The organism is Mesorhizobium newzealandense (genome assembly GCF_042682145.1).
GTDB lineage: Bacteria > Pseudomonadota > Alphaproteobacteria > Rhizobiales > Rhizobiaceae > Mesorhizobium > Mesorhizobium newzealandense.
The window spans coordinates 1-55,795 of sequence record NZ_JBHUGZ010000016.1 but is presented as its reverse complement, the minus strand read 5'-3'; the positions used below and the strand labels follow the sequence as shown (position 1 = coordinate 55,795).

Here is a 55,795-nt window from a genome sequence, read left to right as displayed (position 1 = left end):
AAATGGCCCTATGACCGCTTCCGCACAGTATCCCCGCGCGGGTCTAGGCCTTGAAACGCGGCGGTATATAACGGATGTAAATATCAGCGAACCGCTCCGCTACGTTCTGCGGATCATCGTCGCTGGCCAACACGCGTGCAAGCGAGTCGAGCAAAAGCACCAAGTTGGCCTTTGTCAGTTGGGGGCGCGTCACTTGGAACGCGTTGAGGGCCTCTGGGCGCTTTCCCTCAAATACCAATTGGAGTATGAATCCGAGTGTAGTTAGGCGCAACACATCGTCAGCATTCATACCGTCATTAAAGCATGCCGCTCTACCAAATTCACGTAAGCAACCATAGGAGGTTCATATGGGTTGGTGGAATAGCACTGATAGCAGTGGCGATAGCGTGAGCTACAAGCAGACCGTCGACCACCATGATGGCTCGTACAAGAGCGAGAAGCTGACCTTCCACAAGGACGGTTCACACTCACACGAAGGGCTGAAAGTCAGCACTAGAGCGGTTTTCCCTTAATCGGAGTCGTTTGTTTGCAGTGAACGGCTTGTTCTGATTCCCTGATCGAAGTGATTTGCGGAAGGAGCAGCGGCATGGCACGAGCTTACAGCCTGGATTTGCGGACGCGTGTTATCGAGGCGATAGAGGCAGGCCTGTCGACCCGAGAAGCGGCACGGCGGTTTGCCATCGGGATATCGACGTCTGGTGCATGGTATCGGGCCTGGCGTTCGAGCGGCAATCTGGAACCTGGGCGGCAGGGCAAGCCGAAGGTATCGAAGCTGGACGCGCACGAGACTTTCATTCTCGCCTTGGTCGAGACCGATGAGCGGGACATCACGCTTGCCGAGATCGTCGATCGCCTTGCGGCAGAGCGCGGGGTCAAAGCCAGCCTGACGACGGTCCATGCGTTCTTCGCAAAGCGTGGCATCACGTACAAAAAAAGACAGCGCACGCGGCCGAACAGCAGCGACCGGATGTTTTGGCAGCGCGGGAAGAGTGGTTCGAAGGCCAACTCGATCTCGATCCGAGCCGCCTGATCTTCATCGACGAAAGTGGCCTCAATACCAAGATGGCCCGGCTACGAGGCCGCTCTGCGCGTGGACGTAAGCGTCCGGCGAGCGGATTTTGCTGATCGCGCAAATCGGGCGATGTTCTGGCATTAGAACCAGCATTAGTGCTGACATTAATACCAGATCGAAGAGGTTGCATGGCTCGCATGGAGATCATGTCCGGCACTGAGCGTAGGCGTCGGTGGTCGGACGAGGCGAAACTGAGGATATTGTCAGAAGCGGATCAACCTGGTGTTCGCATTGGTGATGTGGCTCGCCGGCATGACATTCATCCTGGCCAGATCCGTTTGTGGCGGCAGTCCTTCAGCTATGTTGGTCGACCAGCGATGTTCCTTCCGGTGGAAATCACCGAGGAGGTGAGCGCTACCCAGGCACCTGACACGCCACCGGCGTCAGCGGTCATCGAGATCTCGCTACGAAACGGTCGGTGTTTGAGGGTTCCGGCTGACGTGGAGCTAAGGATGCTCGGGTCGTTGATCGCTTGCGTGGAGGCGGCATGATCGGGCCTTCTGGGAATGTGCGGGTCTATCTGGCCTGCGGGGTGACCGACATGCGGCGTGGCATTGATGGACTGTCGGCGCTTGTCGAGGCGGCTATTAAGGAGGCGCCGGGCTCCGGCGCAATCTTCGGCTTCCGCGGAAAACGCGCTGATCGGATCAAACTTTTATGGTGGGATGGCCAAGGGTTTTGCCTGTTTTACAAAATTTTGGAACGCGGATACTTTCCCTGGCCGACGGCGAAAGATGGAGTTGTGCATCTGACGCAAGCTCAGTTGTCGATGCTTGTTGAGGGGATCGACTGGCGCCGACCTGCGTGGACTTCTGCTCCCGGACGAACGGGTTAAAAGCTATATTTTGCAAGGACATCCGGGGCATAATGCTGGCGCGTTAGGGGCAAATCGGCTACGTTTGCGGGTATGGAAACAACGCCGCTGGACAGTCAGGACGAGCTATCTGTTTTGCGCGCGCTCGTCGCTGAACAGGCGGCGAAACTTGAGAGCCAGGAAGCCGAAGTCATCAAGCGCGACTCCATTATCGGGCTTCTGCGCGCGCAACTGGAACTGCTCCGCCATCGGCAGCATGGCGCCTCTTCGGAAAAGATCGACCGGAAAATCGAACAATTCGAACTGATGCTGGAGGAGATCGAGGCCTCTCGTGCCGAGGCTGAGATGCGCTCCGGGAAAGCTCCTTTGCCGGAGTTGAACGACACCTCGGACAAGCCGAAGCGCAAACCGTTGCCCGATGGTCTTCCCACCGAAGAGCTGGTCTATGCCGCGCCCTGCAATTGTCCGACGTGCGGAGGCACATCGTTCCTGAAGGCCGCAGACAAGGTGGTCCAGGTGATGGAGCACGTGCCGGCGTCCATCAAGATTGTCCGTCATGTCGAAAAGCGCATGATCTGCAGGGAGTGCGACACGACGGTAGCGGGTGAGATGCCGACCCTGCCGATCGAACGCGGCAAGCCCGGACCGGGATTGCTCGCCCATATCATGGTCGCCAAATTCGACGATCATATCCCTCTCTACCGCCTATCCGAGATGTACGACCGGCTGGGGATTGACATCTCTCGCTCTGTCATGGCGGACTGGGTTGGCCGCGTGTCCGTTTTGCTTGCGCCGCTCGTCTTGGCTATCAGGGCGCACATCGCCGCGCTTGACCGAATACATACGGACGATACCCCGGTCGATGTTCTCGACCCTGGGCGAGGAAAGACAAAAACTGGCAGGGTTTGGGTCTATGTCTTCGATGGCAGCGGTTATCAAGATCCCACTCCCGGAGCAATCGCCTATTACTATAGCCCCGACCGAAAGGGCGTGCATCCGGCTGACCACCTCGCAAACTTCAGCGGCGTCATGCATGCTGATGGCTATGGAGGTTACAAGAAGCTCTACGGCAACCAGATCGTCGAGGCCGCGTGCATGGCGCATTCGCGCCGCAAGTTCCACGATGTGATCAAGCTGAAGCCATCTCCGATCGCCGACGAGGCGCTGTCGCGCATCGGTGCGCTCTACGATATCGAGGATCGCATCCGCGGCATGCCTGCCGACGAGCGACGCAAACTGCGCCAACAACATGCCAAGCCCATACTGGGAGAGCTGAAGGTCTGGATCGAGGCTACGCTTTCGACGCTGCCACAGAAGCAGAAGCTGGCTGAAGCGATGCGATATGCCCTCTCGCGGTGGGCAGCGTTGAGCGTTTACATCGACGATGGCCGTGTTGAGATCGACAACAATATAGCCGAGCGCGCCATGAGACCGCTTGGAATCGGAAGAAAAAACTGGCTATTTGCCGGGTCAGACAAGGGCGGTGAGCGCATCGCCAATATCCTGACCATCATTGAGACTGCCAAACTCCATGGCCACAATCCGGAGATCTATCTGAAAGACGTCCTGACCCGGATACAGGATCACCCCAAGGACCGCCTCCAGGAATTACTGCCGTGGCTTTGGACGCCGGCGAAAGACCGATGCGAGGCTGCGTGATGGCACGTTCAAGGTTCATCTATACGCTGAAAGAAGTCGCCAGCATGATCGGCGAGAACCTCGAACTCATCGAGGAGGTGACCGCCAACTCGGACAATATCGCCGAGGGCGAATTGGTTTATGTGCGCGATGGCACTGAAGATGGCACGAAGGGTCTAACCCAGAATGGTATCGACGACCTTCAAAGTCTCCTCGCTGTTGATGGCTTTTCAAAAGCGCGTCTAAACGACGACAAGCGTTTGGTGCTTGTGGACGGAACAAAAAGGCGGCCTTTGCAGGCCGCCGAGTGTGGAGGATGTGTGCTTTAGAGCGAGGACGGGGCTTTTTCGATATCGCTGTGATCGGTCGGTGTTCGTTGCTGCTCCTGGATAAGTTCCTGGAGTTGGACGCCGTAGTGAGACCAGATGCTATCGGCGAGATCGTTGAGGAGCTCGAAGACAGCGAGCGCCTGTTCGGGTGTCCATTCGGGATTGATGAGGAAGTGGATACCACGACTGAGGCCGGACGGTTGAGGATCTGGTTTCATGCTGCGGGCACCTTTTCGCCGGAGGAGCGGCTGGTGCGTTTTTCGCGCTGTGCCTTTGATCGCTCGGCCGCTTCCTTGAAGCGGTAGGAATCGCCTTCGATGGAGATCACCTCGGATCGGTGCATGAGGCGGTCGACGAGGCTGACGACGCAGGCGGCATTGGGAAAGACCTCCGACCAATCAGCGAAGGGTCTGTTGGTGGTGATGATGGTTGAGCGTTTTTCGTAGCGCCGGCTGATGAGTTCGAACAGCAGGTCCGCATGACGGTTCGAGTAGGACAGATACCCGACCTCGTCGATCGCAAGAACGTCGGCGGCGGCGTAGTGGTGAAGGCGTCGGCGCAAGGCTGCGTCGCTGTCGAGGGCGGCGAGTTCGCCGAGCATCTCGCTGGCGGTTCGGAAGACGACGGTGTGACCGCAGATGAGCGCCTGGTGAGCGACATTGCGAGCAAGTGTCGATTTCCCGACGCCGTTGGGGCCGATAAAGACGATGTTGGCGGCATCGTTCATGAAGGACAGGGTCATCAGATCCTCGACGGCGGCGCGGTCGATGCGGCGAGGCCAGTGCCAGTCATAATCGGACAGTTGCTTGAAGTGGCCGAGCCTGGCGGCACGCGTGCGTCGCCGCATCGAACGGTCGGAGCGCTCCTCTTCTTCCCATTGAAGGACGGCGGCCAGCCAGTCCGCGTCAGCGATTTCGTCCCAATGGGTGATCAGGCCATTGAGGCGCAACGCCTTGGCCCGGTTGAGCAGGATGTCGGGATTATTCATCATCTTTGCCTCCAAGGGTCAGTTGGTCGTAGCTGTCGAGGCGATGCGGCCGTACCGTCGTATCCTTGCGCCGCACGTGTTCGGGCAGGCTCGTTTCGACCGGCGGCGGAGCACCGCGGGCGACCCGGCGGCGTTCCAGTACGTCGCGAACCGACCTCGAATGGGAGGCGCCGGCATGCAAAGCTTCCTCGACGGCGGCCTGCAGTTCCTGCGCGCCGTACAGGTCAAGCAGTTTCAGCAACGCGTTTGTGATCGCACCGATATTGGAGCCACGCTCGGCGGCCCGGATCATCAGGGTCTGGCAGGCCGGCACGGCGCGGGTCAGGCTGTTGAGGCCGCGATGCTGGCGCGCCTCGCGCTTGATTGCGACGAGTGCCTTGAGGTGCTGAGGGTCCTCGATCTGCTGGTCGCGATCATAGCTGCGACGGTGACTGGCGATCATCTTTGCGCCGTCGAAGACGCGGACCAGGCCGAGATCGGCGCGCACGCTGAGCGTGCGCCGGACATGAGCATGCGGTACCGAGTAATCGTTGAGGTCGAAGCGCACATAGGGCGTTTTGCCAACCTTGGCGGCGACCTGCTCCTCGACGGGGTATGGGTTGGCGGGCAGCGGCAGAAGCAGTGGCTGCTCTTGCGCAAACGCCTGGCGGACCGTCATCGTCCGGTCCTCGGGGCATGGCCGGTCGGCTGCCTGGTTGCGGCACCACTGTTCGGCCTGGGCGTTCAGATCGTCGAGATCGGTGAACTTGCGGGCGATGAAGAATGCTTCCCTTATATGCCGTATGGCGCGCTCGACGCGGCCTTTTTCGTTGCCCCGGGCAACCGCGACAGGACGTGGCTCGAACCGATAGAAGCCGGCGAAGGCAAGCAGCGTCGGATGGAAGCGGATCGCATCGCCCTGGCGCTCGAGCACCGCACTCTTGAGATTGTCGTAGAGCAGGACCCTGGGCAGCCCGCACCATGTGTTGAACGCGCCGACGTGACCGCGCAGGAAGTTTTCCATGCGCGCGTCGAGGAAGAAGCGCAGGTAGATGTCGCGTGAGTAAGAAAGCACCATCACGAACGCCATGAGCGGCCGGCGGGCGTTGCCGATCTCGATGTGACCGAAGTGGGCCCAGTCGACCTGTCCCTGCTCGCCCGGCAATGTGCGCAGCCGCAGGAACGCCTCGGCCGGCTTGCGGGGACGGTGCAGGGCGACCAGGTGCCGAAAGTGCGTCGGCAAGCCCCGGTAGCCGCGCTCGCGCACCATCGCATAAAGGCGGCTGGCGGTCAGCGAGGGGAACTTTTCCAGCGTCTGCTCAATGAATGGAAGATACGGGTCAATGATTGAGGCCTCTCTGCAGCGGCTTGTGCCGGGGCAATCCCGCCTGGGCCAGAACGCGATGCACCGTCGTGTGATGGACATGCAATTGCCTGGCGATGGTGCCGCAGCGCCACTTCTCGGCGTGATACAGGCGCAGGATCTGCGCTTCCAGTTCGGGGCTGATGGTCATGATACGGGCTCTCCGTCTGCGTAGTCAGCTTCACGGGCATAACGAGGCCCCCGGCGACGCACGAAGCCGGTGCGAACGAACGGCGACAGTCGACAGTCGCAGCGCCGACAGCACGGCGTGGGCATGACCGATGTCGTCGCCCGCCCGGCGACGTCAGCAAAAGCAGCGACGACATCGTTCGAGGGACTGACCAGTAGTGAACCGGCAGGAGATGCAGGTGGAGAATGATGCGTCACTTTATTGTGCCGAGCCCGATATCGTCGGGCCCGGACCGCATGAGCCAGGCGTCCCCGGCGGCTGCGCTGATAACGTCGCCCCGCCTCGCGCACACTCTCGCGGCGGGCAGCACGGGCGCAGTCCTGGCCGCAGTAGCGCTGTCCCCGGTCGCAGCTGCGGCAGATCGTTACCTGCGAACGGCAGCGGCCGCACAGAAAGAAGCGGCCCGTGAGCATCCGCGACGATCCTTTCGGAGCGCCGCTGGGAGTTCGGGGAAAAGGTCGACGGAATGCGCTGACAATGCGATAATGCAGTCGCGCACCGTCAGTGGAGCGTGACACCGAGCCCGGACTTGCCAGTTGAGATCGGTGTTACGCCGGATTGTTTCTGGGCGCTGATTACCCGCAGATCTACCACAAGGCACGCGCATGGCGGGGTACGTCGAAAGCCGCCTCAGGGCGGCTGGAGACGTGCCCCGCGTCTATCCCTTCAACCTCCCATGATCAGCACCGCGCCGCAAAGGCGGCCGCCCGCTACAGCGCTAGTTGAAGAGCGCGCGGGCGGCCGCCTTTGCTCTTCCAGCGCTTCAGATCTTGTCGTCGTTTATCAGCGGGTTTCGACCGTCTTCGACACCTCGCCGACATACGGACGTGGGATGGTGGAATCCGCCAGTTCCTCGTCGATGAACAATGCGATCCTGAGATGATCGACCGTGTCATGGTCGATCAGGTGAAGCGCGTCCCATAGATTCGGCCAATCGAGCGCGCGAAAATGCGTTCGCCGGACGCTAACGCGTGGACAGCGTTGCCGGGCGGCTGTTCCTCATGGGCACTGGAAATCCACGACCTTCACGGCCGGCCTGCGCCTCGACGGGATCGTCGCGCCCTGGCTCCTGGACGGCGCCATGGATGGCGAAGCATTCCTGGTCTACTTGCGCCGCGTCCTCGTGCCGACGCTTCAACCCGACGATGTCGTCGTGATGGACAACCTGCCTGCTCATAAAGTGGTCGGTGTCCGCGAAATCATCGAGGCTGCGGGGGCTTCCCTTCGCTATCTTCCGCCCTACTCCCCGGACTTTAACCCCATTGAGATGGCCTTCGCCAAGCTGAAGGCTTTACTGCGAAAGGCAGCAGCCCGGTCCATCCCGGAATTATGGGACGCCGTGGCCGTCGCCATCGATCGTTTCCACCCCAAAGAATGCGAAAACCTGTTCGCCCACGCCGGCTACGATGCCTAACCGTGATTATCCAGAAACTGCTCTAGTGATGGCAGCGGAGGAAGCGGTGGCATCTTCTCCTTTTTCCGCAGCGGCAGTAAAGATAAGTAGCTCAATATCTTTTAACTACATTCGGATGAAACAGAAATCGACGAACCTCCGGCCGTCGATTTCACTGCTAACTGCCAGGCGTATGCACCCTATAGCGTAGGGCCTTAGCTCGACCTCGGCCTCATACGTTCACTGTCAATCGGGGCAGCCGTGGTTTATCCAATCTACAATTGTTAGTATGTCGGGGTCCGAAACCGCCGGGCCTCCGCCAGGCATTTGGCGTACGCCAGGCAGAGTGCCCCGGAGGGCCAATACAATGTTGGCGAACTCACCTTGATCCCCGATCTTGCCGGGCGCTGGTACGACCCCGGGCTGAATAAGCGGCATCCCTCTTGCGACACCTGCCTTCAATTGTGTGTTCGTAAAGTCTCCATAGAAATCCGGAAATGTCGTATCTTTGTGCTTTGCCTGTAAATCAACGGGGCCTATCTTTGCCTTCGAAGCGGCCGCAGCAGCGTTGAGTATTTTGTTAACATCTATAAATCTTACCATTGCATTTCCTCTTTCAATGTTGAATTGAAGCCAGATATTTCTCGGCCACAATAGTGAATATGTGGCTGATATTAATTCGCCTTGGGGGCAGCTGCTTTCCTGGAAACATTTGAGAGAGTTGGTCTTGCGCTTGGGTATCATGACAGGAGAAGCAATTTGGAGCGCCAATGCCTGGTTGTTGCGTGAACGACTCCATTGACATGTTAGAAAGACGGTTTTCACCTGCCAACCGAGAATCATCATCTGGAAACGCCTGCCCGGCGTCGAACTTGTCGCCGCGGGGCTTATCCATCCACACAGCGCCTACTAGTCGATAATTGCGTCGCCAATCTTTCTTGTGAGGATCATTGGAGGTGAATAGTTCTCCAATATGCTTGTTCAGCGTGTATACGGCCGGATCTTCCCACGGAGCCTCAGGCACTCGTTCATCCTCGGGCGGCTGGATCGATGACGCGCCAGGAAACATTCGGTAAACTGATGTGGCGGTGCCAAATTTCTGATTGACCCCGATAGTCTGTAAGAGAGCTTTATTTGCGAGCTCGACCGAGGTCCTTGCCTCGAACAACGCATAGGAGCGATCCGAACCTCCAATAACCTGGGATGGCGTCTTGGTGGGATCCGGGTTTGCTTCAGCCGCAGGTGCAATGTCCCGATTGCCAGCCGCATCGGAATGCTCAAACGTTGCCCAAATCAACTCCGGATGCCCGTCAATTGCGCCAACAACATGCAGTCCGAGCAGCGCGACATTGACGAGTCGCGGCGGCCGGGATTTGTCGATGACAAGATGGCTTCCCCCTCCCGCGGTATCGGCTTCGTTCTTTAGGTAGGGAACTTTTGCCTGGGTCACTATATAATTAGAATAATTGCTTTTGGGCCCATCAATGATCATCCAAGATGATTTGAACTCGACTGCCCCAGGCCGAAATTCCAATTCGGCCGGCACAGGCCTTAACGCCCTCACCTTCTCATCCTCGCTCGCTGGATCAGCGAGCAGGCGCTCCATTTCGTCTAATCCATTGGCCTTTACGAAGTCGGCAAATACCTGATTTACGTGAATCGTGTAGAATATCGGGTTGTGGTTCTGATCAACCAATATAGCTCCAGCGCCACCCTGCGAAGCTTGCATGACTCCATCCGTAAGTACTGGTACAGGATCACCTGCGTTCAACGTCGCATCGCTTCGTTTGACACGTTCGATGACATTTAGGATTGGTTCAATGTTACGCACCGACAGCGACATGACCTCAACGGTGTCTCTTTTCTTGCCACCGGATTTTGAGAATACCTTCGGGAATGCCTTTTCGATGGTTGGGTAAGAGAGAAAGGACGGGCGTTTGTCGTAGCCCTTTTGAGTGGCGAACAGGAATTCTTGCCACGCCCAATTGTAGAAGGCGCAATCATTTTCTGTCGCAGGGGCTGGCAGGCCATTTAACGGCGCGCTGGTAGATCCGTTCTTTGGGAGGAATTTGTCGGGGGCAGCGACCTGACAGTCCTCGGCCATTGCCGCACTGAATGGGCCACATACCAAAATAACAACAGCCGCAACACGCAGCGCCAAGGCCTTCATTGCGGTCCCTCCGTCAAACAAATGTTGGCTCCACCTGTAACATCCTCCGTTCCGGCCTTCCATAAGAATTTATATTGATCGACAAAGTACAAATCGCCCCCTCCCAAACCTTGGTTTTTCCAGAGTGATCGTTTTGATTGTCAGAGAGGACCAGTTGGCAGACGAAGCAGCTCATACATGGCGACGGGTCTAGCAGTGGGCAGCATAGGATACATACTCTGCGGAGAACGGCGACGCAGCATCAATACGCAATTAGGGCAAAGGACAGGCCGGGGCGGTCGAAAGCCAACGGTTTAGGACCGCAGCCAAGCGAAGACCGGCACGGCCCAGCTGTTCATCGACAATCGGAAGGGATTTCTCATAATAAGGGGTCTCTAGCGTGGCACCCGTAACAATTCCTGCGGCCGCGTCTTTCGCCAAGGCATGGGCCTCCAGCGTCCACGCAGTCGGGTCCAGCGTTACTGACGCCTCCGGATGCTTGAGAAGCCAGTCGCCCTCGAGGCGGTCCACATAGGCTCCCCAGGCGTAGGTCGTTTGCTTGATGATCGTGCTGTCCCAAACGGCGTGGAGGTTATCGTCTGCTATTTTCGGTGGAGACTTGATCAACCCCCCGAACTTCACCATTACCTTTATGTCATTGCCTCCGTTGCCTTCGGCAACCGTATGGAAGGGCTGGTGGAGGTCCCCGACAAAGTGAATTAGATAGCGCAGGCTGTCGCGCCGCTGCATGGGGTCAGTAGCGCAAGTTATTTCATGTTCGGCCCGGTCGATTTCCGCGATCCCGCAGTCACCCTTCGAGCTCGCTGCGCATTCAGATACCGGATCATAGACACTGTCCGCCAATGGAATATCCACGAAATGCCAATTGTAAGTCTCGGGATGTGGGCCAGAACGAACATCGTCGGCCCAACTCGCGACTGAGGCCATGGAGATTTCGCCGCCGAGAATGCGCTTGACCTCCGCTAGGGCCGTTGCCGAAAGACGGCGTTGCGCAATTTCCGCTACGATCGCATGTCCCTCTTGGCCCCAACCCCAAGCTTGGCTGCAGGTCGCACCCGCGAGCAAGGTCCCAATAATAATGGCTTTCATTGTCATTTCCCCAAATGATCAGACACGTCGTCGGCAGTCACCAGCGATTCAGGCACGGCCTTCACGGAACAATTTCGCTTCTAACTTGCGCCGTGTGATAAGCCCTGGAACGTAAGGAATTTCCCAGAGACGGGCCATGTTCTCGATCTCAGCGGGGATCTTATCAAACTCCTTGTTTCTCATGTGAGTGAAGATATTTCGCATCTCCTGGTAGCGTCCCTTCAGATCTTTTTCCGGTTTGACTTTGAAGGATGATCCGCGGTTGTAGTCGAGAGACACAAGAGCGCCCAAGGACTTTGCACTGAGGAATTGTGTGTTCAGAAGGACGTCTTCGACTTCACCGGTATATCTCGGCACTCCCTTCTCGGTGAATTGTCGATACGCCGTATCGTAGTCAACATCGAACGGCGCCATACTTGGAATGAGATCGCCGGCCTTGCCACCCTTCACGCCACATGCCGCCGAGAGATTATCAATGTCTTTGTCGGATATGTACCCTGCCCAGTCGGCCCTCAGTCGCTCCTTCGTGACATAACCGATGTCATAGCCAATACCGCAGGTTACCCCAGACCTATCTCCTGGCCACACCAATCCCGTATACTTTCTCCTATAGACATTTTTGCTGGTCACTTCGAAAAACACGATCATCTGGATCGCTTCGTCGGCTATTTTCCTTTTCGATATCGGACCATTGGAAATGCCGGCAACGGCCACGAGGCCATCCGCCATCGCATCTTTGGCCTCAATGCTCGCGCCGGCGCCCTCAAGGACAACATCAGCATCTTGAAGGGTGGCGATTGTCTGTGCGACGTCTTCATCGGCGGCTCTCGCAGGGCCGATTGCCCCCAGGCCTGCGGAAAGGGAGCCACCGATCACTAGTTCACGCCTATTCATTTCATGTCCTCCGTTCTCAAATCGAGGTGCGCCTTGCAGCCGTTGATTTCGCTGCCCGACGTTTCACAAATCCAGTCTCGGGTCTCCTTCGCGGTCACATTTTGACTGGCCATATTGGTAGCTGCGACGCAACTCGAGGCCATCGTGTCCTCGGATGTCTCGACATTGTAAGAGATGACGCCTTCGACCCGTCGCGGTCGGCCCTCTGGAATGAGGTCGGTAGGCTGACAGCCCCTGTTGGTCCCGACATAGACCGGTCCACCAGAATCGCCTTGGCAGAACGCGCCATTGTAGTCTGTTGGGACGAACGTCAGGTGCTCACCGTCTTGGATGAGCGGCGGCGGCATAGTCACGTAGAACTTGCCGATAGGGGCCGCGGTATTCGAGATACCGTACCCTGCGAGCGTGGCATAAGCATCAAACTCCGTGGACAGCGTCGCGCCGGGAAACTCTTTTGGATCGAATGGCTGGGGCAAGTGCACAAGCGCGATGTCGTGGGAACTTGACGATGGATCGACATCATAGAGGCGATGAACGATAGCCCGGTCGCCATATCGCACTTTGTCGACATCGTTCAAGGCCGAGTTCTGGGCAATAACCTTTATGGCATGTTCCTCTGAGGCGGGATCAAACACAAAATCTCCGCCGATCGGTCGATTAAGCGCGTTATTGGCCCCTTCGGCGGACTTTTTGCTGGTAATGCAATGTGCAGCAGTAAGTACCCAGTCCGCGCCGACTATCGTGCCTGTGCAAAGTTCCGCAGTCGGTCTGTCTGGCTGCAAAATTTCCAGCTTGACCACCTCCGGAAACTGACGTGCAGAAAATTTCTGCTGACCCCCCTGGTTGCTCGGCTTTAAATCCAACGGCTTGTTGCAGCCAAGATAGTCACTGTCATTCCCGCCTTTGGCTACTGCCTGCCTAAACCAGTCGGCGGGATCGTCGGCAGCGAGCGTTGTAAAAGTCTTTAGGGGAAGAGCAGGATCAGGGGTAACGTTGATTTTCGTATCGTCGGGAAGCGGATCTAAAGGATTAATGATGCACGTCGGGCATCCTTTTCGCTCGATTTTGAAACCGCCATCCGTGTCTTCATGGCCGATGGCCTCAAAATCGATTTGCGGATTCTCAAATCCATAGCCCGGCGCCTTAAAGAACTGAACCAATGGGACTTTATTCGGTTGGCCAAGCTTTGCGGCGTCGAGGGTTTTGCTAAAATCCAGTTGGAATTGTCCGTTCTGGGTCAGGTCACCGGCGAAGGTTTGACCGACCAGCGCGAATACCAACGTTGCCGCCAAAACTAGTTTCACTTGGCCAACACTCCAAGACCACATTGGCACCAGACAGCATAATTACCGAACGTACAAGCATCTAGTCGACGTATTTCAAATTTTCTTTGGTTACTTCTGTGAATTAACTTGGTTTAAAGACAAAAATGTACCCAGCACAGGGCGCGCGCCGTCGCTTTAAAGCAGGTTATCCAATCCAAGCGAAGAGTCAGCCGCCTAACGTGTACTCTGTCTCCACAGTAATCGAACCGACGTAGTTAGAATATTCAGACATTCCCTCATCATCTAGCACATCTTCGCGCGTGTAATTTTCATTCGAGACGTAAAAATGAACCTTGTTGCCGACACAGTCCATGGTGATGTTACCTGCCTCGTTTTGGGTGACGATTTTGTAGCCGGTATAGTAGTTCAGATGTCGCGAAGGGGCTTCGCCAATCACAATAACTTGGGGGTCTAGCTTCTCCAGCCAGGAGTTCGGGATTTTGCCGCTCTGACGGCCGTGATGTGGGGCGAAAACAACCGTAGTTTTGGGCAAGTCGACGCTGTCGAAGATCTCCTCCATGAACTCGGTATGAAGATCCCCGATCCACATGACACTGGCGCCGCCCTCGAGCTGGTAGCGAGCGACCAGCGACATGTTGTTGAAAGCCAAGCCATCGGCGGCGTCGGCGAGGGCGGCCTGAAAACTGGCATGCGCCACTTCCGGCCAGAGGATGCTGATGCCGGAGCTGCCCCGCTCTTCATCGCTCAAGTTCATCCATTTGCGGGAGCAGCCTTTGAAAACATTGTAGACCGCTTGTGAGTCTCGCAGTTGGCAATAATGCTCAAATGACTCAGACGGACTGTCCTTGGTCGCTTGGTTGGCGACGCAATAGAAATTGACGATGCTGATCTGCTCATCCAGGTAAGCGAGACCCATGATGTGGTCTTCATCGGGGTGGGTTGAGATGAAACGCGTGATACTCTTTCCAGCCGAGATCGCCTTGATCTCATCGATGATTTCTTCCTTCTGCTCCTCGCTCATGCAGCAGTCGATAATCGTGAAATTGTCGCTGTTGTGAAGGATGTAAAACATGTCGCCGTTGCCGACGGACAGGGATTTGACCAATGACATTTCTTAGCTCTTGTGATGTTCGACGCGTTTGGTGATAAAATAATTTTGCTTGCGATAGGAAACGAGAAAGAGTGCCGCCAGCACCAGAAGGCCGATATTTATTGCCGTCCCGGGGGAGAGGGACGAGGAAAAAGACCTTAGATTGAAAGCTGCAAAAACGACCAGCAGCAGCGCGAAAACCGTTCTGTACATATTGCTGGTCTCCAGCAGAACCAAAATCTTCTCATCCTTGGCGCTGGCATCGATAAAGGCGCCATAGTTACGGGGCGGAAGCAACCTAAAAAGCCTGAGAGCCGGATCGATCAGGATTGAGCCCACACGGCTCACGACCATCCCGAGGAAATAATAGACAACCAAGTCCGCGACGAACGACAGGCTCCCGATGTGGTAGATATCCAGCAACGACAACAGCGCGGCCAAGATGGCGCCTGGAACCAAATTATTGAATAGATTGTAGGATGAAATTTTCGCCAGGATATCGTTCATCTGAAGCCCCCTCTCTGCCGTACCGTATGAAGACTCGCGTCAGATTTCAACGATGATTTATAAAGCAATTCTTTCGGCTTGCGCTAAGCACCTTGTCACCGGCGACATGGTGCTGGCGCATCGTCGGCGTCAGCCGCCGCTCGAAGCCTCTAAAGGAGACCGGTAACTTCTCTGGGGTTAGGCGGCGCGCAGAAGGGGCGGTTTGGGCTTGAATAATGGAGGCACGTTCGGTTCTGGCTGTCGGAACGGTGCCCGCAGCCGATCGCGAAGTTCGCCATTGATCTCCGCCGTCCTGACCTGCATGAGCATGTGCGCACCGTGGAGAGACCAGCGCATCTGCTGCTTCTTGACCATGCGTTTGCCGACAAGCGAATTCACTGCTGACTCGGCGAGGCTGGTGGCGACACGAAGCCCAGCTCGGTATCGCTTGCCATAGTTGACGATCGCGCCGCGGTTCGATCTGACATAGGTCAGGAGCTGCGAGCCGAGGCTATGAAGCCGTGCGATCGAGAACTCGCTGTCTCCTTGCGAATCCTTCACTCTCTCCAAGAGTTGCTCCAGGTCGCGGATCGCGCGATCGACGCGCCCATGCCACAGGCGCCACTTGACGGCTCTGATGTCCCTGTGGATGGTTGGAAGGGGCCTGGCACCGTCCGCGCGAGATCGAACCATGTGGTCGGCGATCTGCTGCATTGGTTGGAGCTTCATGGCGATGTGGAACCAGTCGATGATATGGCTGGTCGGCCTTGGCATGGCGCGGGGCAGGCGCTTCAGGATTTCGGCGCCATCCGAGATCACGGTGACGTCGCCAAAGCCGCAATATCCCTCTTGCTGAAGCGCGTGGAGCGCTCGATCTCGGATTGCGGTTTGGTCGGTGCTGCTGGTCACGAAATAGCGGCCACCGGGTTCGCCTCGACCGCCGCGACCGCATCTGGCTACAACGAGTTCGAAGTTTCGCGCTGCATTGGGATCGGCGCTTCGCACATGCGCTGTGTCGATGCTGATGATAAACTCTTTGCGCCGATCGCCGGGAAGCTCCATTTCGAGCTGGCGTCGATCATCAGCTTGCGCCCTTGCGCGCCGTTCTTCCTCTGCAACCTGCTCGTCCAGCCGTTCACCGATCCTGATGGTGCGCTTGCGCACGGTCGCATGCGTCTCGGTAGGCTCAATGGGCAGAAATTCGGTGAGCACTCTGGCGGCATCATGCTTCCCAGCCGCGCCGTCAGTTCCATCAGCTCGGGCGTCGCCCGATCCGGGCAGATTTCCTTCAGTGGCGCGAAAGCAACGACCATCCCTGGATGGCAATCCCCACACAGCATCCAGCGGGGATTGCGCACCTCCACCGTGCCGAACACAGTTCGGATCCGGCGCGCCGTATAGTCTTTGACCGGCCGGAACGTGTGGCAGTCCGGGCAAACCCGCCGAAACAGAGCATAGGCATTCACCTCCTGGTTTACGACCGCGCTCTGCAGCGCCGTCATGATCTTCTTGCCGTCTTCGATCGACAGGCCGATTTCGCCGTCGAACAGGCGCTCCCAGCTCTTGTCGACCCGGACCTCCCGACGAAAAACGTCGCCGAACTCGCTCTTTCCCTCGATTGTGATTGTCCACTCCACCGCCATCGTTGCTTCTCCGAACAAAGCGACGGTGATGAACTGCTCGGGCCTAACAATCCGTGCTCAACCCCAGAAAAATTACCGGTCTCACGGGGTGACCGAAGCGATGAAACGCAGGAGGCTCCTGAAGCAATCGAGAGCGCGTCGCTGGGACAGTAAATCGGGATCATTCGGTCGCGTCCTGCGACCTCGCGCGCTGCCCCACCACGTCAACCAGCTCTGGCATACCGCCAGGGTGGGCCTCCGCCAGCGAAAGGACCGGGGTCACGCAAGCGTCGCTATCGGCGAAGACGCTGCTCCAATCGTCCAGCGAGCGGGCCTTGAAGCGCTCGGTCAGGCCTTTCCTTGCCTCCGGCCAGCCTTCCTTGCGCTCCATCAGTCCGCTCAGTTCGGGCCAGCCGAGCTTCCGCCCGATCTCCGCGATGAACTTAGGCTCCAGCGCGCCGGCCGCAACCCAGCCGCCGTCCGAGGTAGCGTAGGTGTCGTAGGTCGGCATCCCGCCGCTCAAGGATCCGCGCCAGGATTCCTCCGGGTGCCCGCCCAGAACGGTCGCCGCCGAGATGTCGGACAGGAGATACCTGACGCCGTCCGTCATCGAGAGGCAGATGCGCTGTCCCTTGTCCGTACGCCCACGTTCGAGCAGTGCGGCCAGGATCGCGGATACGGCAAGGGTACCGCCTGCCGCGTAGTCGCCGATGATGTTCTGGGGGGCGACCGGCTTGCCCTGCCCGTCCCGGATCAAGGAGAGCACGCCGGACAGCGCGAGGTAATTGATGTCGTGGCCTGCCCGCGCCGCGTGCGGTGCCTTACTGCCGTAGCCCGTGATCTCGCACAGTACAAGCCGCGGGTTCTCCGAGCCGAGAACTTCCCATCCAAGGCCGAGCGCCTCAAGCTTTCCTGGACGCATCTCGCTGATGAAGACGTCCGCAGTCCGGACGAGCTGCAGGAGGTCAGCGCGACCCTCTTCCGACTTCAGGTTCAGCGGAAGCCGCGACTTGCCCCTGGCCAACGCGTCATTCGGACCTCCGCGTCCGGCGAGCATCGGGTCGTCGGCGGCTCCCGCATATTCTGGCTTCGCCTGCACCGGGTTCACGACCGAAATGACTTCCGCTCCCATGTCCGCGAGCACCATCGATGCGAACGGTCCAGGCGCGTTGACGGAGATGTCGATTACCTTGATGCTTGTCAGAGCTGTCTTCATCCGCGAGCGTCTCCAGCCACGATCATGATCTCTTCACCGACCTTGGAGATGGTGATGTGCGAGAAGGAATACTCGCCCGGCGCCCCGTGCCAGTGTGGATGCCCGCGGGGATCATGGCGAACCGTCTCCCGCCTCCATGACACGCTCGCCGGACGCATCGGCTACTACGCCCCTGCCCGAAACGGCGATCAGGATTTAAACGACCTTGTACATGTGCATGCGAACGCGAGCCGATGGCGAAGTTGACCAGGTAGGCCTTCAGCCTGTCTCCCCCGGGCTGCTCGCCAAGCCGCTGGAAGGTGATTATCACGGCTGTGTACAGCGGGCCGGTCACGACCTCACGTCGGACTTCTGCGGGGCTGGCTAGCACGACCATGAATGACTTCCCGGAATCGGATTGGACGGCTGCCGGATGATCCCCGCCCGACAACCATCCCGTGATGCCTCGCGGTCAGGCTGGCCCCAGGACCGCGACGGGATCGCCAAGGATCGCCTCGTTCACTTCGACGCCAAGCCCTGGTCCGCAGTCGTCGGGAAGCCGGATTTCTCCGTTGATGACACGAAACGGGTTTTTCACGAGGGGAAGGTCGTCGCTGACGTAGTCATACAGGCCGAAGACGAGATTGCGTGGCAGCGTGTGTGCCAGGTGCGTCACCGCGGCGAGCAGGATTCCCGACCCATAGTAGTCCTCGATCCGGACAGGCACGCCAAGGATTCTGGCAAGCGACATCGCCTGCCGGGTGGCCTCGATGCCGCCGATGCACGAGGTCTTCAGCGAGGCGACGTCAAGAACCTGGTTCTCGACCGCCTCGAGGAAACGCCGCGGACTGTCGAGCACCTCATCGAGCATGATCCGTACACCGGTGCGCTGGGCAACGGTCCGGCACTCCTCGTAGGTGTCGCAAGGATTCTCGATCATCGGCGAGAGTTCGCGCAGCGCCTTGATCACGCGGATTGCGTCATCGACGAGCCAGCCGCGGTTTGGGTCGTACCAGAGGCGCTCATGAGGAAGCGCTATCTCTTCGACCATTCGGATGGTCTCGATATCCTCATGTATCTCGCCTCCCCCGACTTTGATCTGGAATCGCGAGTATCCCTTCTTTCGCTCCCTGTCGAAGGCGGCAAGCGTCTGGTCGCGCGTTCCGATGCGGACCACGGCAAGCACCGGCAAGGAATCCGATACACGTCCGCCCCACAGGTCGATGAGCGGCAGGCCGTGTGCCTTCGCCGCGAGATCCCACAGCCCCATCTCCAGGGCGGTTTTCGCGTTGCCATGCCCTCTGAGCGCCGCGGATATGTCCTGCAGTATGGCCGCGACCTGTCGCGGATCGCGTCCTAGCACGACTGGCGAGACATGGCGGATGCCCTCGCGGGCGCCTGCCGAGAGTTCCGGCAGATAGTAAGGGGGCGCGGAGGAAACTTCGCCCCAGCCGACGAGACCGTCATCGGTTTCGATCTTCACCACGAGGACGTCGAGCGCCGGGTTGATCGACTGGCTCGACACATACCGCGTGAGCTCCATGCCGACGTCGATCGGCACAGAGTAGAGCGTTATCCTATCGATGCGCATTGGATCAGCTCTTCTTCAGGGCGATGCCCTGTCCGGCGACGGCGGGAACTTCCTGTCCGGTCTGGGACTGCAGGATCTGTTCGAGCCTCTTCGCGACGACAGGCCGCCAGTTCTCCGGCCGCCGCTCCGTCAGGTTGAACCCGAGACACTTCACCTCGTTCGTGGCTGCCAGCTCGTTCGTCTCCGACTTCCAGATGTGGTGGAAGAGGACGAAGCGTTTTTTGTCCATGCCGATGAGCTGCGTGGTGACATGGATCGGCGTGCCCAACGCCAGCTCGTTGATGTAGTGGACGTGGTTTTCGACGATGACGTACTCATGGCCATCGCGCGCTTCCATCGCGCTGTCGGGACCGTTCAGCCAGTTCCAGAAAGCCCAGTTCGCATGGTCACCCATGGTCAGGTAGTGCGCGACATTCACGTGCTGGAAGACGTCGATCCACTCTTGCCGGACTTCCGCCCGGAACAGCGTGAGCGGCGATTCGATATCGCCTGTCCAGGGCAACGGGGCATCATAGACTTCCGCCATTGTCAGCGTCCTTTCCAGTTGGGTGCGCGCTTCTCGGATAGAGCTGCCAGCCCTTCGGCTGCGTCCTCGCTCGTATAGACACGTCGGTACACGGGCAGATCAGCCTCGCGCATGATCCGGTAGGCTTCCCGTTCGCCGTGCCCTTCGGTCGCCCGGTCGATTTCCTTGATCGCCTGCAACGAGAGAGGCGCCGATGCGGCGATCCGATCGGCAAGCTCGCGCGCGGCCGACATTAGCTGGCCGCCGGGTACGACCTCATTCACGAGACCCCAGCTCTCCAGCATGTGCGCGCTGACTTGCCTTCCGGTGAACAGCATCTCCATTGCTATGGGCCGTGGAAGCCTGCGCGGAAGACGGATCACGCCGCCAGCATCGGCAATGAGACCGATGGCCGCTTCGGTGAGGCCGAATTTCGCATGTGGGGCCGCGACGATCAGGTCGGCGGCTAGGGCAAGCTCGAACCCGCCGCCGAGTGCCAGCCCGTTCACCGCCGCGATTACGGGCTTGTTCAGGCCCCAGTACTCCGTGAGGCCAGCGAACCCGCCGATGCCCTGATCGGCGTCCGGCGCTTCGCCCTCGGCGGCCGCCTTGAGGTCCCAGCCCGCAGAAAAGAACCTGTCGCCGCCGCCTGTGATGATAGCGACCGACAGGCTGTCGTCTTCGTTGAGCGTGCGGAACGCCTCGCCCAACTCCTTCGACGTCGCGGCGTTGATGGCGTTCGCCTTCGGCCGGTCGAGAACGATCTCGAGTACGCGGCCGCGTCTTTCTGTCTTAACCGGGGAACTCACGCACGCCACTCCATGATAGGGTCTCCAAGGACCTCCAGGTCGACGTCCACGCCAAGGCCCGGACCGCAGTCGTTGGGAACATTGACGCGACCGTCCACGACCCGGAAGGGGTTCTTCACCAACGGTACTTCCGGCAGGTAGTAATCGTATAGGCCGAAGCATGCCGCCTCCGGCAGGCCCTGAGCGAGATGGGCGACGGCGGCCAGAGTCAGGCCCGTGCCGTAGAAGTCCTCGATGCGCATGGGAATGCGGAGCCGTAGGCCAAGCTCGGTCAGATGGCGGTGCTGCGAGATACCACCCGTCGAACCCATCTTGAGGACTGCGACATTGATGATGCCGTCACGGGCGGCTCGGATGAAGCTCGGCTGGTCCTCGATGGCTTCGTCGAGCATGAGCCCCATGCCCGTGTGACGGGCGACCGTCAGGCACTCCTCGTAGGATTCGCAGGGCTGCTCGAAGAGAGGCGCGAGGTCGCGGCATAGCGGCATGATGCGCATGGCCTGGTCGATGGTCCACGCGCGGTTGGCGTCGAACCAGCAGCGCTCGCCTTCGCGCATGTCGCCCTGGCAAGTTCGGATGCGGGCGATTTCCTCCGAAGGCGAACGGTCGCCGATCTTGATCTGGAAGAGCTTGTAGCCCTGCGCGCGGAAGTCCGCGATCTCGGCAAGCTGCTCGTCCGGCGTGCCCGTACTGACGAGGCACAAGACAGGCATGTCCTCGACGACCCTGCCGCCCCAGAGGTCGACAAGCGGCAGACCCCTCGCCTTTCCGACCAGGTCCCAGAGAGCCATGTCTATGACCGACTTCGTCGGCTTGTGTCCGCGCATCGCGAAAGCGATCTCCTCCATCCGTGCGCGGTGGTTGCATGGGTCAGCGCCCAGAAGGATCGGGGCGATGAGGTCCAGACCCGCGCGTGCCGTCTGCGGCGACGTCGGCAGGTAGTAGCTAGGCGGGGTCATCGTCTCGCCCCAGCCGACGAGCCCTTCGTCCGTGTCGATGAGCAGCACAGTGGTTTCGAGCGGGATCGAGATCTTGAGGGCGTGGGTGTAACGGGTTTCGACGCCCCATTTGTCGAGGACAACCCGGTAGGCCGCGAGCCCGGTGATCTTCATCTTTACGCCTCCACTTTGGGAGGAAGGAGGACGAGGCTGCCGACGTGCTTCTTCTCGAAGAACTCCGACTGAGCGGCGTGGATCTGATCCAGCGGCCAGGACTTCGTGCTGAACGGCTTGATCCGGCCGGAGACGACCAGGTCGATGAGCCGCGGGAACGTGTCGCGCAGGTAGACCGTGGAACCGAACAGGGACAAGTTCTTGAGATAGAGCGTCCGCAGGTCGAGATCGACCTTCGGGCCGCCGATGGCCCCTGCCGTCACGTAGCGGCCGCCACGGCGCAGCAGCTTCAGGAGATCGGGGAACTGGTCGCCGCCGACCACGTCTGCCACGAGGCTAAGGTTCCTGCCGCCCGTGATCTCCAGCACCGCGGAGACGAGGTCCGGTGTCTCGCGGTCGATCACGTGATCGGCGCCCAGTTTGGAGACGTCTGCTATCTTCGACTTGCCAGCGACCGCAATGGCGGTCGCGCCGAGAGCCTTCAGGATCTGCACCAGGAACGTGCCGACGCCGCCGGAGGCGCCTGTGACGACTGCAAGATCGCCTGCCTTCGCGCCTGCCATCGAGAGCATGTTCATGGCCGTGCCGCCCGAGCATGGAAGGGTCGCAAGAGCCGCATCTGAAAGCGGAAAATCCTTCGGGATCGAGACGGCATTCACGGACGGGACGGTGGTGAACTGGGCGAACGCGCCATCGTGCTCGGACCCCAAGAAGCCCGCGCTGTCGAATCCTTCGACATCTTCCGGATCGCGGATGTAGGGATCGCAGACGACACGTTCACCAATCCGGCTCGCGTCCACGCCCTTGCCGACCGCCACGATGTAGCCGACGGCGTCGGCGCCCTGGATGCGCGGGAATGTGAGCCCGCCCTCCCAGTCACCCATGCCCTTCTCGGCCACCCCGAAACCGCTCTTGCCGCCTTCCGCCGTGGTGCCCGAACTGACCTGCTTGTTGTACCAGCCGGTGCGCGTGTTGATGTCCGTGTTGTTCATGCCAGCGGCAGTCACGTTGACGAGAACTTCGCCGGGACCAGGCTGGCAAACGGCAACGTCGTTGCGAACGACCAGCTTGTCGAGGCCGCCGTGACCGACGAGGTGCACGGCCGTCATCTTGTTCGCTGCTATGTTCACGCTCCTCTCGCACGCATGAGCTGTCGGCTTATGATGTGACGCTGTATCTCGGAGGTCCCCTCCCAGATGCGCTCGACGCGAGCGTCACGGTAGATACGTTCGAGCGGCAGGTCGGCCATCACGCCCATGCCGCCGCAGGTCTGGATGGCCTGATCGGCCACGCGCCCGAGCATCTCGGAGCACCAGACCTTCGCCATGGCGCAGTCCTCGGCGGTCGTCGGCGCGTTCTGGTCCACCTTCCACGCGGTGTTCATCAGCAGAAGGTCGCCGATGCGGATGTCCGTCGCCATGTCGGCGAGCGGGAAGCTGATTCCCTGGAACTTGCCGATTGGCTGCCCGAACTGTTTTCGCTGGGCAGCGAAGTCGACAGCGACCTCGAAAGCACGTTCCGCACGGGCAACGCAGACCGCCGCTACCGTCAGGCGGCCCGGCCCGAGCCAGTCACTCACCACCTTGAAACCCTCGCCTTCGCCGCCGACCATCTGCCAGTCGCCGACGCGGACGCTGTCGAAGTTCAGGATGTTGTTGTAGTAGCCGCGGTGCCCCATGTGGTCGTAGCCCCTCGCGACTTCGAGACCTGGAGTGTCGAGGTCCACGAGGAAGCACGAGATGCGCTTGCGGGGACCGCTTGACGTCTCTTCCTCCCCAGTCGCCGCGAACAGGATCACGAAATCCGAGTTCTGGGCATTCGAGATGAAGTGCTTCGTCCCGTTGATGATCCAGTCGCTGCCGTCCTTGATGGCGCGGGTCTTCATGCCCTTGAGATCGGAGCCCGCGTCCGGCTCCGTCATCGCTATGCATTCCCGCTTCTCGCCCCGCATCACGGGTTCGAGGAAGTGGGCGATCTGCTCTCCTTGGCACGCCGCGAGGATGTTGTTTGGCCGACGAACGCACTCGGCCAGGGCCAGGGATGCCCGTGACAGCCCTTTCTCGACGAGTGTGAAGGACACGCAGTCCAGTCCGGCTCCGCCCACGCTTTCTGGCATATTGCAGGCGTGAAGTCCGAGTGCCATCGCCTTGCGGCGGATGTCGAGTTCCAGTTCGCGCGGCAGTTCACTCGTTCGCTCCAGCAACGCCTCGTGGGGGATGAGTTCGGTTTCGCAGAAGTTACGGACCGTTTTGGAGAGCATCTCCTGCTCTTCGGTCAGCGAGAAGTCCATCAGTCCAAGCCTTCGTAACGAGCATTGGCGTGATCGAGCGCGGCCCGCAGTCCATTCTCGGCAGTCATGCGGCTGAACTCGGCGTATTCCGGGACAGGCTGCGCGCCCATGATAGCGACCTGCTCAAGGTAGTAGTCGGTCGCAGTGCGAAGGCCTTGCATCTCGTAGACGCGGTTCAGGTACATCTTGTGCATCCGCTGCATCTCGCGCGGCAGGCGTGCCATCAAGGTGGCCTTGCGGCGGGTCGCTTCCGCGAGCTGGTCCGGCTCGACCACCTCGGTGACCAGGCCCATTTCCTTCGCCTGGGCGGCGGTCAGCTCCCGGCCCGTCAGGAGAAGGTCCTTGGCGGTCTTCATGTTCACCACCCAAGGCAGGAACATGCAGTGCCCGGACACGCCATAGCGGACCTCGTTGTAGCCCATTCGGGTGTCCGAGGTGACGATCGAGACGTCGCAGAACAGGGAGAGCTCGAACCCCTTGCCGATTGCGAACTTGTGGATCGAGGCTATGACCGGCTTGGTGACGGTCCAGGGAGTGGTGAACTCCTCGAACTGATGGATGTAGTGGGCGCGATATTCGTAGATCGACGTGCGGTCTTCCGCGGCGTCTTCATCAAGATCGTGTCCGGCGCAAAATCCCCGGCCGTTGCCGCGGATGACGATAACGTTGACATTGTCGTCGCGGTCGGCGCGCAGAAGGCCTGCCTGTAGTTCGGCGATAAGCCTGAGGTTCATCGCATTCAGCTTCTCCGGCCTGTTCAGCGTCAGCCAGCAGACGTGCTCGGAGTCCACCTCGTAGACCAGGTGCTTGTAATCGGTGGTTTCAGGCGTGATACCCTGCATCGACTTCCCCTTCGTGTTAGGCGACACACTTCTTGCGGTGTGCAAGCTTCAAGACCGCGTCCACGGCAAGCGCGCCTTCTCGGCCGACCAGGATCGGGTTGATTTCGATTTCCTCCGCGCCTTCGGTGATCGCGAAGAGGCCTAGGGCCTCCAACGTGTCGAGCAGCGCCTCACGGTCGCCTGCGGGACGGCCCCGCCATCCCTTGACGCGCTCGGCCAACTTCAGGCGGTCCAAGGCACGCGAGAGTTCTTCCCGTCGGAAAGGCGCAGCGACCAAAGTGCTGTCGTTCCAGAGCTCGGCTTCCACTCCGCCGCCGGCGATCATCATGACGGGACCGACGGACGGATCATAGGTCACGGAAGCCAAGACCTCGGCAACGGTGTTCGCCGCCATCGCCTCTACGAGGACGAGGTTCAACGGAATGTTCGGTGCGAGGCGGCCCATGTCCGATCGCATCTTCTCGACCGCGTCCCGCACGTCCTTGGCCGAGGACAAGCCGATGCGAACCGCACCGACCTCGGTCTTATGAAGGAGGCGGGAGTCGAGAGCTTTGAGGACGACCGGGAAGCCGATTTCGGCGGCGACTTCGTGGGCCTTCTCGGGATTGGACACTCTCGACTTGGGAACCCGCACTCCAGCCCCTGCCAGCAACGACTTGGCTGATGCCTCGTCTTGATAGGTGCCGGCTTCAGGAACGATCGACGGGGCCACGGTCAGCTGCTCTAGCCCCGCCGCAATCAGCTCTTCGCGGCGCTCGCGCCACCAGACACCGTGCGACATCGCACGCATGCACTCCTCCAGGCCCTGCATGGCGGCAAGGCCGAGGCTCTGGGTGTGATCCCGGGCGTGGGCCGGGAAGCAGTCGATCATGGGGGCCAGCTGCATGGCGGCGACGTCGCGGCCTCGGCAGGCCGCGCCGAGCGCTTCGACCTGCGCGGCGTATTCGCTGATGTCCCACATGCCTTCGCGGGGATAGTTCTGCACCATCAGGGCGGCGTCGTAGCCTTCGTCGAGCAGCGCCGAGTAGATGGCCGTCTGACGGTCCTTGTCGTTCCAGGCGCCCATGGTGACATCCTGCGGATTGCCAGGCGTTGCCATCAAGGGAAGGACTTCCCGCAGGCGGGCGACCCGGTCCCCGGTCGGCTGAGGAAGCTCGAATCCTGCGGCGCTGAGGTGGTCGGCGAGCATCACGCCCAGCAAGCCGGACACGGCCGTCACGAGAACCCTGCGTCCCTTGGGCACCTGCCCCGAATGGAAGAGCTTCAGCGTCTCGAAGAACTCGGATTCCGAGTTTGTGGAGATGATGCCCAGCCTGTCGAAGAGGGCCTCCCAGGCAGCCCCTGCGCCGGTCATCGACGCGGTATGGGAAGCTGCCGCCTGCGCGCCTGCAGTTGTCTTGCCGAACTTGATGGCGACGATTGGCTTTCGGAGCTTGAGCGCCTTCGCCGCAGCCTTGCGGAGGACCGACACATCCCGAAGGCTTTCGAAGGACAAGCCGACGGCGGTGACGCGCGGATCGTCGAGCAGGTAGTCAACGCAGGCTTCCATGCCGGTCACCGCCTGATTGCCGCCACCGACAAGATGCGTGATCGGCAGACCTCGATCGGAGAATACCGCGTCGCATAGAAGGCCACCGCCCTGGCTGACGACGGCGACGCCCTTCTCGACCGAGTGAACCCCGAACTGGTCCATCATCGCGGCCATCGGATCGACGAAGTTGACCAGTCCGACGGCGTTGGGGCCGAGCATGGCCATGTCGCCAGCCGCGGCGACGAGTTCCGCCTGCAGGTTGCCGCCGTCAGCCCCCGTCTCGGCGAATCCGGCAGCATTGCAAACGATTGCTCTGCAGCCTTTGATACGGAGTGATCCGACCGCTTCCAGCGCGGCTTCGCGACGGATTGCGATGAAAGCCAGATCCGGCGCCTGCGGAAGCGCCTCGATCCAGGGGAAGCACGGAAATCCTTGCAAACTCTCGTATTTGGGATTCACTACCCAGGTGTCCCCGGAGAAGCCGAGGTCGCTGTGGTACTTCAATGCGGGATTGAGATTGCTGCCCCCGATGAACGCCACGGACTTGGGGCGAAAGAGGGCATCGAGGGGCTGTGTCATCTGGTTTCCGTGGAGAAGAAGCTTGCGTGGAGTATAGCGTTTCGCTCGGCTCCGCGGATGATCCCAACAAACAAAAAAATGACCCGCGTGAACATGAAGTCGGTACGAGCTTAGGTGGCGAAGGCTTTCTGCTCCGCCCGCTGTCGCTCATCGCCGGACTGGTGAGAATTGTTGAGGCTGGCGACCGGAAGGCCCGGACTTGCATTCGCCGATTCATTTCGCGCCGCCCGGATGCGACCGCCCTCAGGCCATTCCCTCAGTTCCAGGGGGGGGCTCGTCGAACTCCCGATATGGTCTTGTCGAACTGGCTGGCGCACGCGTTCGGACTGCCAAATAGGCTTGGTCCACACCGAAGCCATCACCGCTACCGAGGCGTGCCTTCTTTCTCTCTCGATGAGACCTTTCTGCTCGAGGAAATGTCGCTGTCACACCAGCTGTGCGCTGCTTGTGCGACGTCTGTCTCGCGGGGCTTGATTCACTCGCCTCGAAACCCTCGACCATACGGACCTCAATGTTTTTCGAGCGAAAGGTCACCGGTCCTCTCCGGCTGCTCGTAGAGCGATCTGTCGAGGCTCGGAGCCACCTTGAACCGTTTTCGATAGGCACGGCTCAGGCTTTCGCTTGCCGGGAACCCGCACATCAGGGCGATGTTGCCCACCCGCTCGCGTGAATTCCGCAACAGATTGCGAGCACGATCCAGGCGTAGTTCAACGTAGTACGCTTGCGGCGATTGCCTAAGGTGCCGCTGGAACAGCCGACGGAGCTTCCATTCCTTGGCCTCGAGGCGGTTGGCGATCTCCTTGATCGGAAGCGGCGATTCCATGTTCGCGAGCATCATGTCGATAGCTTTCGCGAGCGCCCGGTCGAGGCGAGGTATCGACCAGTCAAACCCGAAGGATCCATCCGCCCGTTCCGATTCCAGAGGTCGATAATTCAGGATTTCGGCGACGCGCCGTGCCAGCCGTTTGTTTTCGTAATGGGCGATCATGGCCAGCGTCATGTCGATCGTTACGACTCCACCGGCGCTTGAACAGCGATCATTGTCGAGATCGAACAGACGATCGGCGAAGAAGGCTTCACCACGGCTTTCACGGAATCCGACGATCGCCTCGTGGTGTGCGGCGGCAGGCCGCCTGTCGAGAAGGCCCGCTTCGGCGAAGATGAGAGCTCCGGTATCGACGCAGCCCATGAGGCATCCAGACCGCGCCCGGCGCCTCAGCCAGCTCAACACCGCATCGGTCTTCATACGGTCCGGGGCGTAGGAAGCCAGCAGGATCACGGCGTCAGTCGCCTGCTCATCGAGTCCGCCTTGGATCTCCAGCGCATGGCCCGAAGACGACCTCGGCGTCGTTCCGTCTATGCTCAGGATGCGCCAGCGGAAGACTGGTCGATGGCTTTCCCGATTCGCCAACCTCAATGGTTCGGTGACGAGCGAAAGCGAGAGAAGCGGGAATCCTTCGCCGATTAGGATGGTTACCAACTTCATGTTCGTTCAGCTCATCTCTTATCCGTTCGGATCATCCGAAAAGTCTGTCCCGTCGGCAAGCTCCAATTCGGCGGAAACCGGGTCGCGGAATGCCTACGCCCTGAACTCCGGAAGCTGCGTCGCAGCCTCCGGTTGACAAGTCACTGGCCCCACGAGCTTAGACCGGGCGTGTCTTGCCTCAAGCTGACATCTGTTCGAACGCATCAAGGGTCCTGGCTGAGTAGACAAGTTCGGCGCCAGCATTGAGCGCGATCGCAACACCCAAGGCTTCGGCCAGCTCTTCCTTGGTCGCGCCGTGGGCGATCGCCGCTTCAACATGGCTTGCGATACAGCCGTCGCAGCGCGTGGTAACGGCCACGGCAAGCGCGCGACACCGGCGGAACGATCTAACAAATCCCGTCTCCTCGACGATCAGGACACAATCCTCATCGCCCCAACGCCTCCACCACTAATCGCGAACCGCGTCTCGGAGCCGATCCGCGTTCCAATGGCTGCGTCCCAACAGCGACTGCATCCGAGGGCGATGTCACGGTAACGGCTTATGAGGAGCCTCGCGATAGACACACTTGCATGAACACCTCGCCGATCAGCTACAAGCGCCATCGTTTCCCACCTCAGATCATCGCCCATGCGGCGTGGCTCTACTTTCGGTTTCCGCTGAGCCTGCGCTTGGTCGAGGAAATGCTGCTGGAGCGCGGCATTGTCGTCTCCTATGAAACGATCCGCCGTTGGGGAAACAAATTCGGGCCCGACTACGCGCGTCGCCTTCACCGCAAGAAGCCCAGCCGGAACGATGTGTGGCACCTAGAGCGCGTCCGGTTTAATCTGGGTCATAACCTGCGGCCTTGAAGTAGTTCTGGCATTCGGCTGGGGTGAAGAGGTCGACGAGCGATCCGACGGCGGTCCACAGGGCTGTGATTATCCTCTCGGCTTTGGCGCGCATAAGAGCCTTGAGTTTTGAGAAGGCGTTTTCGATCGGATTGAAGTCGGGGCTGTAGGGCAGCAGGAACATGAGCCTCGCGCCGGTCGTCTCGATTGCATCGCGAACGCCGGCGGCCTTGTGGGCGGGAAGGTTGTCCATCACGACGATGTCGCCCTCCGACAGGGTCGGGACCAGCACCTGCTCGACATAGGCCAGGAATACGTTGCCGTTCATGGCGCCGTCATAGACGAACGGGGCGGTCATGCCCGTCAGCCGCAGTGCGCCGGTAGTGAAGGTGGTGGTTTTCCAATGGCCGTGCGGCACGCCCGCCCGGCAACGCTCACCGCATGGCGCACGGCCCCGCAGCCGGGCCATCTTGGTCGATAGTCCAGGGTGAGTAGGCCGGAGGAATTTCACCTGCCGGCCTCTCGCAGAACGGTGCGTGAACCTCTCGATTCACACCGCTCCCATCAGGTAAACGTGTTCGTTCCGAACGCCTTCCAATGCACGAACAGTCCCGGATTTTCCTTCGCCAGCTTTCGCAAGAAGAGACTGGCGCGTGTCTTGTGGGACTGAAAGCGCTTGAACTTTCGCCTGATCCAAGCCCTGAGTTTCTGATTAACGTAATCAGCCAGAGTGGACAGGGCCGAACGACTGTACCGTCCATAGTAGGCAATCCATCCCCGGAGGAGCGGATTGATCTGTTTGGCAATTTCGGTCAGCGTCCCCGGCGTCTGCCGCGGGATGTTCAAGCTTTTGATCGTTGCCCGCATCGATTTGAGCGCCGTCGGACTGACCGCAGGCGTGTAACCACAGAAGAACTCGTCCCGCTGTGTGTTCGCTACCCGTCGCGGCCTGAACTGATACCCGAGAAAGTCAAACGTCGGATACGCCTCTCTGCGCCGTTGATCCCTGCAGTAGACAATCTTGGTCTTTGTCGGATGCATCTGAAGTCCGCACGCTGCCAGCCGAGAACTCAGCTCCGCCTTGAGGGCTTCGGCTTGTTGCTCGCTCCGGCAATGCACGAGACCATCGTCGGCATATCGACACCATGGAAGTTCGGGATGCGTCCTCGTCATCCAGAGATCAAATGCATAGTGCAGGAAAAGATTCGACAAAATCGGGCTAACCACGCCCCCTTGCGGGGTGCCGCGTGTGCGCTCCATGACTTCTCCCTTCTTTTCCATCGGCGCTGTCAACCACCTTTCGATGTAGAGCAGAGCCACTTGCACTTCACGTCCTTTCTGACCGCCTTCAGCAGGAGATCGTGCGGAAGATTGTCAAACAGCCCTTTGATGTCGAATTCCAAAACCCAATCATACTTCCAGCACCGCTGACGCGTCACGCCGACGGCATCCAGAGCCGATTTTCCCGGTCTGTAACCGTAGGAGTCCGGAAGAAAGAGGGAGTCCAGATCCGGCTCAATCATCTGCTTGATCACCATCTGCGCGATTCGATCGCTGACGGTGGGCACACCCAAAACCCTTTCGCCCCAGTCTTCTTCGGAATGGAGACGGCACGCACGGGCGGCGGAAAGTAAGTCCCCGAAGACATCCGATTCCAGATCTTGTAGAGATTTCTCGCAAGGTCTTTCTCAAACATCTCCAGAGTCTGCCCGTCCACCCCGGCTGCGCCACGGTTGGCTTTGACCGCTTTGTAAGCTTCGTACACTCGACGTTTCTCAATTCGAAACGGCTTGTCTGTCGTACTTTCCGAAGTCATCCTGTTTCCAGTTGTTTCAAACAATACGACCACCTGATCCGACCCCTTTGCTCCGACCCCATTACAGGGCCTTCAACGCTCATACGGGTCGGTCCGCCCCAGTCTCCCGCATTGGTACTCTCGCCTTGCGGTTTGCTCCGCTTGAGCATCTCCCTTCGCATCAGGAGCCTGGTTCCTGCAGTTCCGCATGAAAGCCTATGTCCAACTCACGCCCCCTCTACGCCGGTCGCCGCCCGCCCGATCATCAGGCCCCCGGCGGACTTGTCCCAGGATGACGAAACGGTCCTGGACACTTAAGTTCATAACGACGCGTCCTCGTGTCGATGGCGTTTGAGAACCGCGTATAGATGGCGCCGAGAGGGAATTGATGCGGAATTCGGCTCGGAGTGGTGCTGAATGACGCTGATGATCTGATTTGGTTGGGGATGAGAGCGCGGGATGCGCCGACAGGAGCCCGGAGGGCGACTGAGGCGCATCCCGCGCTGCGTCCGCGCATGCTACATGTGCGGAGCGCCGCAATCAGACATCGACCCACTACCACGTAAACTCGATGTCCTATCCCAACGGCCCGTGTGAGGGACTTGCAGGTCCCCGGGCACTGATGCCGACTGGTTCACGGTATGCGCCAGCATAATGGCATTGGCGCATTCCGTCGAGCTTTTCCCCGCAATCCCGACGGCGTTCCGAGAGGTTCGCCGCCGCAATGCAAACCGGTCGTTTCTTTCTCTGCGCACGGTGCCGCTCACAGGTCTTGCTTTGCCGGCATTGCGATCGGGGTCAGCGCTTCTGTGGTTCTGACTGCGCCCATGAAGCCCGCCGTGACAGTCTGCGTGCGGCGGGGCTGCGCTACCAGAACACCCGCCGGGGCCGCTTTGCCCACGCCGACCGCTCCCGCCGATATCGCCAGCGCTGCAAAAACAACGTGACGCATCAGTCTGCACCTTGTCTGCCGGATGGTTCACGACTGAACGCGCCCCTGATCGACGGCACCGTCGCACTGGACGACGTCACCGCTGAAGCGGTGCCATCGATCCCTCCGGCTCCGTGCTGCCGGCGCTGCAGTTGTCGGCTGCCGCCGTTCTTTCGCGGCGGCTTCGTGCGTCGCCGAGGGGCCTATGTCCGTCAACACGACTATGGAGACCCAACCGATGACCATATCCGCCGAGAAGGAAGCGATGATCCTGCGCCTGTACCACGTTGAGAGGTGGCGCTGTGGAACGATCGCAACGCAATTGCATTGCCACCATACGACGGTCTTCCGGGTTCTGAAGGAGGCCGGTCTGCCCCGCCACAGGCCGGTGATACGTCCCGCCGAGATCGACCAGTATCTGCCGTTCGTCCAGCGGACGCTTGAGACATATCCAGACCTGACCGCCAGCCGCCTGTACGGGATGGTGCAGGAGCGCGGCTACAAGGGCTCGTCCTCCCACTTCCGGCATATGATCGCGCTCCACCGTCCGCGCAAGGCTGCGGAAGCGTTCCTGCGTCTGCGCACCCTGCCGGGCGAGCAAGGCCAGGTCGACTGGGCGCATTTTGGTCACATCGAAATCGGCAAGGCTCGCCGCCCGCTGATGGCCTTCGTCATGGTGTTGTCCTACTCGCGCGACATCTATCTGCGCTTCTTTCTTGATGCCCGCATGGAAAACTTCCTGCGCGGCCACGCCGGTGCGTTCAACGCCTGGAATGGTTTGCCCAGGGTGCTGCTCTATGACAACCTTAAGAGCGCTGTGCTTGAGCGTCACGGCGATGCCATCCGGTTCCATCCGACACTTCTGGCCTTCGCGGGCCATTATCGCTTCGAGCCCCGTCCCGTCGCCGTGGCGCGGGGCAACGAAAAGGGCCGCGTCGAGCGCGCCATTCGCCACATCCGGGAAGCCTTCTTCATCGCCCGCAAGTTCAAGGACCTCGACGATCTGAATGCCCAGGCCGAACAATGGTGCCGCAACCAGGCCGCCGACCGGCCATGCCCCGAGGACCGGACGATGACGGTTCGTCAGGTGTTTGCGCAGGAGCAGCCCATGCTTCTGCCATTGCCCACCAACCCGTACCCCATCGAGGAGCAGATCGCCGCGAAGGTCGGAAAGACACCCTATGTCCGCTTCGACCTGAACGATTACTCGGTTCCCCATACTCATGTCCGGCGCACGCTCACCGTGCGCGCCGATCTCGCCCAGGTCCGGATATTCGATGCCGCCACGATGATCGCCAGCCACCGCCGCAGCTACGACCGGGGCCAGCAGATCGAAGACCCCCGGCACCTCAAGGCGCTCGTCGCCGTCAAGCGCGAAGCGCGCCAGCATCGGGGCCTCAACAGTTTGACGCGCGCCGTGCCGGCCTGCCAGAAACTGATGATCCACGCCGCCGAGCGCGGCGCCAATATCGGCGCGATCACCAATGCCATGCTCAAACTGCTCGACCTCTACGGCGCCACCGAACTCCAGGCCGCCGTCGAAGATGCCTTGCAGGCCGGGGCCTCTCATTCGAGATCGGTTCACGTCGCGCTCGAACGCCGCCGGATCGCGCGTGGCGCTCCACCGCCGGTCGAAACAAGGCTGCCGGAGCATGTCCGCAAAAAGGATACGGTCGTACAGCCCCACAAGCTCGACCGTTACGATCAACTCACTTGCGCAGGCAACGACGATGAATAATCCCGGCATCCTGTTCAACCGCGCCAGGGCGCTGCGCCTCAATGGCCTGATCGCCCACTGGGACGAAATCGCCGACGCGCCGTGGCTGGCCGCCGTGCTTCAATGGGAGGAAGAAGAGCGCTCCGACCGCTCATTGCGGCGACGCATGCGCGCCGCCAGGCTTGGCCACTTCAGGCAACTGGCCGATTACGACTGGAAATGGCCGCGTCGTATCGATCGCGCCGCCATCGAGGAACTGATGACGCTGTCCTTCGTCAAGGAGGCCGCCAACATCGTCCTTATCGGCCCTAACGGCGTCGGCAAGTCCACGCTCGCTCTTAACGTCGCCTACCAGGCGCTGGTCGCCGGCCATTCGGTCCTCTTCCGCACCGCCAGCGAAATGCTCGGCGAGCTCGCCGCCATCGACAGCGATTCCATGCTCCGCCGAAAGCTGCAGTACTATGCGGCGCCCGATATCCTGGTCATCGACGAGGTCGGATATCTCTCCTATTCCAACCGTCATGCCGATCTGCTGTTCGATCTCATCAGCCGCCGATACGAGAAACGCTCGACCATCGTCACCACCAACAAGCCCTTCGCGCAATGGTCGGAGGTCTTCCCCAATGCCGCCTGCGTCGTCAGTCTGGTCGATCGCCTTTTGCACCATTGTGAGGTCATTCCCATCGAAGGCGATTCTTACCGCTTCAAGGAAGCCTCCGAGCGCTCGAAGGCGCAGCGTCAACAACGCACCAGCCACCCCGCTGACGAAAAGGAGCCTGCAGCATGACCGGAAATCCTCATCAGCCGTCCGGTCTCGGGCGTGGAATCCAGTTCATCGTCAATGCCGAATGGACACCCGAGCAAGCAGCCGCCGTCTTCGAACTCCTCGACGATCTGCGAGACTGCATCTGGAGCCGTTACGCTCCCCACATCCAGCAGTTTGTCCGTCACCAACAAGCCCCTGACCATCAGCACCCTTCCAGCGACGAGCAGACAGGGCAAAAGCCCCATCCTCTCGATCCCTCCTGGTAAAAAATACAAAGCGGCCCCATCGGGCCGCTTTCTCCTCCACAATCCTCGGCACCATTTGTCCGCGCTTTCTCGCAGCCGTTAACACGTGAGCAGCACCGCATCGCGCAATGCTGCCTCATCTTCGACGCGGCCTGCCTGCTTTGCCGTTACCGCGGCCGCCGAAATTGCCAGGCGCTGCCGCCAGGCGCCGACCCACCGCTCCTGCCGGCGGACGACCGCATCGAGCATGCTGATGGCGGCGCCTGCGACGAGCGCGATGTCCTCGACATCTTTTCCCGCAAGGCTTTGCGCATCCGGGACAGCGCGGCGCAGCCAAGCCGGCACCGTTGCCGGCGGCGCGGCCGACGGGGCACCGGCGAGCGTGGCGTAGTGGCGCGGAGAGAGTTTGGGCGGCAGAATCATCGTTGAGCAGCATGAGTCAGCGCGGCGCTTTTGGCAATCTGTTTGCGCGAAATCCGCCGCACCTGTCGTGACACAAAAACGAACGATAATGTTGCATTATCGTTCGTTTAAAAAAAATCCCTAAGCCGGCTCAGGGACGCGCTTTTCGACCGGAAATGCTGAGAATTTCGTCTGGGAGCCAAGCCGCCGACAACCGCCAAGCTTCGTCACGTCGTCTGGCCTTTTCGGGTCGGCGGCTCCCAGCTGCCGGCCCAGGTCGATGGCAACGACCACGGGTCATTCCATCGCAACCCAACCCTAGCGCATTCTTCCCCTTTCCGCAAGGTCGCTTCACTCGCTGTCCGCTGCCCACAATTGCTGGGAGGCTCATCAAACCCGGCTCGATCGCATGGCTAGCGCTTTGAAACCACGAGGAAGTTTTCCCGCGTGTGGCCGAGTTCGCCTGACGATCGGGCCCGCGCCCAGCCTCCGGACAGGTCGCGCAGCACGCCGAAATTCACGCCCGTCGGGCCTCCGGGCGACATCTCGCGCATGCTTGTGCGGCCAGATGATTCGGGTTTCTTGGGCCTGTTTCAGCGGGCAGGAACCCCGTGCGCGACCTACCGCCATTTTTGATTTTTGAATCGGTTTTCGTGAGACTGCGTGCATGCCGTCCGCGCCTGTGTCCCCCAAACCATTGATTTGCAGGCACTTGCTTCGCCGAAGGCCTGCACGCCGGTTGTCACGCAGTCTCACGAAAACTGAATCAAACCGCGCTGCCAGGCCCCTTTTTTTGTCACGTAGTCTCACGATTTCCGATTCACTCCCGGATCCGATGGTCGACACAGGCGCTGGCGCCCGCGGGGTGGAGGGATCCGCATGACATCCGCGCGCAACAACCGGACCACGTCTGAAGCTGGCGCGAGCGATCTGAAAAGCTCTAGCACCGGTAGAAGATCACCCGCACCGATGGCACAAGCTGGTTGAGGTAATCGAAATCCCGGATATTACCAGTCAGGACCGTCGCCCCGAGCAAAGCGGCCTGGTGGAAGATCAGCGCATCGTTGAGAAAGCGGCGTTCGTGCCCCTGCCCCGTCGGCAGCCGGGTCAGCCGGAACAACAGCCCGGCAAGCATGCCGGCGCGTCCCCACTCGGTGACGTCGGGAGCATGAAGCCGATGCGCCGGAATGTCCTCGATCGTGTCCTCAACCACCTTCAGGACCGCCTTCGTCGTGGCGTGGGCCGGGTCGAGTCGACCAAAGACATGGGTGAGTTCGGCAAGGCAAACCGCCGAGTGGTGACAGAGCCGATAGCTGAGAAGCTCATCGACCGCTTCGGGCGAGCGTCCCTGCAGGACGTCCAGATAGACACTCGTGTCAAGCAGAAGGACGCCGCCAATAGGCGGCTCGTCCCCTGCCCAGGACAGCGCGGAATCCGCTCGCCGTTCGAGCCCGGCGGTTCGCGCTTGCGGCTTGAGGGAACGCAGCGCGTTCCGCAGATCAAACGCCAAGATCGATGTCCGCGGGGATGCTGCCTTTGCGACCCACAAGGCGGGGGCCGAAGTCATCCTCAAGGGCCAGCCGCGACAAGGCAAGCTCGAGGAGTTCGGTGTCGGAGCTGACATGAGCGCGCTTCTTTGCGGCCTCGATCAGTTCCGACGACACCCTGCCTGAGAGGCGCGTGTTCTTGGCCGCGCCGAGAAGGCCAACCGCCCTCGCCTGTTCGAGTGTCAGGCGATTGCGAGTGCGAGCGGCCCGTTCGTCGTTTTCGGCGGCGGCGCGTGTGGCCATGATCGTTCTCCGGACGTTGAACGAAATATAAAGACTGTTGAACGCGTATGCAAGCCGGGTCGCCTGTTGGCAGCGTGGCCGCGACCTCACACTTGTGCCGCAGCCCGCGACGGACCGGACGGAGCTTGCGCGGGCAATGGCCCGTGCGACGAGCAACAAAGTGCTGCGCGTTTTGCATGTGATCGTTGGTGGACAAATCGGCTCGCAGATCGCACCTTGGGTCGCACAGAATCGTGCGCCATGACGTTCCCGGTAACGAGATTGATGGGCAATCCCCGCCATTTTATGAAACACACCGATCCGGCCGATACCGATGATTTGCCGGACATTGTCGATCTCGTGATGGAGATGGGCCATCCGACGCCGCATGAACCGCGCGGTGGCGAAGAGGGAGCCCCCTCCCCTCCCCTGCCGGTTCGAGCAAAGGAACAAGACCGGTTGCCTGGGCATCTCGAGCGCCTGGCGGAGCGCGCCCGCGATTATGTCGAAGCGGCGAGCTCAGCCAACACACGTCGCGCCTATGCCTCGGACTGGAAGCATTTTTGCGCCTGGTGCCGTCGCCAGTCTTTTGAGCCGCTGCCTCCGGACCCGCAGATCGTTGGGCTCTACATCACGGCGCAGGCCTCGGCGCCAGGAGCAGGCAAAAGGTCGGTGTCGACGATCGAGCGCCGCCTGTCCTCCTTGACCTGGAACTATACGCAACGCGGCCAACCGCTCGATCGCAAGGATCGCCATATCGCCACCGTGCTGGCTGGGATCCGCAACAAACACGCCTCCCCTCCCCGGCAGAAGGAAGCCGTGCTGCGCGACGATCTGATCGCCATGCTGGAGACCCTTGACCGCGGCACGCTGCGGGGCTTGCGCGACCGCGCCATGCTGCTCCTGGGCTTCGCGGGCGGCCTGCGGCGCTCCGAAATCGTCGGCCTCGATGTCGGCCGCGATCAGACTGAAGACGGCAGCGGCTGGATTGAATTTTTCCCGGACAAGGGCGTGCTGGTGAATTTACGGGGCAAGACCGGCTGGCGCGAGGTCGAGGTCGGCCGCGGCTCGTCCGACGCCACCTGCCCGGTCGTCGCCCTGCAGACATGGCTGAAACTTGCCCGTATCGCGCATGGGCCGTTGTTTCGTCGTGTCACCGGCCAGGGCAAAGCCGTCGGTGCGGATCGCCTCAACGACCAGGAAGTCGCTCGCCTCGTGAAGCGGACGGCTTTGGCCGCCGGCGTGCGTGGCGATTTGTCGGAGGGCGAGCGCGGTCAGAAGTTCTCGGGGCACTCATTGCGTGCAGGGCTGGCATCCTCGGCCGAGGTCGACGAGCGCTATGTGCAAAAACAACTCGGCCATGCCTCGGCTGAAATGACGCGCCGCTATCAGCGCCGGCGCGATCGTTTCCGTGTCAATCTCACCAAGGCCAGTGGACTGTAGGGCGCAAGCGCCCTCCCCTGCCCTTCGGATGCGGACAATGCGTTATCGCCAGGATAGCTGGTCCTTCGGCAACCGGCCGCTCGGGTCGAATACGGTTATCCTGTGCGGCAGATCCGGACCCCAGTCCCAAAGGACCAGGTTGCGATCCTCCATCTCAGCCCCCGGCGCGAAGCTCGGAACCACAATGCCGGCAATATTTCGAGGTCGCAACCGGTCGTAGATGGACCAGGACGCCGGGCGCTCTCCGTCGCTGAGAGCAGTCGCCCAGGCGCAGGCCATCTCTTCGAGCGTCACAGAAAACTCACCCCTCCCCTCTTGCGTTGTCAGATCCGCGATGTCGTCACAATCGATCTCATAGGAGCAAAGCACGCACGGATCGATCCGCTGTGCGAAGCCCTGGTTGGCTTCCTTGATCGCAGTCATGATGGTCAGTGCCAGATAGAGTGCCGGCACGCCTTTGGGATTGAATCGGGCGCCTCGGCTCGCCGCTCCTTCGCCGGAAGTCGGCTTGAATGCCCAACGTGGATCGTGTGCGCGGTAGCAGGTTCTGACGACCCTCACGCAAACCCGCCAACGGCCATGTGATCGAGATAATCACGGACCGCTGCAGCCTTGCCGTCCTTCACCAGCGCCTCAGCGGTGCGTCCGCCAAATGCTGGAAGCGGCTGAGCCCGATACCAAGCCATCGCCTGCTCCTTGCCACCCGCCCAATCCGTTACGCGGCTGATGATCTCGAGCATTTCCCGCAGACGCCCCTGGGTCTTTACCGTGGTGCTACGCTCTGACCGGTAAAGGGTCTCGCGCGCAAGACCGGCAGTCTGGGCTAACTGGCCTTTGGACATGCCAAAACCGTCCGCGACCTGCTCGATCGCAATCTTCCCATTCCGGTCCATGTAGGACAAAATGAGAGGTCCGTTCTGCTCTGGGATCTTGAGTGCATGGGCCACGGTATTCACCCTACCATATCGAGAGTCATATTTCTTGTGCAAAAGATATGGCACTTCTCGACAGCTTTCAAGCTCAGGGACAACCAATTTAAGCTGCTGCCACAGCCCTAGCAGGCACGCGGATATGAGCCGACCGCGCGCGATTGTGTCGAGGCAGAGCGTTCGGCAAACACCCGTCGCGCCTATGGCGCCGACTGGAGGCATTTTTGCGCCCGCTGCCGTTTGATCCGCAGCCGCCGGACCCACAAATCGTCGGCGTCTGCATCATGGCCCTAGGCCTCGGGATCGGCAAGGGACAACAAGTCGGTGTCGTCCATCGAGCGCCGCCTGTGTCGTCGCTGACCTGGAACTATACACAACGCGGTCAACCGCTCGACCGGAACGACCGGGCATCGCCACCGTGCTCGTCGGCATTCGTAACAAAAAAGCCTCCCCGACCCGTCAAAGGGAAAGCCATCCTGCGCGAGGATGTTCTCGCCGTGCAGGAAACGCTCGACCACGTGACACTGCGTGGTCTGCGCGACCGCGCCATGCTGCTTTTGGGCTTCGCCGGTGGCTGCGCCGCCCCGAAATCGTCGGCCTTGATGTTGCGGGCGATCAAACCGAGGACGGCCGCGCTCGATTGAATTCTTTCCAGACATGGGCGTGCTGGTCCGTCGCCGCCTGCCCGGTCGTCGCCCTGTAGGCTTGGCTGAAGGCTGGCCCGTATTGCACATGGCCCCTCCCGCCGCGTCACCGGTCAGGGCAAAGTGTTGGGAGCCGATCGGCTGAAAGGTCAGCAGGTGGCGCGGCTGGTCAAACGCGCGGCCTTGCTGCCGGTGCGCGCGGGATCTTTCCGAGCGCGGCCAAAGGTCTTCTAGCCATCCGCTGCGCGCAGGCCTCGCGTCCTCCGCCGAGTTGATGAACACTATGTGAGGAAGCAGCTTGGCCACGCCTCGACGGTGATGACACGCAAGTACCAGCGCCGGCGCGATCGGTTCCGGGTGAATCTGACCAAGGCGAGCGGACTGTAGGGCGAAAGCCCCTCCCTGCCTGACCCGATGGGTCGCTCAGCTGTTCGGCGTGATCAGTTTCAATGATGGAAAATAGGTGCGGTAGCGGCCGACGTCGCGGGTCAGCAGCGGCAGACCGCTAACGGCAGCATGGGCGCCAATGAAGAAGTCGGGTAACACGCCGGTGCGCGACCCGCCGGACTTGCGATACTGCGTAAATACCTTTCCAGCGAGAAACAGGGCGGCGCGCGGCATCGGAGCGATTTCGAGACCCGCCTCATCGACAAACGCGTCGAGGTCTTCGATGCGGGCGTCGAGGTCTTCGATGCGGTCATATCGAACGGCAAGCTCGGCAAAGACAGCATCGTTGATCAGTAAAGGTCCATTGAGGCCTGCTGCCTCAAGCTGCGCGACCGACCAATCCGCCCGCTTGGGATCATCTGTGACCAAGTCGAGCAGAACGTTGGTGTCGACGAGCGTCAAGCTTCGCCACGCGTCAGCGCCATGATCGCGTCGGTATCGAGCCCCTTGCCGGCATGGCCACGCAATTTGGCGAAGCGGCTCGCCGGCTGCTTCTTGTCGGCGCGTGCAAGCACCACGCTACCGTCGGCGGCGCGGACGAAATCGACCTTGCTGCCTGGAACGATACCGAGAAGGTCGCGGACCGGCTTCGGGATGGTCACCTGTCCCTTGGCTGTAACTGTAGTGGTCATGTTCACACCAATTGTAATGCGACAGGTTTTGAAGGTATTACCCTGGACGCCGTTTTTCAATCCCTGGCTGGCCGAGATCGCAGCTCGCACCCTAATGCGGAGGCGGTGCGGCTGTCTGCCTCTTGGGCCAAGAACTGGTCGACTGTGCGGGAAGGCTTGGCCTGGACCCGTAGCTAACACGACTGGCGTGATAGGAAACGTATGTGCGTTTTCCCTCGAGTCGGGGGAAGCGTCCGCAGTTTCATGACTTGGCGTCCGCCGCAAACTTGTGACGATTTATGACATCAGGGACGCGCTTTTCGACCGGCAATGCTTGTCAACTGACCGGAATTCGTGAGGCTTGATGCCTTTTTGAGTCGGTTTTCGTGAGACCACATGCATGGCGCCGATCCGGCCTCTCCTTAAGTTGCTGATTTTCCAGATCTGTTGATACGGATCTCCGGCCGTCTGGCTTTGTCACGCAGTCTCACGATTTCCGATTCACGTGCCGATGCAGGCCGCCGGAGAGTGCGCCCCAACCAGCCTCGAAGCCCCCGGAAACCTCCCTGCAGGGCGAGGCCAGTCCGAAACTGGCCCACTTTGTGCGCTTTCGGCCATGGATGGGCATAGGACGCGATCTGGTGCTCTTTCGCGGCCTTTGGGCGTTCGCACCCCAGAAAGCCGCTCCACGGCCATCTATGAGGCTCGATAAAACACGCCTGCAACTGCTCGGTTGATCGCAGCCGTCGATATTGTACAAACGGCAGTGCGTTCAAAGATGACCCGCGGCCCGCAAATCCGCCGCGAACGTCGACAGATGAATCACCAGCCGCAAAGGCTGGCCTTGGGGCTGGCCCTGCAGGCGCTCGGCCCCGAAGGAGGCGTACCAATCGGCGGCGCGCTCGTTCTTGGCGTCTATGATCAGAAGGATGCCGCCGCCCTCCGTCACCAGCCGCAAGCAACGCCTGGCGGCGGCGGCCAACAGCTGACCACCCAACCCCTGCCCCGCGACCGACCTGTCTGTGGCGATACGCGCCAGGAGAAAGCCCGGGACGTCATGACGCGCCAATCCCCTGGTCATTCGCGCCGGCACGGCCGCATGGTCGACAGCCGAGGGCGCGATCGAGTAGAAGCCAAGGATGCGCCCGGGCCGCGCCGTTTCGATCGCGCAATAGGTCTTGGCGGCGTTCTGTTCGTGGCTCTGGCGTGCGTACCGGGCCAAAAACGTATTCATGTCCGCCTCGCCGCAATCGAAGCCAGTCCGATCATGTTCTTTCGAGATCGGCTCCTCATGCCATGCCGGAAGGCTCATCGGTCACGCGGCAACGCGGCGATCGCAGCGCGCAGTTTTTCGTTCGGCGCAGGCGGGTTGTCCATGAGCTCCAGGATGCGCAGGAAATCCCGCTCAGAGACCTCGATTTTTTCGGCGCCCTCGATCACCGCTTCGGCCTCGCGCAAGGCCGCGCGGGTGACGAATTCCGTCAAATCCGTATGCGCAAGCGCTGCCGCCCGCATCAGCGTCGCCTTTTGCCGCGCCGCTACCCGCAGGTTCATCCGTTCATTCGCTTCAACCGCAGCCCGGGGCATAACAATCTCCTTCACTCCTGCTATTGCCAATGTAGCTAAACGGAGTCATGAATGTCAATATATATGTATTGAAGGCGTACAAAGCAGCTCCCAGATACTCCAACCAGTAGCCAGATGGCCAGCCGCGCGAACGGGCCGTTGCCGCTCGCTTTTGACGGCCAAATCACGCTAGAATCCCCATCATGACCAACGCCGACAACCCAGCCCAGGATGATCTTCCGGACATCATCGATGTGGTGATGGAGATGGGACGGCAGGTAGAGAAGGCCGAAATGCCCCCTGCCCTATTTTCGTCCGCGGCAGGAAAATGGGCGTCCGATGGTCCTTGCAAAATCAAAGTGAAGTTTGTAATTTGCAAGGATGATTTCTCGCAGAGTCCTACCGTTGGTCAGGCAAGCGCTCGGACGACAGGCGGCTGTCGCTTTGATCGGCCCGAGACAGGTCGGCAAGACTACCCTTGCATTGGAAGTCGGCGATGAGACCGGTGCGCTTTACCTCGATTTGGAGTCGCGCGAGGATCGAAACAAGCTCTCGGATCCCGTCCTCTTTCTCAAGGCCTACGAAGATCGTCTGGTCATTCTCGACGAGATCCACCGTGTGCCGGACTTGTTCCAGGAACTGCGCGGCTTGATCGATCAGGGCCGCCGCCGGGGACGCCGCAGCGGCAGGTTCCTGCTGCTGGGCTCAGCATCGATGGACCTGCTCCGCCAATCCGGCGAAAGCCTTGCCGGCCGTATCGAATATGTCGAGATGACGCCGCTCGATGTCCTGGAAGTTGGAGCAACGGACACCGAGCGCCTATGGCTGCGCGGCGGGTTTCCGGACAGCTTTTTGGCAGCCTCCGATGCCGACAGCCTGGCGTTCCGGCGCAGCTTCATTCGAACCTACCTCGAACGCGATGTCCCGCAATTCGGACCACGTATTCCCGCACAGACGCTGGAGCGGCTCTGGACCATGCTCGCCCACAATCAGGCTGGTCTCTTGAACGCTTCGCGGCTGGCGTCCGGCCTGGCCGTCAGCGCACCGACCGTGACATCCTACGTCGATCTTCTCGTCGATCTTCTCCTGGTGCGAAGGCTTCCTCCATATCACGCCAATACCGGCAAGAGACTTGTAAAGTCGCCAAAAGTCTATGTGCGCGACAGCGGCATCGTGCACGCGCTGTTGGGCATCGAAGATCTCAATGGCCTTTCCGGGCACCCCGTTGTCGGGGCCAGCTGGGAGAGCTACGTCATCGAAAATCTTCTCTCCTTAGCGCCTGCGCGTACAGTGGCCAGTTTCTATCGGACCGCCGCCGGCGCCGAAATCGACCTCCTTCTGGCTGCGCCCGGCAAACGTCCCTGGGCGATCGAGATCAAGCGCAGTCTGGCGCCGAAGGTTGAAAAGGGCTTTCACCTGGCTTGCGAGGACGTCAATCCGGCGCGTCGCCTCGTCGTATATCCCGGTGCCGAAAGCTTCCCTCTCAAGGATGGCGTGGAGGTGAAGAGCCTAGGCGCTCTCGCAAAGGCTGTGGTGGATCTTGCCTGACGGAGGCGGTGAATTCTTCGCTTTCCTCCCCACGAAACTGCTACCGCCTCAACCGGATGCGCACGTCTAACCCCCATCCTGGCGCCCGTTCGTTAAGCAATGCTGCCATCGATATCGGTCACCGAAAATGCACTTGTCCTCGCCTCAACCACCTTCCAGGACTGGGCTGAGTCGAGCCGAACAAAGACATGGGTGAGTTCGGTATCCCGATCCTACCGGCCATCCTGCGGTGGACAAATCAGTCCGTTAGTCTCAGGCTAGGATGCAGAGAATCGCGCCGCCATGACATTACCACAGACGAGATTTTGATGGGCAATGCCCGCCATTTGATGAAGCACACCGATCCGGCCGATACCGATGATTTGCCGGACATTGTCGATCTCGTGATGGAGATGGGCCATCCGACGCCGCATAAACTGCGCGGTGGCGAAGAGGGAGCCCCCTCCCCTCCCCTGCCGGTTCGAGCAAAGGGACAAGAACGGTTGCCTGGGCATCTCGAGCGCCTGGCGGACCGCGCCCGCGATTATGTCGAAGCGGCGAGCTCAGCCAACACACGTCGCGCCTATGCATCGGATTGGAAGCATTTTTGCGCCTGGTGCCGTCGCCAGTCTTTTGAGCCGCTGCCTGCGGACCCGCAGATCGTCGGGCTTTACATCACGGCGCAGGCCTCGGCGCCAGGAGCAGGCAAAAAGTCGGTGTCGACGATCGAGCGCCGCCTGTCCTCCTTGACCTGGAACTATACGCAACGCGGCCAACCGCTCGATCGCAAGGATCGCCACCGTGCTGGCCGGGATCCGCAACAAACACGCCTCCCCTCCTCGGCAGAAGGAAGCCGTGCTGCGCGACGATCTGATCGCCATGCTGGAGACACTTGACCGCGGCACGCTGCGGGGCTTGCGCGACCGCGCCATGCTGCTCCTGGGCTTCGCGGGCGGCCTGCGGCGCTCCGAAATCGTCGGCCTCGATGTCGGCCGCGACCATTGCGAAGCTTTGCCGGATGTCAGCCTAGGAAGTGCTCAATCGTGTGGGCCACACGGCTTTGGCCGCCGGCGTGCATGGCAATCTATCGGGGGATTTCCCTGCGCGCCGGCCTTGCGTCCGTGGCCGAGGTCGATGGTGCATGTGCAGAAGCAGCCCGGCCACGCATCCGTAGAGATGACGCGCAAATACCGACGCCGGCGCGATCGGCTCCGTGTCAATCTCACTAAGTCGAGCCAGACTGTAACGCTGCAGAAGCGCCCTGTCCTGCCCTGTTGCTCTAGCGCATGGCGCGGACTATATAGTCATGATAGTCATCGTGGTTATAGAGGGCAACGTGCTATCTGCACCCCAAGAGGATCCCAGCTGGACCGTTGCTCGGGCTAAGGCTCGACTGTCGGAGGTGATTGAGCGCGCGCAGTCGTCGCCACAAACGATCACGCGCAACGGAAAACCAAGCGTCGTTGTCGTTTCAGCTGAGGAATGGCAGCGCAAGACCGCACGCAAGGGCACGCTTGCGGAGTTCCTGCTGGATTCGCCCTTGCGCGGTGCCGACTGGACCTCGAACGGCTACGCGACGAATCGCGTGACCTGCCGTTGTGAGGCTCCTGCTCGACACCAACGTGCTATCTGAGGTGACAAGGCCGTCTCCTTCTGCGCGCGTTTTGGAGTGGCTGGATGGGCTCGATGAGGATCGCTCGTTCATCAGTGTCGTGTCGATCGCCGAGATTCGGCGTGGCGTAGTTCTCATGGACGAGGGATGGAAACGAGAAGCCCTCGCCGACTGGCTGGCTCGGGACTTGCCGATGCGCTTCGAGCAGAGGCTTTTCTCCGTAGACGAACCCGTTGCCATGGCCTGGGGCGACCTGATGGGGCTGGCGAAGCGCCGCGGTCGTGGGCTCTCGTCGATGGACGGCCTGATCGCCGCGACGGCGGTTGCGAAGAACCTCCTTACTTCTGGCGACGCGCAACACCAAGGATTTCGAGGGTTTTGGTATCGCTCTCTTTGATCCGTGGATTTCGTGAATCGCCCTAAACCATAGATCGTTCGCGGGCTGACTCGCAAAGGGGAGGGTGGTTTGCTTTCGTATCGCCTGCTGCAAAATCACGCCGGCCTCTTGCTGATCTCAGACTATACTATCCCTCTCTGCGCTGGCTGCATGAGGTTGTGCATGACGTCAAGAACGCGCCGCTCGTTCGTGACAAGGAGGGAATGTTTCTCGGCTTAGCGTATGATGTACGCAAAGCTTATGAGCGTCAGCGTGAAATCATTCAGCCTCCTCCGCATTATGAAGAAAATCAGGGTCCGCTATGAGGTAAAATCCTATGGCCGGTTCTGCTGCTTCAACGAAGAATTCTGCGGCCTTCACTCGCCTATCTTGACCATTCTGCCAAGACACGGGGCCATCGCCTAGCGGAAGTGAATGACCAAGTGGTTTTCGCGAAAACAAAACTTCCCAATATCCCCGCAGATCGGCAAGACCGATCATGAACGCAGCGGTCGTGGAGAGTGCAACATGTTGGAAGGTCGATTTCTCAAGCGCCTGAAAAAGAAAGCTCGGAAGGGACACCGGGGATGGCCAATTGCGACTATCGCCTTCTATGGTCCGAACCTGCGCCAAGCGACAAAGGTCGCAGTTGGCATCGTGCCATCCGCGAATGAAGAGGTCGAAGAGTTGCACGACTGGAAAGTAGATCATGGCGACGTCCGCGCCGACCCCGGCATTGCCCGCGAGATACTTGAATTTATCGAGAAGCATCAGGTGCGGTCAGTCACGATGACCGAGGGCATTATTGGGTGCCCTCACGAGGAAGGAATCGATTACGAAGGCGAATGGTGTCCAGTTTGCGAGTTTTGGCACGGACGAGATCGCTTTACGGGGCAGAGGATCCATTAAAGTGGGCATGAGGGGTGCTTGCCAAGCGAGAAGCCGAGCTACGCCATTCTCGCAATTAACTGCCCAACATGACGGAAACAACCGCATTCTTGCAATTAAGATGCTATGGGGCTGGCGGCGAAGGTGGCACTTTCGGCGCTTCCAACCAACCCGATGGAGAGCCCCATGCCGCAATCAAACGATCTGAGCCGGTCCGTCGCCACCCTGAATCAGGATAGCACACTCGTTGTCGTCATCGAGATGAGTCAATCGAGTTGGCTTGTCGCGGGAATGCTGCCGGGCGTCGAACGGCACCACCTGATGAAGCTGGCGCCCGATGAGGATGGGTTGCTGCGGCTCCTGCATCGCTGGCGCGAGGAAGCGGCCCAGGCGGAGCGCGAGATCGAACGCATCGTTGTCGCCTTCGAGGCGGGGCGTGACGGTTTTTGGCTGGCGCGCTGGCTCAGGTCGCGCGGCATCGAAGCCTATGTCATGCATCCATCGAGCGTCGCCGTGTCACGTGAGCACCGGCGTGCGAAGACTGATCGCCTCGACACGGAGTTGCTGATGCGCGCCTTCCTCGGCTGGCTGCGCGGAGAAAAGCGCCACTGCAGCATGGCGGCTATTCCGACCATCGAAGAGGAAGACGCCAAGCGGCCGAACCGCGAGCGGGAAAAGCTGGTCTGCGATCGCACGCGCATCGTCAACCGCATGAAGGCGGCGCTCGCGCGCCTGGGAATTCGTGGGTTCAATCCGACGTTGCGCAAGGCGGAGGAGAAGCTTGCTGCGTTGCGCACGGCGGAAGGCTCCCCTCTCCCTGAAAATACCCAGGCTGAGTTTCGCCGCGACATGGCCCGGCTGCGTCTGGTGCGCGAACAGATCAAGGCCATCGAGCAGGAACGCCTGCGCAAGCTGGAGACGGCCTCGGCCGTCGAGAAGGGACCTCACGCGATGGTTCGCCTGATCTCGAGCGTCATCGGCGTCGGCGTCGAAACCGCGGATATGCTCGTCAACGAGATTCTGTCACGCCGTCTCCGGGATCGAAAGGCGGTCGCCCGCTATGCCGGCCTCACCGGCTCTCCGGATGAGAGCGGCGCGCGACGGCGCGAGAGAGGCCTCGCAAGAGCCGGCAATGCCCGGGTACGGCGCGGGATGATCCAACTGGCCTGGCGCTTTCTCCGGTTCCAGAAGGATAGCGCTTTGGCGCAGTGGTTTCGGAAGCGCACCGAGGATGGTCGGGGCGGCACGCGCAAGACCATGATCGTGGCCGTCGCGCGGCGCCTGCTCATCGCGCTCTGGCGCATGGCCACCATGGGCGAGATCCCGCAGGGCGTCGCAGTGCGGTCCGCTGGATAACGAAGAAGAGGATCAAGCTATCGGGGCCTGACGCGCCAACAGCGCCAGACTCCCAACGATCCGAGGCGGTGGCGAACCGGCACTGCACATGGGCTTTGCACCGTAATTAAGAATGGTCCCGCCGCCCCGGAGCCTTGCTCGCGATGCGCATTACTGCATCATGGCTGGGTCAAAGCACCCGCCGCATACAAGTACGCGAGAGCATTGTCTCGCCACGCGCAGGCTCCCTCGGTATCGACGTCCGCGATCGATAAGCCAGCGGCGGCTGCTTCTGTCGTGAATGGAGCAGCTGCCCTAAACGCAAACGAGGCCAATGAATGGACGCAAAAAAGACCGTTGACAAAAACATCCCCATACAAGATGCAATGCGACAAAAGTCCCCTGCCCCGCTCAGTGCGTAGCGGCAGACGTCTGCTTGTTGTCGGAAACCTCGTCCTTGGACGACAAGGCGCGCAGCACGGCCTCGGGCTCCTTGTCCATGACGCGAAGCAAGGTGCGTGCAGCCCCGCTCGGCTGCCTCTTCCCCTGCTCCCACTTCTTGTAGCCGGAAGGGCTCGTTCCGAGCACGGTTGCCATCTCGTCTTGGGTAAGGTCGAGCTTCTTGCGAATGGCCTTTGGGTCGACTGCCCCGACATCTACGCTGTGTACCTCGATGCCAGGGACATCCTTGCCTTGCGCGTGCGCTAAAGCTTCCGACATGGCCTGGATCAGGTCGGCGCCGAATTTCGTCATCTCGCTCATGTCCTGCTCCTGTTCGCTGCTTTGATCGCTTTGGCGAATGCAGCAACCGCCTTGGCTTCATCGGGCTTCAGATCAACCTTTTCGTTCTTGCCGTACGCCAAGAGTGCATAGATCGGCGCGTCAGCACTGTACCAGTAGTAGATGACCCGTGCGCCGCCACGCTTGCCCTTGCCTTTGGCGGCGAAACGCATCTTTCGTACGCCGCCAGTGCCAGGGATCTCGTCACCGACCTGCGGATTGGCGGCCAAAAAGTCGATCAGCTCCTTTCGTTCATCCTCGCTGAATAACTCAGCCGCGTGCTTGATGAACAATGAGGTCTCGGCGACAGTCTGCATACCATTCCTATAACCCAACGGGCTATATCTGGGGGGCTACTCATCGGAAGTCAATGGTGGACCGCCCCAACACTGGGCTCTCTTCCGATCATGAACGGACACCGCGTAGCGGGACGAAACGGGCTCCTCTTCCGTCAAGAACCTCCGCGACCGTGCGAAGCGGAACGGCTTGCTCTGTGAGGCGTGAGACGCGAGGATTGAACGATGAAGTGGCGCGAACGCAGTACCTATCGCGCACCCTGACATAGCCGGAATCGGCCAAAGAAATCGTAAACGCCGGAGCGCGCGTTCATGGATACCAGGATCATCGACAGCCGGGACGATTTTGCACAATGGGCGATCGAGCGGGCCTTGCGGTCCTGACCGATCTGGGTTCTGACCTGGCCACCGCCCCCCGCCCCGGAAACGAAGCCCCCAAATTGGTAGACTGCAAAGGCGCTGGGCCAGGCGATCGTCGATGCACTGCTCGACGCCTTCGACGGTCTCGCAGGCGACGAATGAGCGACCGGCTCGGGCCGCGCGGATCGCCCCGCCAGCGACACCGGTGGCCGGTGCGCGGGCGCGTAGCCGTAACCTCTTCCTCCCCCAATATCCGAAAGAGGTTGGATGATATCCTGAACCCAACTCTCGGGTACGAGCCTCAATCCGCTATGTCGGCGCCGACTACCTGCTCGCGGTCACGGGCCACCAACCGACGCTGCGCGCCGAGATTGAGCGCTACTTAGACGATGCTCCCGCCGCCTGCCTCGACAGTGCCGTCGACTTCGACAAAGCCCATGGCCGTATCGAGGAGCGCGCCGTTACCGTCTCCCGCGAGACCAGCTGGCTTTCCGGCGTGAGGCGCTTTCCCGGCGAACTGCGCCTGCCCAACACTAAGACCATCATCCGCGTCCGAGCCCGCACCGAACTCAAGGATCGCTGCCGACACGACACCAGATGCTTCATCTCTTCAGCCCATCTCATCGCCGAGCGAGCCGCTCAAGCCGTGCGCGGCCGCTGGCTGGTCGAGAACGCCCTGCACTGGACGTTCGACGTCGCCTTTAACGACGATCAATCCCGCCTCAGAAAAGGCCATGGCGTGCACAAACATCGCCATCGTCCGCCACTTTGCCATCAACCTCGTCTGAGCCTTGCCCGACAAGCACTCCCTTAAGCGCAGGCGAAAAGTGGCTGGCTGGAACCTCGACTATCTCGCATCAATCCTGGGAGAACTTATTCGTTAACCTGGATTCGGAGCCCCTGCCAGATCGAGGCTGGCGTCGATGTGGTGCAGTTTTTCGATTCCCGGTCCGGTGTGCTCGCCGAGGCGTCTTTCGGCATGGAAGGTTATATATGCTTAGTCGGCCGACTATTGTCGAATTTCCACAATAGGTTCAATGGGAAAGGAGAAAATCCGATGGGCGGAGGGAGCGACGGTAGCAAGGATATTCCGGGATTCGCCGAAGGGCGGCCATCTGAGAGTCTTGGGCGCCGAATTCGCACGAGGCGATACTGGATCAAACAGCTCCCTGTTAACTTTTCGTTAACCTAAAACTTCTTGCCGGAACGAACGAATCGGACATAATGACGGCAATTCGGCAAAACGAAGTCAATTGCCGTTATTTGAGGTTGAGACGGATGAACATATCCCCACCCCACGCTAAGGCACTGTTCGATGATGCGATATTGGCGCAGGGACGGGAGATTTCTAGGAAGTTGAACCAGCTTCGTCTGGAAACCTTCCCACCGAATGCGACCAAGACTCTCCGCCAGTTCTCACTTGCGGAGGCAGCTTACTTCCTTGGAGTTTCAACCAGCAACCTGAAAAAGCTCCATCTCGAAGGCAAGGCGGTTGAGCCGACTATTCACTCTGGCGGCCGCCGCACGTATTCCGCTGAACAGATTGTGGAGTTGCGCCGTTGGCTCGACCGTAATGGCCGGGCTGACGTGAAGAAATATGTTCCTCACCGTCGGGGAGATGAGAAGCTACAGGTTATCGCTGTCGTCAACTTCAAGGGAGGCAGTGGTAAAACGACAACAGCGGCACATTTGGCGCAGCACTTGGCACTTACAGGGCACCGCGTCCTCGCGATCGACCTGGACCCGCAGGCATCACTTTCCGCATTGTACGGTCATCAACCCGAACTCGACAAAGAGCCGTCGATTTACGAGTCGATACGGTACGACGATGGAAGAAAGCCGATCACGGATGTGATCATGCCGACAAACTTCCCCGACCTTCATATCATTCCAGCGTCGCTTGAACTCCAAGAATACGAGTATGACACGCCACTGGCGATGCAGGATAAGAATTCAATCGCTGGAAAAACCTTCTGGAATCGCATCGAGACGGCGCTCAAGGAAGTTGATGAAAAGTACGATGTAGTCGTGATCGATTGTCCACCGCAACTCGGCTACCTGACGCTGACGGCGTTGTCCGCTGCGACCTCAGTGCTCATCACCGTGCATCCACAGATGCTCGACCTCATGTCGATGTCCCAGTTCCTTTTGATGCTTGGCGATATCCTCAAGACGATTCGGCACGCGGGTGGGGAGGTCGATCTCGACTGGTTTAGATATCTAGTTACTCGGTACGAGCCGACGGACATCCCGCAGGCCCAGATGGTCGGTTTCATGCAATCGATGCTCGCAAAGCAGATGTTGAAAAATGAAATGCTCAAATCAACGGCAATTTCGGACGCTGGGCTGACGAAGCAGACACTCTATGAAGTCGAGAAGTCGGGCATGACGCGGACTACATACGAACGCGCGATGGAATCCCTCGAAGCTGTCAATACGGAAATCAGGGATCTGATCCACGAAGCATGGGGACGCACAAAGTAGACGGCCGTCTAAAGAGGGCATTGTTGGCGTAATATCAGACGATTATCTCAATTCTGGAATGTGGAAATGGCAAGGAAGAATATCTTCGATAACCTAATGCGGACGGACGCAGCCGTCGAGATCGAAGGCGATGAGCCGACCTCGGGATTGCGCAAATTCGGAGCCGCCAAGTCCATTTCTTCATCGATCGACGAGTTGGCCAGGCAAGCGTCTAAGCTCGTCGAGGGCGAAACAGTCGTTGAAATCGATCCCGATCTGATCGAGGGTTCGTTTGTATCCGATCGTATGAGCTCCGACGATGAGAGTTATCAGGAGCTTTTGTTCGCGATCAAGGAAAGGGGCCAAGACACTCCGGTTCTCGTCCGACCTCATCCGGACGCGGGTGGCCGGTACCAGATCGTTTTTGGGCATCGCCGCGTCAAGGTTGCCAAGGAGTTGGGAAGGCCCGTACGTGCGGTCGTGAAGGCGCTCGCCGACATCGATCACATCATCGCCCAGGGGCAGGAAAATTCCGCACGAGCCAACCTGACCTTTATCGAGCGCGTGCTGTTTGCTCAGCGTCTATCGGATCTGGGCTATCCTCGAGACATCATCCAATCGGCCCTGTCCGTAGACTATCAGACGCTTTCGAAGATGCTGACGATTCCGAAAGCAATTCCGGAAGCCGTCATCGATGCAGTCGGACCAGCCAAAGGCATTGGCCGTGACCGCTGGCTTGAGCTACGCAAGCTGATAGAGAATCCAAAAAACACTGCGGTCGTGAACGGCTTTGTCTTCAGCGAAGATTTTGCAGCGGCAGAATCCGATGACCGCTTCCACCTTCTCTTTAAGTTTCTTAATGGCGCGAGGCCGAAAAGGTCGGTGAAGAAAGCTATTGAGCCAAAGAATGGACGAACGTGGGCGCCGGAGGACAAATCTGTTACTGCGACCATCAAGAGTACCGGAAACGCGTTCAATCTTGCGCTTAAATCAAAGGACGCTCGTCGTTTCGGAGAATTTATTTCGGAAAACCTGGAAAGCCTGTACCGCGCTTTCAGGGAGTCCGAGAGCGTCAAAACAGGAGACTGAACCGCAAAAGAAAAAGGCCCCCGAACGTCACCGTCGCGGAAGCCCTTCTCGTATTCTGTAGCAAGGTCGAGAATCGCATTTCCGCGAATCACTGTCAAGAGTCTTAGGCGTCGATTCGGCGAGCAGGTTTCTTTTGCCTGATTGAAAGGCGAAGGAAAAATGGAGACGGGTATTGCAACGACGCCCTTCGGGCGGCGGTCGATGTCGCTTGCCATGTTGGCAGCACAGAATGCCTCGAAGGAAATCCCCGACGGCAAGGCCGTCGAGAAATGGCATATCTACCGCAACCTTTGCGAGGGCAGGAGCATTGTCGGGGTCGGCGATCGCGCTCTGGCCGTTCTGAACGCGTTGCTGTCGTTTTATCCGGACAGCGAGTTGAGCGAGGAGAACGGCCTGATCGTGTTCCCCTCCAATGCACAGCTGTCGCTGCGAGCACATGGGATGCCTGATGCTACGCTCAGGCGGCACCTGGCAGCCCTTGTGGACTGCGGCCTGGTCATCCGACGCGACAGTCCGAACGGCAAGCGCTATGCCCGCAAGGGGAGGGGAGGGGACATTGAGGAGGCGTTCGGCTTCTCTCTCGCCCCGCTACTGGCCCGTGCTGATGAGTTCGAAGCGGCCGCCGAGCGCGTCCGCGCCGACAACAAGGCCCTGAGGCTAATGCGCGAACGGATTACGCTGCACCGCCGGGATGTTCAAAAGCTGATCGAGGCAGCCGTGGAGGAAGATATGCCAGGCGACTGGGGCGGCCTCTGGCGGCGGTTCCGCGCTGTTGTGGAGGCAATTCCGCGGCGGGCATCCCTGGGCGAACTGGAGCCGATCGTGGGCGGTCTGGCCGCGTTGCACGAGGAAGTGGACATGCTGCTGGAAAGCTTCATGAATTCCACGAATCCGAGCGGCAATGAGTCTCAAAACGAGCGGCAGCAATCATATTCAAACACCGACTCCATTTTTGAATTTGAACCTGCTTTGGAGAAAAGCACGGCGCGGGCAGAGCCAAATCCCGACGGGAAGCCGAAAGGCTATCCGCTTGGCCTTGTGCTGAAAGCGTGCCCCGACATTGTCGACTATGCCGTGGAGGGAATTGGCAGCTGGCGCGATTTCATGATCACCGCGGCCCAGGTCCGCGGATACCTGGGGGTCTCGCCGTCGGCTTACGAGGATGCTTGCCACACAATGGGCCAGGAGACGGCTGCCGTGGTGATCGCCTGCATCCTGCAACGTTCCCAGCACATCAACTCGGCCGGCGGATATCTGCGCGTGCTGACCGAAAAGGCGAGGGCAGGGGAGTTTTCGGTGGGACCGATGTTGATGGCGGCGTTGCGAACGAACGGGGTGACGGCAAAGATGACGGGTTGATCCGAGCGCGAAATTTTTGATGCCGATGGTCGCTACACGATCAGCCGAGCCGAGTGCCCCAATTGCTGCTCGGCGTCGTTGTAATCGTGCGAGGACTGTTGCACGGCGCGGTGCTGGGGCTGTTGCATTGCCTCAGCCAGCGGGATCCCACGTCTCGCGGTTTCCATGAGAAAGCCAGAGCTCAGGCCATGGGGCACTGAACAATTTGTGTCGGTTTTGCTTCCGGATTTCAATTGAAACGCTAGGCGGAAAATCCGCACGCCACGACTGCGCCAATTCGGCTCTGGGCGGGAGAGCCCAGACGCCTTGGTGAGGTTGGCCCGGAACCGATCGCACCGCCGAGCGGCAGTCTGCAAACCGCGCTATTTCTTGGTGGCCAGCGATTGCTTGAGGAGGACGATCTCCTTCAGGGAGATGGTGTGCCGTTGCTCAATCCGCTTTAGCTCGCCTTCCAAATAGGCATTTCGCCTGTCGAGCCGGGCGCGGTCTTCATCAAGAAGCTCAATTTTGAGTAACGCGTTATGTAAAGTATGCCGCTGCTCCTCGAAGAAGGCGCGTTCGACAATAAGCTGTGTCTCTGAATCGAACGCATCTTCGATGACACGCTGCACACGAACTGCCCTGCCGGCAGCAGCCAATCGCGCACGATAGGCGCGCTGTCGTTCCGCCGGCGTTAGCGCATCTGGTTGACGGGGGCGGCCACGCGGGTGTTTCGGTGTATCCATGCTTCTAGTTTAGCATAACGCGTTACGAAAACAAAGCCACCCCTTTGCTTCGCAACGTTACGGCTTTTGGTGAGAGGAAAGGAAGGTGATGTCAGAGCCCCGACGCCTTTAGCGAGATTGGGCGCGCCGCCGCTGATATTTGCGCGTCATCTCGGTTGAGGCGTGGCCACGTTGTTTCTGGACGTAACGCTCCTCGATGTCGGCCGAAAAAGCCCTGGTCGGCGCGCAGCGAGTGTCCGGAGAAGAGCAGCCCACGTTCCTTTTCCGGGAGATCGGAGCGGACGCCAGCTGCGAGTTCGGTTTGCTCGAGATGCTTGCGGAGAGCGGCTCGACGTCGACGGTCTTGTTGTCCTTGAAGATTTGCCGGAAGAGGGGGGCCCTCTCCTGATGCGGCCGAAGCCGTTCGAGGGTGGCTGCAAGACAGGTCTGGTCAGCAACCATCCCGATCCAGGTTGCGACGAGAAGGCGCAGGCCGCCCGCAAAGCCCCAAGAGCAGGATTGCCCGATCGCGCAAGTCCCTCAGATCATGGCCGAGCATGTTGACCGTCG

Annotated in this window: 47 protein-coding genes and 13 pseudogenes; 22 read left to right on the top strand and 38 right to left on the bottom strand. The window is 60.1% G+C overall.

Annotated elements, in window-relative coordinates; all coding sequences use genetic code 11:
• Window positions 1-586 precede the first annotated feature (586 nt).
• The 5 genes from ACFSOZ_RS23210 (at window position 587) to ACFSOZ_RS23190 (ending at window position 3,853) form a co-directional block, all read left to right on the top strand.
• The gene (locus tag ACFSOZ_RS23210) at window positions 587-1,030 is read left to right on the top strand and encodes an IS630 transposase-related protein (RefSeq protein WP_379101771.1); all 444 of its coding nucleotides are present in this window, start codon (window positions 587-589) and stop codon (window positions 1,028-1,030) included.
• Window positions 1,031-1,200: 170 nt separating this feature from the next.
• Window positions 1,201-1,563: an IS66-like element accessory protein TnpA gene (tnpA, locus tag ACFSOZ_RS23205; RefSeq protein ID WP_379101770.1), complete on the top strand. Its 363-nt coding sequence runs from the start codon at window positions 1,201-1,203 to the stop codon at window positions 1,561-1,563.
• Window positions 1,560-1,907: an IS66 family insertion sequence element accessory protein TnpB gene (gene tnpB, locus ACFSOZ_RS23200; RefSeq protein WP_379101768.1), complete on the top strand. Its 348-nt coding sequence runs from the start codon at window positions 1,560-1,562 to the stop codon at window positions 1,905-1,907. Before tnpA ends, tnpB begins: the two co-directional genes overlap by 4 nt.
• Before the next feature lie 72 nt (window positions 1,908-1,979).
• Window positions 1,980-3,545, top strand: a complete 1,566-nt coding sequence (gene tnpC / locus ACFSOZ_RS23195) for an IS66 family transposase (RefSeq protein WP_379101766.1) — start codon at window positions 1,980-1,982, stop codon at window positions 3,543-3,545.
• Window positions 3,545-3,853 (top strand): hypothetical protein, encoded by a 309-nt coding sequence (locus ACFSOZ_RS23190; protein ID WP_379102013.1) that lies wholly within the window; start codon window positions 3,545-3,547, stop codon window positions 3,851-3,853. The genes tnpC and ACFSOZ_RS23190 overlap by 1 nt, the downstream gene beginning before the upstream one ends.
• Here the strand turns inward: ACFSOZ_RS23190 and ACFSOZ_RS23185 are convergent.
• The 4 genes from ACFSOZ_RS23185 to ACFSOZ_RS23170 are packed head-to-tail and all read right to left on the bottom strand — an operon-like array spanning window position 3,850 to window position 6,334.
• On the bottom strand, window positions 3,850-4,071 hold the full coding sequence (locus ACFSOZ_RS23185) for a hypothetical protein (protein ID WP_095085189.1): 222 nt from the start codon (window positions 4,069-4,071) through the stop codon (window positions 3,850-3,852). The genes ACFSOZ_RS23190 and ACFSOZ_RS23185 overlap by 4 nt on opposite strands.
• The gene (gene istB / locus ACFSOZ_RS23180; RefSeq protein WP_206073656.1) at window positions 4,068-4,844 is read right to left on the bottom strand and encodes an IS21-like element helper ATPase IstB; all 777 of its coding nucleotides are present in this window, start codon (window positions 4,842-4,844) and stop codon (window positions 4,068-4,070) included. The genes ACFSOZ_RS23185 and istB (ACFSOZ_RS23180) overlap by 4 nt, the downstream gene beginning before the upstream one ends.
• Window positions 4,834-6,132 (bottom strand): IS21 family transposase, encoded by a 1,299-nt coding sequence (gene istA, locus ACFSOZ_RS23175; protein WP_379102011.1) that lies wholly within the window; start codon window positions 6,130-6,132, stop codon window positions 4,834-4,836. The genes istB (ACFSOZ_RS23180) and istA (ACFSOZ_RS23175) overlap by 11 nt, the downstream gene beginning before the upstream one ends.
• 28 nt (window positions 6,133-6,160) lie before the next feature.
• A complete protein-coding gene (locus ACFSOZ_RS23170; RefSeq protein WP_379101765.1) occupies window positions 6,161-6,334 on the bottom strand; it encodes a helix-turn-helix domain-containing protein in 174 nt (57 codons plus the stop codon).
• Between the two features lie 1,009 nt (window positions 6,335-7,343).
• On the opposite strand from ACFSOZ_RS23170, the pseudogene ACFSOZ_RS23165 reads away from it, so the two are divergent.
• Window positions 7,344-7,787, top strand: a pseudogene (locus ACFSOZ_RS23165) (IS630 family transposase); the annotation flags it as partial.
• A gap of 595 nt (window positions 7,788-8,382) precedes the next feature.
• Here ACFSOZ_RS23165 and ACFSOZ_RS23160 read toward each other — a convergent pair.
• From ACFSOZ_RS23160 to ACFSOZ_RS23075, 18 genes and pseudogenes are all read right to left on the bottom strand, one after another.
• Complete coding sequence (locus tag ACFSOZ_RS23160) at window positions 8,383-9,936, bottom strand: hypothetical protein (RefSeq protein WP_379101763.1); 1,554 nt, start codon at window positions 9,934-9,936, stop codon at window positions 8,383-8,385.
• Window positions 9,937-10,188: 252 nt separating this feature from the next.
• Window positions 10,189-11,025: a S1/P1 nuclease gene (locus ACFSOZ_RS23155; protein WP_379101761.1), complete on the bottom strand. Its 837-nt coding sequence runs from the start codon at window positions 11,023-11,025 to the stop codon at window positions 10,189-10,191.
• A 48-nt stretch (window positions 11,026-11,073) separates the two neighbouring features.
• Entirely contained in the window at window positions 11,074-11,919 is an 846-nt protein-coding gene (locus tag ACFSOZ_RS23150; RefSeq protein ID WP_379101759.1) for a lysozyme family protein, read from the bottom strand.
• Complete coding sequence (locus tag ACFSOZ_RS23145) at window positions 11,916-13,223, bottom strand: trypsin-like serine protease (protein ID WP_379101758.1); 1,308 nt, start codon at window positions 13,221-13,223, stop codon at window positions 11,916-11,918. The genes ACFSOZ_RS23150 and ACFSOZ_RS23145 overlap by 4 nt, the downstream gene beginning before the upstream one ends.
• Before the next feature lie 187 nt (window positions 13,224-13,410).
• A complete protein-coding gene (locus ACFSOZ_RS23140) occupies window positions 13,411-14,316 on the bottom strand; it encodes an MBL fold metallo-hydrolase (RefSeq protein WP_379101756.1) in 906 nt (301 codons plus the stop codon).
• Window positions 14,317-14,319: 3 nt separating this feature from the next.
• Complete coding sequence (locus ACFSOZ_RS23135; protein ID WP_379101754.1) at window positions 14,320-14,802, bottom strand: hypothetical protein; 483 nt, start codon at window positions 14,800-14,802, stop codon at window positions 14,320-14,322.
• A gap of 177 nt (window positions 14,803-14,979) precedes the next feature.
• Window positions 14,980-16,424 (bottom strand): annotated as a pseudogene (locus tag ACFSOZ_RS23130) (ISKra4 family transposase).
• 160 nt (window positions 16,425-16,584) lie between these two features.
• Entirely contained in the window at window positions 16,585-17,619 is a 1,035-nt protein-coding gene (locus tag ACFSOZ_RS23125) for a CaiB/BaiF CoA transferase family protein (RefSeq protein ID WP_095081508.1), read from the bottom strand.
• 451 nt (window positions 17,620-18,070) lie between these two features.
• Window positions 18,071-19,189 carry a mandelate racemase/muconate lactonizing enzyme family protein gene (locus ACFSOZ_RS23120; protein ID WP_379101751.1) on the bottom strand — a complete coding sequence of 373 codons (1,119 nt, stop codon included), beginning with the start codon at window positions 19,187-19,189 and terminating at the stop codon, window positions 18,071-18,073.
• 4 nt (window positions 19,190-19,193) lie between these two features.
• On the bottom strand, window positions 19,194-19,715 hold the full coding sequence (locus tag ACFSOZ_RS23115) for an acyl-CoA thioesterase (RefSeq protein ID WP_379101749.1): 522 nt from the start codon (window positions 19,713-19,715) through the stop codon (window positions 19,194-19,196).
• A gap of 2 nt (window positions 19,716-19,717) precedes the next feature.
• A complete protein-coding gene (locus ACFSOZ_RS23110) occupies window positions 19,718-20,503 on the bottom strand; it encodes an enoyl-CoA hydratase-related protein (RefSeq protein ID WP_379101747.1) in 786 nt (261 codons plus the stop codon).
• Window positions 20,500-21,615: a mandelate racemase/muconate lactonizing enzyme family protein gene (locus tag ACFSOZ_RS23105; RefSeq protein WP_379101745.1), complete on the bottom strand. Its 1,116-nt coding sequence runs from the start codon at window positions 21,613-21,615 to the stop codon at window positions 20,500-20,502. The genes ACFSOZ_RS23110 and ACFSOZ_RS23105 overlap by 4 nt, the downstream gene beginning before the upstream one ends.
• Before the next feature lie 2 nt (window positions 21,616-21,617).
• Window positions 21,618-22,724: an alcohol dehydrogenase family protein gene (locus ACFSOZ_RS23100; RefSeq protein WP_379101743.1), complete on the bottom strand. Its 1,107-nt coding sequence runs from the start codon at window positions 22,722-22,724 to the stop codon at window positions 21,618-21,620.
• 17 nt (window positions 22,725-22,741) lie between these two features.
• Window positions 22,742-23,905, bottom strand: a complete 1,164-nt coding sequence (locus ACFSOZ_RS23095; protein WP_379101741.1) for an acyl-CoA dehydrogenase family protein — start codon at window positions 23,903-23,905, stop codon at window positions 22,742-22,744.
• A complete protein-coding gene (locus ACFSOZ_RS23090) occupies window positions 23,905-24,747 on the bottom strand; it encodes an enoyl-CoA hydratase/isomerase family protein (RefSeq protein WP_379101739.1) in 843 nt (280 codons plus the stop codon). Before ACFSOZ_RS23090 ends, ACFSOZ_RS23095 begins: the two co-directional genes overlap by 1 nt.
• 16 nt (window positions 24,748-24,763) lie before the next feature.
• Entirely contained in the window at window positions 24,764-26,857 is a 2,094-nt protein-coding gene (locus ACFSOZ_RS23085; RefSeq protein ID WP_379101737.1) for an acetate--CoA ligase family protein, read from the bottom strand.
• A 508-nt stretch (window positions 26,858-27,365) separates the two neighbouring features.
• The gene (locus tag ACFSOZ_RS23080; RefSeq protein WP_095081528.1) at window positions 27,366-28,343 is read right to left on the bottom strand and encodes a GlxA family transcriptional regulator; all 978 of its coding nucleotides are present in this window, start codon (window positions 28,341-28,343) and stop codon (window positions 27,366-27,368) included.
• Window positions 28,344-28,521: 178 nt separating this feature from the next.
• Window positions 28,522-28,722, bottom strand: a pseudogene (locus ACFSOZ_RS23075) (carboxymuconolactone decarboxylase family protein); the annotation flags it as partial.
• Between the two features lie 191 nt (window positions 28,723-28,913).
• Here ACFSOZ_RS23075 and ACFSOZ_RS23070 point away from each other — a divergent pair.
• Window positions 28,914-29,174, top strand: a pseudogene (locus tag ACFSOZ_RS23070) (IS6 family transposase); the annotation flags it as partial.
• Here the strand turns inward: ACFSOZ_RS23070 and ACFSOZ_RS23065 are convergent.
• Together ACFSOZ_RS23065 and ltrA are read right to left on the bottom strand one after the other, a co-directional pair.
• Window positions 29,164-29,655: pseudogene (locus ACFSOZ_RS23065) on the bottom strand (IS630 family transposase); the annotation flags it as partial. The pseudogenes ACFSOZ_RS23070 and ACFSOZ_RS23065 overlap by 11 nt on opposite strands.
• A gap of 80 nt (window positions 29,656-29,735) precedes the next feature.
• Window positions 29,736-30,987 (bottom strand): annotated as a pseudogene (gene ltrA, locus ACFSOZ_RS23060) (group II intron reverse transcriptase/maturase).
• 1,148 nt (window positions 30,988-32,135) lie between these two features.
• Between ltrA and istA (ACFSOZ_RS23055) the strand changes: the two are divergent.
• Genes istA (ACFSOZ_RS23055) through ACFSOZ_RS23045 form a run of 3 tightly spaced genes read left to right on the top strand, consistent with a single transcriptional unit; the run spans window position 32,136 to window position 34,646 of the window.
• Window positions 32,136-33,635 carry an IS21 family transposase gene (gene istA / locus ACFSOZ_RS23055; RefSeq protein ID WP_379092803.1) on the top strand — a complete coding sequence of 500 codons (1,500 nt, stop codon included), beginning with the start codon at window positions 32,136-32,138 and terminating at the stop codon, window positions 33,633-33,635.
• Window positions 33,628-34,401: an IS21-like element helper ATPase IstB gene (istB, locus tag ACFSOZ_RS23050; protein WP_095090157.1), complete on the top strand. Its 774-nt coding sequence runs from the start codon at window positions 33,628-33,630 to the stop codon at window positions 34,399-34,401. The genes istA (ACFSOZ_RS23055) and istB (ACFSOZ_RS23050) overlap by 8 nt, the downstream gene beginning before the upstream one ends.
• A complete protein-coding gene (locus ACFSOZ_RS23045) occupies window positions 34,398-34,646 on the top strand; it encodes a hypothetical protein (protein WP_095090367.1) in 249 nt (82 codons plus the stop codon). Before istB (ACFSOZ_RS23050) ends, ACFSOZ_RS23045 begins: the two co-directional genes overlap by 4 nt.
• 84 nt (window positions 34,647-34,730) lie before the next feature.
• On the opposite strand, the pseudogene ACFSOZ_RS23040 reads toward ACFSOZ_RS23045, so the two are convergent.
• The 4 genes and pseudogenes from ACFSOZ_RS23040 to ACFSOZ_RS23025 all read right to left on the bottom strand — a co-directional run.
• A pseudogene (locus tag ACFSOZ_RS23040) lies at window positions 34,731-35,048 on the bottom strand (DUF1403 family protein); the annotation flags it as partial.
• 392 nt (window positions 35,049-35,440) lie between these two features.
• Window positions 35,441-35,572 carry a hypothetical protein gene (locus ACFSOZ_RS23035; RefSeq protein WP_379101735.1) on the bottom strand — a complete coding sequence of 44 codons (132 nt, stop codon included), beginning with the start codon at window positions 35,570-35,572 and terminating at the stop codon, window positions 35,441-35,443.
• A gap of 395 nt (window positions 35,573-35,967) precedes the next feature.
• On the bottom strand, window positions 35,968-36,537 hold the full coding sequence (locus tag ACFSOZ_RS23030) for a type II toxin-antitoxin system VapC family toxin (protein WP_379101734.1): 570 nt from the start codon (window positions 36,535-36,537) through the stop codon (window positions 35,968-35,970).
• Window positions 36,527-36,817 (bottom strand): hypothetical protein, encoded by a 291-nt coding sequence (locus ACFSOZ_RS23025; protein WP_120017802.1) that lies wholly within the window; start codon window positions 36,815-36,817, stop codon window positions 36,527-36,529. Before ACFSOZ_RS23025 ends, ACFSOZ_RS23030 begins: the two co-directional genes overlap by 11 nt.
• A gap of 342 nt (window positions 36,818-37,159) precedes the next feature.
• Here ACFSOZ_RS23025 and ACFSOZ_RS23020 point away from each other — a divergent pair, with 342 nt between their 5' ends.
• The gene (locus tag ACFSOZ_RS23020) at window positions 37,160-38,239 is read left to right on the top strand and encodes a site-specific integrase (RefSeq protein ID WP_379102009.1); all 1,080 of its coding nucleotides are present in this window, start codon (window positions 37,160-37,162) and stop codon (window positions 38,237-38,239) included.
• A 42-nt stretch (window positions 38,240-38,281) separates the two neighbouring features.
• Here ACFSOZ_RS23020 and ACFSOZ_RS23015 read toward each other — a convergent pair whose 3' ends face one another.
• Window positions 38,282-38,800, bottom strand: coding sequence for an RES family NAD+ phosphorylase (locus ACFSOZ_RS23015; RefSeq protein WP_120017800.1), 519 nt, complete (start codon window positions 38,798-38,800; stop codon window positions 38,282-38,284).
• Window positions 38,797-39,186, bottom strand: coding sequence for an MbcA/ParS/Xre antitoxin family protein (locus ACFSOZ_RS23010; protein WP_120017836.1), 390 nt, complete (start codon window positions 39,184-39,186; stop codon window positions 38,797-38,799). The genes ACFSOZ_RS23015 and ACFSOZ_RS23010 overlap by 4 nt, the downstream gene beginning before the upstream one ends.
• Window positions 39,187-39,321: 135 nt before the next feature.
• On the opposite strand from ACFSOZ_RS23010, the pseudogene ACFSOZ_RS23005 reads away from it, so the two are divergent.
• Window positions 39,322-40,199 (top strand): annotated as a pseudogene (locus ACFSOZ_RS23005) (site-specific integrase); the annotation flags it as partial.
• Window positions 40,200-40,235: 36 nt separating this feature from the next.
• Here the strand turns inward: ACFSOZ_RS23005 and ACFSOZ_RS23000 are convergent.
• From ACFSOZ_RS23000 to ACFSOZ_RS22985, 4 genes are all read right to left on the bottom strand, one after another.
• Window positions 40,236-40,661, bottom strand: coding sequence for a type II toxin-antitoxin system VapC family toxin (locus ACFSOZ_RS23000; RefSeq protein WP_379101732.1), 426 nt, complete (start codon window positions 40,659-40,661; stop codon window positions 40,236-40,238).
• Entirely contained in the window at window positions 40,658-40,891 is a 234-nt protein-coding gene (locus ACFSOZ_RS22995) for an AbrB/MazE/SpoVT family DNA-binding domain-containing protein (RefSeq protein WP_109670799.1), read from the bottom strand. Before ACFSOZ_RS22995 ends, ACFSOZ_RS23000 begins: the two co-directional genes overlap by 4 nt.
• Before the next feature lie 751 nt (window positions 40,892-41,642).
• The gene (locus tag ACFSOZ_RS22990; RefSeq protein ID WP_120017799.1) at window positions 41,643-42,182 is read right to left on the bottom strand and encodes a GNAT family N-acetyltransferase; all 540 of its coding nucleotides are present in this window, start codon (window positions 42,180-42,182) and stop codon (window positions 41,643-41,645) included.
• Window positions 42,179-42,457, bottom strand: coding sequence for a type II toxin-antitoxin system TacA family antitoxin (locus ACFSOZ_RS22985; RefSeq protein WP_120017798.1), 279 nt, complete (start codon window positions 42,455-42,457; stop codon window positions 42,179-42,181). Before ACFSOZ_RS22985 ends, ACFSOZ_RS22990 begins: the two co-directional genes overlap by 4 nt.
• A gap of 360 nt (window positions 42,458-42,817) precedes the next feature.
• On the opposite strand from ACFSOZ_RS22985, the gene ACFSOZ_RS22980 reads away from it, so the two are divergent.
• The 6 genes and pseudogenes from ACFSOZ_RS22980 (at window position 42,818) to ACFSOZ_RS22955 (ending at window position 48,195) form a co-directional block, all read left to right on the top strand.
• Entirely contained in the window at window positions 42,818-43,984 is a 1,167-nt protein-coding gene (locus tag ACFSOZ_RS22980; RefSeq protein ID WP_120017797.1) for an ATP-binding protein, read from the top strand.
• Between the two features lie 308 nt (window positions 43,985-44,292).
• Window positions 44,293-45,349, top strand: a pseudogene (locus ACFSOZ_RS22975) (tyrosine-type recombinase/integrase).
• Window positions 45,270-45,565 (top strand): annotated as a pseudogene (locus tag ACFSOZ_RS22970) (type II toxin-antitoxin system prevent-host-death family antitoxin). Before ACFSOZ_RS22975 ends, ACFSOZ_RS22970 begins: the two co-directional pseudogenes overlap by 80 nt.
• A pseudogene (locus tag ACFSOZ_RS22965) lies at window positions 45,562-45,988 on the top strand (PIN domain-containing protein). The pseudogenes ACFSOZ_RS22970 and ACFSOZ_RS22965 overlap by 4 nt, the downstream one beginning before the upstream one ends.
• Window positions 45,989-46,386: 398 nt before the next feature.
• Complete coding sequence (locus ACFSOZ_RS22960; protein WP_378924541.1) at window positions 46,387-46,860, top strand: hypothetical protein; 474 nt, start codon at window positions 46,387-46,389, stop codon at window positions 46,858-46,860.
• A gap of 165 nt (window positions 46,861-47,025) precedes the next feature.
• Window positions 47,026-48,195, top strand: coding sequence for an IS110 family RNA-guided transposase (locus tag ACFSOZ_RS22955; protein ID WP_465264472.1), 1,170 nt, complete (start codon window positions 47,026-47,028; stop codon window positions 48,193-48,195).
• Window positions 48,196-48,585: 390 nt separating this feature from the next.
• Here ACFSOZ_RS22955 and ACFSOZ_RS22950 read toward each other — a convergent pair whose 3' ends face one another.
• Window positions 48,586-48,936, bottom strand: coding sequence for a helix-turn-helix domain-containing protein (locus tag ACFSOZ_RS22950; protein WP_378924543.1), 351 nt, complete (start codon window positions 48,934-48,936; stop codon window positions 48,586-48,588).
• Complete coding sequence (locus ACFSOZ_RS22945; protein WP_378924545.1) at window positions 48,933-49,271, bottom strand: type II toxin-antitoxin system RelE/ParE family toxin; 339 nt, start codon at window positions 49,269-49,271, stop codon at window positions 48,933-48,935. The genes ACFSOZ_RS22950 and ACFSOZ_RS22945 overlap by 4 nt, the downstream gene beginning before the upstream one ends.
• Window positions 49,272-49,893: 622 nt before the next feature.
• On the opposite strand from ACFSOZ_RS22945, the pseudogene ACFSOZ_RS22940 reads away from it, so the two are divergent.
• From ACFSOZ_RS22940 to repC, 4 genes and pseudogenes are all read left to right on the top strand, one after another.
• Window positions 49,894-50,494 (top strand): annotated as a pseudogene (locus ACFSOZ_RS22940) (ISAs1 family transposase); the annotation flags it as partial.
• 394 nt (window positions 50,495-50,888) lie between these two features.
• Window positions 50,889-52,094 carry a plasmid partitioning protein RepA gene (gene repA / locus ACFSOZ_RS22935; RefSeq protein ID WP_378924547.1) on the top strand — a complete coding sequence of 402 codons (1,206 nt, stop codon included), beginning with the start codon at window positions 50,889-50,891 and terminating at the stop codon, window positions 52,092-52,094.
• A 66-nt stretch (window positions 52,095-52,160) separates the two neighbouring features.
• The gene (repB, locus tag ACFSOZ_RS22930; protein ID WP_378924549.1) at window positions 52,161-53,162 is read left to right on the top strand and encodes a plasmid partitioning protein RepB; all 1,002 of its coding nucleotides are present in this window, start codon (window positions 52,161-52,163) and stop codon (window positions 53,160-53,162) included.
• Between the two features lie 159 nt (window positions 53,163-53,321).
• Complete coding sequence (repC, locus tag ACFSOZ_RS22925; RefSeq protein WP_379101728.1) at window positions 53,322-54,521, top strand: plasmid replication protein RepC; 1,200 nt, start codon at window positions 53,322-53,324, stop codon at window positions 54,519-54,521.
• Between the two features lie 362 nt (window positions 54,522-54,883).
• Here repC and ACFSOZ_RS22920 read toward each other — a convergent pair whose 3' ends face one another.
• Complete coding sequence (locus ACFSOZ_RS22920) at window positions 54,884-55,246, bottom strand: hypothetical protein (RefSeq protein WP_379101726.1); 363 nt, start codon at window positions 55,244-55,246, stop codon at window positions 54,884-54,886.
• Window positions 55,247-55,354: 108 nt separating this feature from the next.
• Window positions 55,355-55,795, bottom strand: a pseudogene (locus tag ACFSOZ_RS22915) (site-specific integrase); the annotation flags it as partial.

Excerpts from the sequence above, each read along its gene's own strand:
- ACFSOZ_RS23210 (WP_379101771.1), top strand. The coding sequence starts at position 587 with ATGGCACGAGCTTACAGCCTGGATTTGCGGACGCGTGTTATCGAGGCG.
- tnpA (WP_379101770.1), top strand. The coding sequence starts at position 1,201 with ATGGCTCGCATGGAGATCATGTCCGGCACTGAGCGTAGGCGTCGGTGG.
- tnpB (WP_379101768.1), top strand. The coding sequence starts at position 1,560 with ATGATCGGGCCTTCTGGGAATGTGCGGGTCTATCTGGCCTGCGGGGTG.
- tnpC (WP_379101766.1), top strand. The coding sequence starts at position 1,980 with ATGGAAACAACGCCGCTGGACAGTCAGGACGAGCTATCTGTTTTGCGC.
- ACFSOZ_RS23190 (WP_379102013.1), top strand. The coding sequence starts at position 3,545 with ATGGCACGTTCAAGGTTCATCTATACGCTGAAAGAAGTCGCCAGCATG.
- ACFSOZ_RS23185 (WP_095085189.1), bottom strand. The coding sequence starts at position 4,071 with ATGAAACCAGATCCTCAACCGTCCGGCCTCAGTCGTGGTATCCACTTC.
- istB (WP_206073656.1), bottom strand. The coding sequence starts at position 4,844 with ATGATGAATAATCCCGACATCCTGCTCAACCGGGCCAAGGCGTTGCGC.
- ACFSOZ_RS23170 (WP_379101765.1), bottom strand. The coding sequence starts at position 6,334 with ATGACCATCAGCCCCGAACTGGAAGCGCAGATCCTGCGCCTGTATCAC.
- ACFSOZ_RS23160 (WP_379101763.1), bottom strand. The coding sequence starts at position 9,936 with ATGAAGGCCTTGGCGCTGCGTGTTGCGGCTGTTGTTATTTTGGTATGT.
- ACFSOZ_RS23155 (WP_379101761.1), bottom strand. The coding sequence starts at position 11,025 with ATGAAAGCCATTATTATTGGGACCTTGCTCGCGGGTGCGACCTGCAGC.
- ACFSOZ_RS23150 (WP_379101759.1), bottom strand. The coding sequence starts at position 11,919 with ATGAATAGGCGTGAACTAGTGATCGGTGGCTCCCTTTCCGCAGGCCTG.
- ACFSOZ_RS23140 (WP_379101756.1), bottom strand. The coding sequence starts at position 14,316 with ATGTCATTGGTCAAATCCCTGTCCGTCGGCAACGGCGACATGTTTTAC.
- ACFSOZ_RS23135 (WP_379101754.1), bottom strand. The coding sequence starts at position 14,802 with ATGAACGATATCCTGGCGAAAATTTCATCCTACAATCTATTCAATAAT.
- ACFSOZ_RS23125 (WP_095081508.1), bottom strand. The coding sequence starts at position 17,619 with ATGAAGACAGCTCTGACAAGCATCAAGGTAATCGACATCTCCGTCAAC.
- ACFSOZ_RS23120 (WP_379101751.1), bottom strand. The coding sequence starts at position 19,189 with ATGCGCATCGATAGGATAACGCTCTACTCTGTGCCGATCGACGTCGGC.
- ACFSOZ_RS23115 (WP_379101749.1), bottom strand. The coding sequence starts at position 19,715 with ATGGCGGAAGTCTATGATGCCCCGTTGCCCTGGACAGGCGATATCGAA.
- ACFSOZ_RS23105 (WP_379101745.1), bottom strand. The coding sequence starts at position 21,615 with ATGAAGATCACCGGGCTCGCGGCCTACCGGGTTGTCCTCGACAAATGG.
- ACFSOZ_RS23100 (WP_379101743.1), bottom strand. The coding sequence starts at position 22,724 with ATGACGGCCGTGCACCTCGTCGGTCACGGCGGCCTCGACAAGCTGGTC.
- ACFSOZ_RS23095 (WP_379101741.1), bottom strand. The coding sequence starts at position 23,905 with ATGGACTTCTCGCTGACCGAAGAGCAGGAGATGCTCTCCAAAACGGTC.
- ACFSOZ_RS23090 (WP_379101739.1), bottom strand. The coding sequence starts at position 24,747 with ATGCAGGGTATCACGCCTGAAACCACCGATTACAAGCACCTGGTCTAC.
- ACFSOZ_RS23085 (WP_379101737.1), bottom strand. The coding sequence starts at position 26,857 with ATGACACAGCCCCTCGATGCCCTCTTTCGCCCCAAGTCCGTGGCGTTC.
- ACFSOZ_RS23080 (WP_095081528.1), bottom strand. The coding sequence starts at position 28,343 with ATGAAGTTGGTAACCATCCTAATCGGCGAAGGATTCCCGCTTCTCTCG.
- istA (WP_379092803.1), top strand. The coding sequence starts at position 32,136 with ATGACCATATCCGCCGAGAAGGAAGCGATGATCCTGCGCCTGTACCAC.
- istB (WP_095090157.1), top strand. The coding sequence starts at position 33,628 with ATGAATAATCCCGGCATCCTGTTCAACCGCGCCAGGGCGCTGCGCCTC.
- ACFSOZ_RS23045 (WP_095090367.1), top strand. The coding sequence starts at position 34,398 with ATGACCGGAAATCCTCATCAGCCGTCCGGTCTCGGGCGTGGAATCCAG.
- ACFSOZ_RS23035 (WP_379101735.1), bottom strand. The coding sequence starts at position 35,572 with ATGTCGCCCGGAGGCCCGACGGGCGTGAATTTCGGCGTGCTGCGCGAC.
- ACFSOZ_RS23025 (WP_120017802.1), bottom strand. The coding sequence starts at position 36,817 with ATGGCCACACGCGCCGCCGCCGAAAACGACGAACGGGCCGCTCGCACT.
- ACFSOZ_RS23020 (WP_379102009.1), top strand. The coding sequence starts at position 37,160 with ATGGAGATGGGCCATCCGACGCCGCATGAACCGCGCGGTGGCGAAGAG.
- ACFSOZ_RS22995 (WP_109670799.1), bottom strand. The coding sequence starts at position 40,891 with ATGACCACTACAGTTACAGCCAAGGGACAGGTGACCATCCCGAAGCCG.
- ACFSOZ_RS22990 (WP_120017799.1), bottom strand. The coding sequence starts at position 42,182 with ATGAGCCTTCCGGCATGGCATGAGGAGCCGATCTCGAAAGAACATGAT.
- ACFSOZ_RS22985 (WP_120017798.1), bottom strand. The coding sequence starts at position 42,457 with ATGCCCCGGGCTGCGGTTGAAGCGAATGAACGGATGAACCTGCGGGTA.
- ACFSOZ_RS22980 (WP_120017797.1), top strand. The coding sequence starts at position 42,818 with ATGATTTCTCGCAGAGTCCTACCGTTGGTCAGGCAAGCGCTCGGACGA.
- ACFSOZ_RS22960 (WP_378924541.1), top strand. The coding sequence starts at position 46,387 with ATGACCAAGTGGTTTTCGCGAAAACAAAACTTCCCAATATCCCCGCAG.
- ACFSOZ_RS22955 (WP_465264472.1), top strand. The coding sequence starts at position 47,026 with ATGCCGCAATCAAACGATCTGAGCCGGTCCGTCGCCACCCTGAATCAG.
- ACFSOZ_RS22950 (WP_378924543.1), bottom strand. The coding sequence starts at position 48,936 with ATGAGCGAGATGACGAAATTCGGCGCCGACCTGATCCAGGCCATGTCG.
- ACFSOZ_RS22945 (WP_378924545.1), bottom strand. The coding sequence starts at position 49,271 with ATGCAGACTGTCGCCGAGACCTCATTGTTCATCAAGCACGCGGCTGAG.
- repA (WP_378924547.1), top strand. The coding sequence starts at position 50,889 with ATGAACATATCCCCACCCCACGCTAAGGCACTGTTCGATGATGCGATA.
- repB (WP_378924549.1), top strand. The coding sequence starts at position 52,161 with ATGGCAAGGAAGAATATCTTCGATAACCTAATGCGGACGGACGCAGCC.
- repC (WP_379101728.1), top strand. The coding sequence starts at position 53,322 with ATGGAGACGGGTATTGCAACGACGCCCTTCGGGCGGCGGTCGATGTCG.
- ACFSOZ_RS22920 (WP_379101726.1), bottom strand. The coding sequence starts at position 55,246 with ATGGATACACCGAAACACCCGCGTGGCCGCCCCCGTCAACCAGATGCG.